The organism is Dyella japonica DSM 16301 (assembly GCF_001010355.1).
Lineage (GTDB): Bacteria > Pseudomonadota > Gammaproteobacteria > Xanthomonadales > Rhodanobacteraceae > Dyella > Dyella japonica.
The window spans coordinates 55,065-111,240 of sequence record NZ_JPLA01000006.1 but is presented as its reverse complement, the minus strand read 5'-3'; the positions used below and the strand labels follow the sequence as shown (position 1 = coordinate 111,240).

Genomic DNA, 56,176 nt, shown 5'->3' with positions numbered 1-56,176 from the left:
CCGCGCCAGCGCCGGTGGCCATCACCACGCCGTTGCGCCGGCTGGTTTCCTCCAGCAGCGCGCTTTCGCGCTGGCGAAAGCCGGCCTCGCCCTCGATCTCGAACACGGTGCTGACCGGCACGCCGCAAATCCGTTCGATTTCCTGGTCGATATCGATGAAGCTCAGCCCATAATGGTCCGCCAGCCGACGCCCGATGGACGTCTTGCCGGCGCCGGTAGGGCCGACGATGAACAGGTTGCACGATGGATTCATGGGTAAATGCTAGCAGGCGCGTAAGCGCATCGTGGTGCGGACCGGGCAGCATGCCATGAGTGCGCGCGTCCTGATTGCCGGCGCGGGCGATGTCGGGCTGCGCGCGGCGCGTCTGCTGCGGGCGCGTGGCGACGAGGTCTGGGCGCTGCGGCGTGGCGCGGGCAGCGGCGAGCATGGCATCCATTGGGTACAGGGCGATCTGACGAAGCCTGAAACGCTGCGTTCGCTGCCCGATGGCATCACCCACATCATCTACCTGCCGACACCGGACGCTCGCGACGAGGCGCTGTATCGCGCGGTGTTCGTGGATGGCCTGCAACTCCTGTTGGATGCGCTCGACACGCAAGCCTTGCAGCGCCTGCTGTTCGTGTCCTCCAGCGCGGTCTATGGCGAACATGGCGACGCCTGGGTCGACGAGGAAACACCGCCGGCACCGCCCGGCTTCAACGGGTGCGTGTTGCTGGAGGCCGAGCGCCATGTGGCGAAACACGCACCTGCCGTGGTCTTGCGCTTGGCGGGGCTGTACGGGCCGGGACGCATGCAGCTGATCGAACGCCTGCGCACCGGCGCCGTGCGTGTGCCGCGCGCGACGCCGCATTGGGCCAATCGCATCCATGTCGATGACGCCGCCGCAGCCATCGTGCACTTACTCCTTGTGCGCGACCCGCTGCCGCTCTACCTGGGCGTGGACAACACGCCGCTGCCGCTGGATGTGCTCTACGACGAGCTTGCGCGGCGCGTGCATGCTCCGCTGCCAGCCGAGGGTGAGGCGCCAGCAGGCGTCGGCAGCAAACGCTTGAGCAACGCACGCTTGCGCGCCAGCGGCTTCGTCCCGCAATGGCCCGATGCGCGCGACGGTTACGCCGCGTTGCTGGACGGCGACGCTTGAGTCACGATCCGCTCGCACTGTCGTCCAAGCAAGATCAGCCCTGATATTCCACTCAGCTCGGAGAGTTCCATGCCCAGCAACGTGTCGCTCCATATGATCACCACCGGCAACGAACTGCCGGGTTATCGCATCGTGCGCCCGATGGGCATCGTGCGCGGCATCACCGTGCGTTCGCGCAGCGTAGTGGGCAATCTCGGCGCCGCCTTGCAGACCCTGGTGGGCGGCAATATCACCATCTACACGGAACTGTGCGAGAAGGCGCGCGAAGAGGCCTTCGAGCTGATGATGCGTCACGCGGCCGAGCGCGGCGCCAATGCGGTGATCGGCATGCGCTATGACGCCAACGACGTGGCCGAAGGCGTGACCGAAGTGCTGGCCTACGGTACGGCAGTCGTGGTCGAGCCGGTCGCCTGATCAGCTGTGGTTGAGCGCGATGACGTGACGGTCATCGTCGTATTCCACCGAGGTATCGGCCTGTTCCTTCAAGGTGGCGAGCGCGTGGCGGCTCAATCGCTCGTAATGGGCGAGAAAGCGGACCATGGTGTCGGCGTCCATCGCCAGTGGCGCATGGCGGGCCAATAGTTCTTCTTCCTGTTGGCTGCGCCAGCGGCGCACGATTTCCCAGTTGGGCGCCTGCAGCACGATCAAGGCATCGAGTTTGCGCCACAGCGGCTGGTAGGCGCGCAGCTGCTTGTTGACCCAGTGGCGCCAGATGCCTTCGGGGTCTTCGTCGCGTTCCAGCGAGTTCACCGGTGGCTCCAGCGCCGCCTGCAGCTGCGGGCGCAGGCCCAGCGCCCAGCCTTCCAGGATCACCAGCTTGGGCGGCCGGGTGACCTTGGGCCACTTCGACGGGGCCACGCGCGTGTCGCGGCCCTTGTCAAAGCGCGGGTAGCTCACCGGCAACTTGTCAGAAGCCTGCGGCAATGCGGCCAGCACCGACAGCAACAGTTCGATTTCGTGGGTGCCCGGCACGCCGCGGGTGCGCAGCAGTGGGTGGATCTGGTGAGCAAGGACTTCACGTTCGCTTCGCGAATAATAGAAGTCGTCCAGCGCCAACACCTCGGTCGGCCAGCCACGGGTTTCGGCCTGGGCCTTCATCTCCCGCGCCAGCGTGCTCTTGCCGCTGCCTTGCAGGCCGGAGAGCCCCAGTACGTAAGGGCGCCGGGCGCGGGCAATGCGCCCGGCATACTGGTCGAGCAGGTGCCCGGCCAGCGTGGAATTCTGCGTGCTAGCATCTGGTGACATGCCAGCCATGATGGCGCGCGCGAGCCACGATTCAAGACCCCCATGCTGAAACCTGAAATCCTTGACACATTCGTGCAACTGCTGGACGAGGCCACGGCGACGGGAGAACCCGAGCCCACGGCCATGAGTCTGGCCACCGTCGATGCGGCCGGGCGGGTGAGCTCGCGCATCGTCCTGCTCAAGGGCGCGGACGAACGTGGGTTCCGCTTCTACACCAATTACGAAAGCGACAAGGGCAGCCAGCTCGAGGCGCATGCCCAGGTGGCGCTGTGCTTCCACTGGAAGCAGCTGCGCAACGCCGTGCAGGTGCGCGTCGAAGGCCTGGCGCGCAAGGTGCAGCCGGAAGAATCGGATGCGTACTTCGCCACGCGTGCACGCGAGAGCCAGCTTGGCGCCTGGGCGTCACTGCAGTCGCAGACGCTGCCCGACCGCGAAACCTTCGAGCAGCGCTACGCGCGCTACGAACACGAATTCGAAGGCCGCCCGGTGACGCGTCCGCCGCATTGGGGCGGTTACGTGGTGGAGCCGGACATGGTGGAATTCTGGTACGGCGCCGATTACCGCTTGCACGAACGCGTGCGCTGGAGTCGCCACGGCCAGACCTGGACGAGCCGCCTGCTGTATCCCTGAACCCGACCAAGGCCATACGCATGCGTGCAGCGCCCGCCGATCACGTCGCCCAGAATGGCTTTGTCGTGCACACCCGCGGACGCGGCTTCACCGACATCAGCGACAAGGTCGGTGACGTCGTATCCGCCAGCGGCGTGCACACGGGCATCGCCCATGTGTTCAGCCTGCACACCAGCTCCTCGCTGCTGATCAGCGAAAACGCCGATCCGGCGGTGCGCGAGGACCTGGAGCGCTGGTTCTCGCGCGCCGTGCCCGACGGCGACGCGATCTTCCAGCACGACGAGGAAGGCCCGGACGACATGCCGTCACACGTACGTGCCATTCTTACCGGCGTCAGCCTGGTGGTGCCGGTGCACGCGGGAAAACTCCAGCTGGGAACCTGGCAGGGCATTTATCTATGGGAACACCGCCGCGATCCGCACCAGCGCAAAATCACGGTGACCGTCTTGGGACATTGAAGGCGTGACTGATATTCGCAGCAACACCGACCACTATCCGCAGCGCATCGTCTGCCTCACCGAAGAACCCACCGAAGTGCTGTACGCCCTCGGCGAGGAACATCGCATCGTCGGCATTTCCGGCTTCACCGTGCGGCCGCCGCGGGCGCGCAAGGAAAAGCCCAAGGTGTCGGCCTTCACCAGCGCGAAGATCGAGGAGATCCTCAAGCTCAAGCCCGATTTCGTGGTGGGCTTCTCCGATATCCAGGCCGATATCGCCCGCGAGCTGATCAAGGCCGGCGTGGAAGTGTGGATCAGCAACCACCGCAGCGTGGACGGCATCCTTGCCTATATCCGGCGCCTGGGCGCGATGGTGGGTGCGTTCGACAAAGCGGAGGCATACGCGCGCAAGGCCGAGCAACAGATCGAGCGCATCCAGGCCGCAGCTGCCCAGTTCTCGCAGCGGCCCAAGGTGTATTTCGAGGAATGGGACGATCCGCTGATTACCGGCATCGAGTGGGTGGCGGAACTGGTCCGCATCGCTGGCGGTGAGGATGTGTTTCCGCAGATGTCGGGCGAGTCGCTGGCCAAGCATCGCATCCTGGCCGATCCGGGTGAGGTCGTGCGCGCGGCGCCGGACATCATCCTGGGCTCATGGTGCGGGAAGCGCTTTCGGCCGGAGAAGGTGGCCGCGCGCGATGGCTGGAATGCGATTCCAGCCGTCCAGCATGGCGATCTTTACGAGATCAAGTCGCCGATCATTTTGCAGCCGGGACCGGCGGCGTTGTTCGATGGGCTCGAGGCGATGCACGGGATTTTTGCGGAGTGGGACAGAAAACAACGCAACTGACCTGCTTCTAGAGGCCCCGCCGCAAACGGCAAAAACACTGTGGGAGCGCACCCTGTGCGCGACAAGCCAACGGAGCGATACACCGCAGCGTGACTGTCGCGCACAGGGTGCGCTCCCACAGAGAGATGCGATCCCTCTCCCGCGAGGAAGAGGGATCAAGAGGCACTTACCAGATCTTCACCCGCTGATTCTCCGGCCGCCACATCGGCTGCCCCTGCTTCACATCGAACGCCTCATAGAAATCCGGCACATTCGACAGCGGCCCATTCACTCGCCACTTGGCCGGTGCATGCACATCGGAGAGCAGGCCGGTGCGCAGCTGTTCCTGGCGTTCCTGCGACAGCCAGCCCAGGGCGTAACCGAGGAAGAAGCGCTGCATCGGGGTGTAGCCGGCGATCTTCTCGCCCTTCTTGTATTGCTCGGTTTTCTTGAATGCATCGATGCCGATCATGATGCCGCCGAAGTCGGCGATGTTTTCGCCGAGGCTGGCTTCGCCGTTGATGTGCAGGCCGGGCAGCGGTTCGTAGGCATTGAACTGCTTGACCATCACGTCGGCGCGCTGCTTGAAGCGGGTGGCGTCTTCCTTGGTCCACCAGTCGACCAGGTTGCCCTTGGCGTCGTACTGGCGGCCTTCGTCGTCGAAACCGTGGGTGATTTCGTGGCCGATGGTGGAGGCGGCGACATAGCCGTACACCACCGCATCATCGATCTGGTTGTCGGCGAAGCCCGGGATCATGAACTGCGCGGCGGGCAGCACGATCTCGTTGTTGGAGGGGTTGTAGTAGGCGTTGTACGTCTGCGGGGTCATCTCCCACTCGTTGCGGTCCACCGGCTTGCCGAACTTGCTGATCATGTCTTCGGCCTGCCAGCGCGTGGCATTCATCATGTTCTGCGCGTACGAGGTGCGGCCGATGGTGAGCTTGGAGTAATCCTTCCACTTGTCCGGATAGCCGACCTTCTTGGTGATCGCCGCCAGCTTTTCGTGCGCCTTGGCCTTGGTGGCGGGGCTCATCCAGTCGAGCTGGTCGATGCGTTCGCCGTAGGCGGTGCGGATGGCTTCCACCATCGTGTTATAGCGCTGCTTGGAGGCCTCGGAGAAATAGTCCTTCACATAGATGCGGCCGAGGATCATGCCGAGCGCATTGTTCTCGGCGCGCAGGGCGCGCTTCCAGCGCGGCTTCTGCTGGGCCTGGCCCTTGAGCGTGCGGCCGTAGAAGTCGAAGTGCTCGTTGTCGAAATCCGCGCTGAGATAACTGGCGTATGCGTCCACCAGGCGGGCGCGCATGTAGTCGCGCAGGACCGGCGTGGGCGTCTTGGCCAGCAAGGCCTGCATGCCGCTGAAGAATTCCGGCTGGCCGACGATCACCGTGCTGGCCGACAGCTTCCAGCCGGCCAGGCGTGTGTTCCATGCGATGGCGGGCGTGTACTTGGCCGTGACATCGGCCGGCGCCATCTTGTTGTAGTTCTTCTCCGGATCGCGCAGATCGGCGAGCGGACGCGATACCTTGGCCAGCGCGGTTTCCAACGCCATCACCTGCTTGGCGCTGCTGGCCGCTTCGGCGTCGCTCTTGCCCAGCATGCGGAAAGTGCGGTGCAGGTGTTCCACGTACGCGGTGCGTACCTTGGCGACGCCTTGCTCCTTGTTGAAGTAATAGTCGCGCTCCGGCAGGCCCAGACCGCCCTGCCACAGATGCACCGCCATCACGTCGCTCTGCTTTTCATCCTGCTGCACGGAGAAGTCGAAGAACGGCCCGACGCCCAGCAGCTGTAGCGCGAACGCCTCGTCGAGCGCGGAGTTCACATCGTGCACGGCATCGATGCGCGCCAGTTCGTCCTTCAGCGGGGTGATGCCGAGCTGGTCGGCCAGCGCCTGGTCCATCGCGATGGTCCAGAAATCGCCGATCTTCTGTTCGTCGCTGCCGGGAGCGGCGCTCTTGTTGGCGGCGGCGTCCTCGCTGATCTTGCGCAGCTTGGCGTACAGCTCGTCCTGCACCACCTGGCCGATGCCCCACTGCGATTCCTCGGGCGGGATCGGATGCGCCTTGAGCCAGGCGCCATTGGCGAATTCAAAGAAGTCGTCGCCAGGCTTCACCGAGGTGTCGATGTGATCGGCGACCACGTCGGGCTTGGTCGTTGTCGGCGCCGCGGTGGTGCTGGCGGCATACGCGCTGCCGACCGAGGCGGCGGCAAGGGCCAGCACGATCAGGCGGCGGCGCAGGGTAGGCAGAGTCGCTTTCATCCGGTGAATGCTCCAGGAGAGAGGTTGGACATGACGATGAAGCGTCCAGGGCGCGCCGGCCGGCGATGCGTGCCGGCAACCCGTGCGTCATGGACGTGGAAGAGGTTCAGAGGCCCAGCGCCAGGCGCGCGCCGAGGTCGGTCAGCGGCGACACCAGCAGCAGGCGCGCGAGGATCAGCACGATCATCACCACCCACGGCGCGAAATCCAGGCCGCCGGCGGTGAGCTTGCCGCGCAGCGGACGCATCAGCGGCGCCACCAGGCTGCCGGCCAGGCGATAGACCGGATGGTAGGACTCCACCTGGAACAGGCTCATCAGCGACCAGATGAAGATCAGCACCACATAGAACATGGCGATGAAGTCCAGCGTGTCGGCAATCGACAGCACCAGCAGCCCCAGCACATGGGGAAACAGGCCGAGCAGGGCGAACAGCACGATGCGCTTGATCAGCATCAACAACCACACCACCAACAGGGCGGCGATGTTGATGCGCCGCCAGTTCGGCAGCAGGCGACGGATCGGCGCCAGCACCGGGTTGGTGGTGCGGTAGACGAACTGGCTCAGCGGATTGTGGAAATCCACGCGGCTGGCCTCGGCCAGCAGGCGCAGCACAAACAGCGCGGCGGCGGCGCCAAAGGCCAGCTCGACCAGGAAGGAGAGGGCGTTGACCAGGTAACTCACGATACGTTGTCCAGGGCGGCGGCCAGCTCAGCGCCACGGCGCGTGGCGGCAGCCACGGCGTGGGCGACGGCCTGGGCGAAATGATCGGTGGCGAGGCTTTCCAGCGCGGCCTGGGTGGTGCCGTTGGGCGAGGTCACCCGCTGGCGCAGCACGCCGGGGTCTTCACCGCTCTCCACCAGCATGCGGCCGGCGCCCAGACAGGTCTGAGCGGCCAGCGCCCGCGCGGTTTCCCGCGACATGCCCTGGGCGAACGCGGCGTGTTCGAGCGCTTCGACCATGGCGAAGAAATAGGCCGGGCCGGAGCCGGACACCGCCGTGACGGTGTCCATCAGCGATTCGTCCTCGACCCAGCGGGTCAGGCCCACGGCATCCATGATGTGCTGCGCCTTGGCGCGCTGCTCCGGGCTGGTGCGCCGGTTGGCGAACAGGCCGGTGGCGCCGGCACCGATCAGCGAGGGCGTGTTGGGCATGCAGCGCACGATCGGCAGGGCATGGCCGAACCAGCGCTCGAGCTGGTCGATGCGCACCCCGGCGGCAATCGAGATCAGCATGGGGCGCTGGCGCGCCAGGGTGTCGAGCAGTTCGGCATGGATGGCCGGCATGATCTGCGGCTTCACCGCCAGCACCAGCACGTCGGCCTCCGCGGCGGCCAGGCGGTTCTCGGCATAGCTGGCGATGCCGAACTCGCGGCCCAGCTCCTGGCGCGCGTCGGCGCGGGGCTCGGCCACGGTGATGGCCGAGGCGGCCACGCCGGTCTTGAGCAGGCCGCCGATCAGGCTGCGCGCCATATTGCCGCCGCCGATGAAAGCGATACGTGTCATGCAGGGTCCTCGCTGATGGGTCCGTACCTTACCGGAGGCCGGGGCCGCCCGTCCTGTGGCGGAAGTGCAGAGCCCGTGGCCGCTTTGGGCTGCAACTTCGAACCTGGTCCGCAGTTTGCGGCTTACGGCCAAACGAAAGACTGGTGGCGCGGCCCGCGCGGCGAGTAGTATCGGCCAGCAGCTTGGGAACGGGGAACGGACCTGTCGCACGGCTCGGCGCCTATGCGCCGCGTTGCCGCGTCTGGGGAAAACCGCCTCCCGCCCGGGCGTTTGCCATCCAGATGATTGGGTTCAAGGGGAAACCAGATGGATATCGCCGAACTGCTTGCCTTCTCGGTGAAGAACAAGGCCTCGGACTTGCACTTGTCCGCCGGCCTGCCGCCGATGATCCGCGTGGACGGCGACGTTCGCCGCATCAATATCCCCGCGCTCGAGCACAAGCAGGTCCACTCGCTGATCTACGACATCATGTCGGACAAGCAGCGACGCGACTACGAAGAATTCCTCGAGGTCGACTTCTCCTTCGAGATCCCCGGCCTCGCGCGCTTCCGCGTCAACTCGTTCAACCAGAACCGCGGCGCCGGTGCGGTGTTCCGTACCATTCCGTCCGAAGTGCTCACGCTGGAAGACCTGGCCGCGCCGGCCGTGTTCCGCGAGCTGATCGAGCAGCCGCAGGGCCTGATCCTGGTGACCGGACCCACCGGTTCGGGCAAGTCCACCACGCTGGCAGCGATGGTCGACCACATCAACAAGAACGAATACGGCCACATCCTCACCATCGAGGATCCGATCGAATTCGTGCACACCTCGCAGAAGTGCCTGATCAACCAGCGCGAAGTGCATCGCGACACGCACGGCTTCAACGAGGCGCTGCGTTCGGCACTGCGCGAAGATCCCGACTATGTGCTGGTCGGCGAGTTGCGCGACCTGGAAACCATCCGACTGGCGCTGACCGCGGCGGAAACCGGCCACTTGGTGTTCGGCACGCTGCATACCAGCTCGGCCGCCAAGACCATCGACCGCATCATCGACGTGTTCCCCGCCGGCGAAAAGCCGATGGTGCGCTCGATGCTGTCCGAGTCGCTGCGCGCGGTGATTTCGCAGTCGCTGCTGAAGAAGGTGGGCGGCGGACGTATCGCCGCGCACGAGATCATGGTGGGCATCCCCGCGATCCGTAACCTGATCCGCGAGGACAAGGTGGCGCAGATGTACTCGTCCATCCAGACCGGTCAGCAGCACGGCATGCAGACGCTCGACCAGAACCTGCAGGACCTGGTGAAGCGCGGCCTGGTGACGCGCCAGCAGGCGCTGGGCTATGCGCGCAACAAGGACATCTTCAAGGGGTAACTAGGGAAGAGGCGTTGGGGAACCATCCAAGCACAACGGGTTACTCCAGCCTGCATCGTTCCTGCTCTTCCCATTGGCTGTTTGCTATTCACGATTTGCGGGGGTTCCCATGAGCGACTTCGATTTCACCTCCTTCCTCAAGTTGATGGTGCACAAGAAGGCCTCCGACTTGTTCATCACGGCCGGCGTGCCGCCGTCGATGAAGGTGCAGGGACGCGTCGTGCCGATCACCCAGAGCCCGCTGTCCGCGCAGCAGTCGCGCGACATGGTGCTGAACGTGATGACGCCCTCGCAGCGCGAAGAGTTCGAAAAGACCCACGAGTGCCAGTTCGCCATTTCGGCGCAGGGCGTGGGCCGCTTCCGCGTGTCGTGCTTCTACCAGCGCAACTGCGTGGGCATGGTGTTGCGCCGGATCGAGTCGAAGATCCCGACCATCGAGGAGCTGAGCCTGCCGCCGGTGATCAAACAGCTGGCGATGACCAAGCGCGGCATCATCATCTTCGTGGGCGGTACCGGTACCGGTAAGTCCACCTCGCTGGCCTCGATGATCGGCTACCGCAACGCCAACTCGACCGGCCACATCATCACCATCGAAGACCCGATCGAATACGTGCACAAGCACGAGGGCTGCATCATCACGCAGCGCGAGCTGGGCATCGATACCGACAGCTGGGACAACGCGCTGAAGAACACCCTGCGCCAGGCGCCCGACGTGATCATGATCGGCGAAGTGCGTACGCGTGAAACGATGGAGCACGCGATCAACTTCTCCGAAACCGGTCACCTGTGCCTGTGCACGCTGCATGCAAACAACGCCAACCAGGCGATGGACCGCATCCTGCACTTCTTCCCGGAAGATCGCCGCTCCCAGCTGTTCATGGACTTGTCGCTCAACCTCAAGGGCGTGGTGGCGCAGCAGCTGATTCCCACGCCCGACGGCAAGGCGCGTCGCGTGGCGGTGGAAGTGCTGCTGGGTACGCCGCTGGTGCAGGATTACATCCGCCAGGGCGAGATCCACAAGCTCAAGGAAGTGATGAAGGAATCGACCAACTTAGGCATGAAGACCTTCGACCAGAGCCTGGTCGAGCTCTATCACGCCGGCGAGATCTCCTACGAGGATGCCCTGCGCCACGCGGACAGCTCCAACGAAGTGCGTCTGCGCATCAAGCTTGCCCAGGGCGGCGATGCACACACCTTGTCGCAAGGCCTGGACGGCGTGGAGCTGGAAGAGACCAAGGACTCGCAGAACTTCGGCGGTGGCCTGTTGCACCGCTGAGGTCGGCGTAACGATGCAAGAAAAGAAGGAGCCCACGCGGGCTCCTTCTTCGTTTCGGCGGCCACCATTAGGCCGGCGGGGCTTACTTCGCGGTATCGGCGACGGTCAGGCCGCTGGCATCGACGCTCTTCACGCCCTTCACCTTCTTGGCCACGCCCTCGACCTTGGCCTTTTCGGCCGAGCTGCTGGCGGTGCCGGTCAGCGTCACCACGCCGTCCATCGTGGTCACCGAAATATCGGTGCTCTTGACGTTCTTGGTCGTCGCCAGCTCCGACTTCACCTTGGTGGTGATCCAGGTATCGGCCGTCTTGTCCGGCACGGTCTGGTTGTCCGACGACTTCTGCATGGCGTCCTGGGCGGCAACCTGTGCGACAGGCATGGCCGAGAAGGCAGCCACCAGACCAGCGGCGATCAGCGTCTTGCGGAACAGGTTGTTCATGCGCATGGGGAATCTCCTGTGGTGGGGAATCGCTGTCCATAAGACAGACGGTTGCCGCTCGCCGCGGCATCCGTGACTTCATCCAAACAGCTTGGGCATGAATCAATCATGGCTGGCAGGAGATCTCGTTCAGCACGCGATTACGCATGCCAAGGCGATGTCATGGATGTGTTGGAACGGTGTTGGCGCGACTAAGATCGTGGCAGCTGTGATGCCCATCACAATGGGCTCGTGAGGAAGCGTGAAGTAGCTTTCCGCGCGCTGACGTTGATGAAGGGTCCTGTGGAACGATTGAGCAAAACCGTCTGTGAGCCATGCCGCCAAATCGAATATTCACCTTGTAGAATAGACGGCTATACGGCAGATTTGCGAGGCGTAGCACAAATCTGTGCTGGCTTGATTTCGGGGGGAATCATGGCCGAGATGGAAGTTCGGGTCGTTTCCGAGCGTAAGGATGGGCTGCTGGTCGAGCTTGGCCGTGTGGTGGCGCAGTACGGCCACGTGCTGCTGCGCCAACGCCTGGTGCAGGAAGCACGAGGCGCCTGCCTCACGCTGCTGCTGAGCGGGCCGGATGACCGGCAGCTGGCGCTGGAAGAGGCCCTGGGCAGCCATCCGCGTGTGCTCAGCTTCGAATCGCTGCGACCTGTACTGGTGCCGCTCCGTGAGAGTGCCGCCAGTGCGACCGAGCCTGCGCCGACTCCCATCCGGGTGATGGCCGCCAGTGCGGACGTCGCCCGCGTGGAGCGGATGCTGCCGAATATGGCGAAGGACTATCCGCGCATCTTTCCCTGGTTGATCAACCTGGAATACGCAGTGGCGGAAGAGGCGCGCGATGCGTCGCTCTATCTCGCGGGCAGGCGTACCGGCAGCTGGGTGTTCAAGCGGGATTTTGCCCTGAGCGCCAGGTTGAGTCTGTCCGATGCGATACGCCGCATCGCCTTGCCGGCGCTACGCGTGCTGGTGAACGTCGATCATGAAGGTCACCAGTTGCATGTGAAGGCCTGTCCGCTATGCCAGCCGGGCGGCGCGTCCGGCGGCCGTTTTTTCTGCGGTTTCATCGAAGGCTTGCTGGCCGAGTCGGTGGGGGCACGCGCGGTATTCGCACGCGAAACCAGCTGCCATAGCCAAGGCGCGGCCCTGTGCGTCTTCGACATCTCCCAGTGATCGCCGCTCATGGCGCAAAAAAAACGGGGCGCCCAGGCGCCCCGTTTGGTCTCCGTCGCGATGGCGGAGTTACTTCAGTTCGGTCTGGCTGGTGATCACCAGTCCGGCACTTTCCACATGCACTTCGCCGTTGAGCGACTTGATGCGTGCGGCCTGCGCCTGCATGGATTCGAACTGCGCCTTGGAGCGCTCGGCCGCCGCCTTGGCGCTGGCCTGAGCTTCCGGGTCGTCCGACTGCGAAGCTGCGGTGATCTCGGCGATATGCGCGGCCTTCTGCGCCATCGCCTTCACCCAGGCCTGATACATGTCGCCACTCAGGCTGAGTCGGCCCATGCGGCCGGCGTCGCCGCTGGCAGCGTTGAGCAGCTCACCCAGCTTCACGTCTTCGCCCTGGCCCACGGCCACGGCGAGCGCCTTGGGACCCATCGCGACCCACGCCGGTGCGCCCAGCGGCGCGGTCAGTTCGGCCGGCAGCGCCACCGGCTTGCCGTCGGTGCTCAGCTTCACCTGCTGCAGACCCGAAGCGGCCATCTGCGCCATGGCGAGCAGGCCGGCCGGATTGGAGGTGCCGATCAGGATGCGGCCGCTGAACTTCGGCATGGCATCGCTGCTGCCGGGTTCGAAACTGTCCAGCGCCACGCGCAGGCCGAGCAGGTCGCCGATCGGCGGCACGGCCGCCTGCTGCGTCATCAGGCCGATCTTGGCGAAGCCTTCGTTGAGTTCGACCAGCGAGGGGCAGGTGAACGGCTTGGCCGCCACCGCTTCGGCCTGTGCGCCCCAGAAGCTGCGCAGCTGCACGATGGGCACGGCCAGGCTGATGTCGAACGGCGCGGTGCCAGCGGCGCCGAGGCCCGGCAGCTCCACCTTCAGGCCACTGAACGCCTTGGTGACGTCGTCGGCCAAGGCAACATCCCAGCGGATGTTCTGGTGCTTCTCATCGAGCTTGGTGTAGCCGAAGCTCACCGACGGCACGCGCGAGGCGATGCGCACGGCTTCGCTTTCGCAGGCCGGCGAGACCTTCAGCTGGTTGGACACCGGTTCGCCCGTCTTGGCCGATTCGGCCTCGGCGTGCGCCTTGATCAGGGTATTGAACAGCGGATCCTTGCCGCTGGCCGCGAGCGGCAGCAGGCGGGCCAGATCGACCTGGCCGATCGCCCAGGGCTGGTAATCCTTCGCCTTGGCGAGCTTCTCCAGGCGACCGTCGTCCTGCAGATTCTTCTCCGGACGATCCAGGCCGAAGGCCAGGCGCAGCGTGGCTTCGGGTGCATCGGCGGGCAGGATGGCGGCAACCGCCTGCTTGCCGACCTCGGCCATCACCACCTGCAGGCCGCTATCGGCGGTGACATGCTTGCGATAGCTCAGGCCACCGACCGTGGCGGTGTCGAACGGCTTGCCGTAGGCCGCTTCCAGGCGAGCCACGAAGGCATCGAACGCCTTGGGATCGACCAGTTCGAAGCGGGCGACCGGCGAGAGACCCAGGCCGTACACGGCCGAGCGTCCCTTGATGTTGAGGCCCGCATTCTGCGCGAACGCCTCGATGCTCTTGCCGTCCAGCTCGGCGATCAGCGCTTTGAGCAGACGCGACAGGTCGGGGTCCTTTTCCGCCATTTCGTCGGCGGCGGAGCGCAGCTGGACCAGTTCCGACGGCAGCTGGGCATCGGCCTGGGCGAGCAGCGCCTTGCGCGTGTCGTCGTCGAGCACGTCGAGGTTGGCCACCACGTACGGCGTATCGGCCGGTACGAAGGCCAGCGGAGCGTCCTTGTCCTTGTGATGGCATGCAGCCAGCAAGACGCCGGCGAGGCCCAGCGCGGCAATGCGCGTCGTCGATCGCATGTCTAATCCCTTGAGTGAAGTGGTGTTGCGCCGCGCATTATGCCTGCATTCGCGGCATCTCGCGGTGACCTGAAGCCCTTCCGGGCCGCGGCCTGACGCCCCAGGGCGGGCCTAGCGGCCCAGCACCTCAGCCAGTACCGCCATGCGCACGAACACGCCGTTGCCGACCTGCTCGAGGATGCGCGACTGCGGGCCGTCGGCCACTTCCGGGGCGATCTCGATGCCGCGGTTGAGCGGGCCCGGATGCATCACCAGGGCGGCCTTGGCGGCGCGGGCGAGGCGGCGGTTGTCCAGGCCGTAGCGGCTGAAGTAGGCCGCCTCGTCGGGCAGGTCGGTCACCGCCATGCGCTCCTTCTGCAGGCGCAGCATGATGACCACGTCGGCGCCCTCGATGGCGGCGTCGAAATCATCGGTGATCACGCAGCCGGGAAATTCAGACTCTTCCGGCATCAGCGCGCTGGGCGAGCACAGGCGGATCTCTTTCACGCCCATCGCCTTGAGCGCATGGACGTCCGAACGCGCCACGCGCGAGTGCTTCACGTCGCCGCAGATCACCACCGTGAGTTGCCTGAAATCCGGCCGGTGCTGGCGGATGGTCAGCACGTCGAGCAGGCCCTGGGTGGGATGCGCGCGATTGCCGTCGCCCGCATTGATCACCGACACGCCGCTCATCGCATGACGCACCATTTCTTCAGGCGTGCCGCTGACTTTATGGCGCACCACGATCGCATCCAGGTGCATCGCCTCCAGCGTGTGCAGCGTATCGAACAGCGCCTCGCCCTTGCTGGTGGAGGAGAAGCCGATGTCGAAATTGATCACGTCGGCACTGAGGCGTCGCGCGGCCAGTTCGAACGAGGTGCGCGTGCGCGTGGACGGTTCGAAGAACAGGTTGAGGATGGTGCGGCCCGACAGCAGCTCCAGCTTGCGCGTGCCGTGGGCGCAGCCTTCGCGCATCGACTCGGCGCGATCGAGCAGGCGCTCGATGGTCTCGCGGGGCAGGTGTTCCAGGGTGGTGAGGTGGCGCAGGCGAGAGCTCATGGCGGGCGGAAGTCCGTGCTTAGGGTCCGGTGGAGTCGGGAGTAGCCAGCCAGCGCTCGAGGATCACGGCGGCGGCTTCGGCGTCGATCGTGGCAGCATCGCGCTTTTTCTTCAGGCCTGCCGCGCGCGCACTGGCGAAGCGCTGCGCGGCTTCCTGCGAACTGTAGCGCTCATCGGTGAGCTGCACCGGCAGTTGGTAGCGTTGGTTGAGTTTGTCGGCGAAGCGACGGGCGCCCTTGCTGGCGGGCTGCTCCTCGCCATCGAGGGTGAGCGGCAGGCCGACCACCAGGGTGTCGGGCATCCATTCCTTGCGCAGTGTGTCGAGCGTCGACCAGTCGGGCTCGCCCTCGCGCACCGCAATGGCGGCCAGTCCGCGCGCGCTTCCGGTGAATCGATTGCCGACGGCCACGCCGATCAGGCGACTGCCGTAGTCGAAACCAAACACACAGCTCATGCGTGTCCCGCGTAGCCCGGCAGCTGCAGCGGGTCGACCCCGACCAGGCCGGCGGCGGCGCTCCAGCGCTCTTCGAGCGGTGTGTGGAAGATCACGCGCTCGCTCGCTTCGACGGTCAGCCAGGTGTTGTCCTTCAGTTCCTGCTCCAGCTGGCCCGCGCTCCAGCCGGCATAGCCCAGCGCCATCATGGCCAGGCGCGGACCTTCGCCATGGGCCATGGCGACCAGGATGTCGCGCGAGGTGGTCACCGACCACTCGTCGTTGATGCGGTAACTCGATTCCCAGTGACCGGGCTCGCGATGCAGCACGAAGCCGCGCTCCTGCTGCACCGGGCCGCCGATCAGTACCGGCGCATCGGCGAGCTCGAGGTCGCTGCATTCGAGTTTCATCTGGGTCAGCACGTCGCCCAGGCGGTATTCGGAAAGCTGGTTCACCAGCAGTCCGACCGCACCGTCTTCATCGTGCTGGCAGATGAAAGCGACGCCGCGCGAAAACGGCGGCTCGGCCAGGCTGGGCATGGCGATCAGGAACTGACCGGCGAGAGACTGCGGGCTGGATAGTGGGGAAGCCATGGCCGCATTGTATGCCCTGAAGGCGCCGCGTAGAGCCAGGGGTGAGTGAAGAGGAGTGAGAAGTGAGAAAGGGCGGCTTTACGCTTCCTCTTACTTCTCACTCCTCTTCACTCACTCCTCGCTCTTTCTCCACCCGCTCCTCACTCAGCGGCTGTGCAGCGTGTCGTTGGGCATGAACTGCCAGGTGCGCGTGATGTTGAGCTCGTCGATGCGCTCCTTGTCGGCCGGCAGCGAGGGGAACGGCGCGGCCAGGCGCACGATGCGTTGCGCGGCGGCGTCGAGCAGGGGCTGGCCCGAGCTTTGCACGATCTCGATGCCCTTCACCGAACCATCGCGGTTGAGCGTCACCGTCAGCAGCACGTCGCCGTGCAGGCCGCGTCGACGCGCCTCGTTGGGATAGTTGATATTGCCCACGCGCTCCACCCGGTCCACCCAGCCGCGCATATACGCCGCATAGGCGTATTCCTTGGTGTTGGACGAGATGAATTTCTTCTTGGGCCGTTTGGCGTATTGCTCGCTGCGGTCGCGCACTTCGGCCGCCAGCTGCGCCATTTCCTGACGGCGCTTGATGTCGGCCTGCGACTCGGGGAGGTCCTGCGGGGTCTGCTCGAGCTTGGCGCTGTTGGTGCTGACGCTGTAGTGGCTGTTGCCCGTGGTGGTGAGCAGCTTGTCGTCGGTCGCTTCCTGCGGGCGCGGCGCGCTCGCCTCGATCGGCTGCGGCGCCACGCCTTGCGAAGGACGGGGCAGGGCGCCCGAGACCAGCTGCGACGGGCGCGCTGCCTTGTCGCTCTCGCCACCGCCGCTGTTGTTGGCCTGCGCCAGGAAGTCGGCCTTGTCCGGCGCTTCGCGGTTGGCCACGTCGACCAGGGTCACGTCCAGCGTCGGCAGGCTGGGCTTGGCCTTCACATAGGTGAAGGTGATGCCCAGAATCACCACGCCGTGCAGCAATAGCGAGAAAAGCATGGTGGCGCCGAACATGTCGGCGCCGGTGCGGACAGCAGGTTGGCTCACGCGGCGCGGGTCTCGAGTCGGTTTCGCTCAATCACATCGAAGAGCTGGCCGGCAATATTAAGCCCGAATTGTGCGTCCAGTTCGCGCACACACGTCGGTGATGTGACGTTGATCTCGGTGAGGTAGTCGCCGATCACGTCCAGGCCCACGAACAGCAGGCCGCGGCGGCGCAGTTCCGGCGCCACCTGGGAGACGATCCAGCGATCGCGGTCGGACAGCGGCACGCCCACGCCGCGCCCACCGGCGGCCAGGTTGCCGCGGAAGTCGCTGCCCTGCGGGATGCGCGCCAAGGCGTAAGGCACCGGCTCGCCGTCCACCACCAGGATGCGCTTGTCGCCCGAGGTGATCTCGGGGATGAACTTCTGCGCCATGGTGAACTGCTTGTGCTCGCCCTTCGGCCCGGCTGCGATCAGCGTTTCCAGCATGGAGTTCAGGTTGCTGTCGCCGGCCTTCACGCGGAAGATCCCGCGTCCGCCCATGCCGTCCAGCGGCTTGAGCACGATTTCGCCGTGCTCGGCCACGAAGGCGCGCAGCTCGGCGGCGTCGCGGGTCACCAGGGTCGGGGCCATGCACTGCGGGAAATGCATCGCAAAAAGTTTCTCGTTGCAGTCGCGCAGCGCCTGCGGGCGGTTGACCACGGTCACCCCGGCGCGCTCGGCCAGCTCGGCCACCATGGTGTCGTAGATGAACTGCGGATCCACCGGCGGATCCTTGCGCATCAGCAGCACGTCGATCTGGCGGAGGTCGCTCCACTGCGGTTCGCCGAGCATGAACCAGCCGCTCGCGTCGTCGCGCACGGACAGGGGCGCCAGCCGGGCCCAGGGCTCGCCGCTGCGGGCGGCCAGGTCGCCCTGTTCCAGGTAGAACAGGCTGTGGCCGCGCCGCTGGGCCTCCAGCAGCATGGCGAAGGTGGTGTCCTTGGCGATCTTGATCGAGCCGATCGGGTCCATCAGTACGGCGACCTTGAGGGTCATCGTCATTCTCCGGTAGTAGTGCTTGGTCACCATCCGCGACCGGCGTGCCGGCCGGACGGAAGCATGGCAGTGTATGTCGTCCGAAGCGGAGAGATTGCGTTGATCTATGCAACGATCAAGTGGTCTGCCCAAGGCACTGGAACGTCCGGATTGTCCCCGAAGGGAAACATTGCCGATCGGCCCCTCGATCGGTTCCCGAGGCAGGCAAACCGTTCGATTCAATGACGTAGCACGCTTAACTTAAGATTTCAGCTTGACGTTAGGTCAGGCAGGCGGTAAACAGCTACGCACGAGTGCCTGCCGGCTGAATGGTTGCCGTACGTCTTCACGGATGTGCGGGTTTGTATCTCAAACATGGGACCGCTAGCCCACCGGTTGGCGGTCGCAGGATTTACCTGAGCCAGGGGCGGGTCGCAGGGGGGTGTTGTGAACTTGAACATAAGTGGAAATGGCTTGGCCGGCCTCAAGGTCATGGTTATCGACGACTCGAAAACCATCCGTCGAACCGCCGAAACCTTGCTCAAGAAAGAAGGTTGCGACGTGCTTACGGCGGTGGACGGCTTCGAGGCGCTTGCCAAGATCTCCGACCAGAAGCCCGCGATCATCTTCGTCGACATCATGATGCCGCGACTTGACGGCTATCAGACGTGCGCGCTGATCAAAAACAACCCGCAGTTCCGCGGTACGCCCGTGATCATGCTCAGCTCGAAGGACGGCCTGTTCGACAAGGCACGCGGGCGCATCGTGGGCGCGGAACAATATCTGACCAAGCCGTTCACGCGCGATGAACTGCTGGGTGCAATCCATCGACATGTCGTTACGGTTTAAGTCGGACGACTACAGGGTCTGAGGGGGGCCTGTGGCCAATATTCTCATCATCGACGATTCTCCGACCGACGTGCGCGTGTTCACCACGCTGCTCGAGCGCGCCGGCTATCAGGTTGATTCCATCGGCAATGCCGAAGACGGCATCGAGCGCGTGCGCGAGCAGAAACCGGATCTGGTCATCATGGACGTCATCATGCCCGGCATGAACGGCTTCCAGGCCACCCGTACGCTTACGCGCGATCCGATGACCTCCAATATCCCGATCGTGATGATCACCACCAAGTCCATGGAGACCGACCGGGTCTGGGGGCTGCGCCAGGGTGCGCGTGCCTTCATCACCAAGCCGGTCAACGAGAAGGACCTGCTGGCCTGCATCAACGATCTGCTGCCGAACGCCGCATGAGGCACGCATGAGCCAGACCGCCTCGCTCTCGCCGTTCGAAATCCTTGCCCGGTATGAGCGCCTGTCGCTGGCGCATGCCTCCGGCACGCCGGAAAGCCTCGAAGCGCCTGGTCTGTGGCGCGGCATCGGCTATCGCGCAGGCAGCCGCCTGTTCGTCAGCGGCATCGACGAGATCAGCGAACTGCTGGCGGTGCCGTCGCTCACTCCTGTGCCGGGCACGCAGCCCTGGCTGATGGGCGTGGCGAACGTGCGCGGCAACCTGGTGCCGGTGATCGATCTGGCCCGTTTTCTGTTTGGCGAACGCACCCAGCACACCGAACGCACGCGACTCCTCGTCGTGCGCCAGGGCGCGGGCAGCGTGGCGCTGATGGTGGATGAAGTCTTCGGACAGCGTACGGTCGACGCCGAACAGCGTCGCCAGGCTGAGCAGGAAGACGATCCGCGTCTGGCACGTTTCGTGGATGATCGCGTAGGCGATTCGCGGCTGGCTGTGTTCAGTATGGGCAAGCTGGTTCGCGCGCCGGACTTCCGTCAGGCTGCGGCCTGACGCGCAAGCGTTGAATCACAAGTAGGACCGGCGCTGCTCAAGGCCGGAATCAGGGCGATGATCCGACGCCTTCGCCGGCATGGGCGGCGAGGCGTAGAAGGGCGAGGTGAACGAAATGAGCACTACAGGGGGCGTGGGCAAAGAGCGGGGCTATACAGGCCTCATCGTTGCGCTGGTCATTGCGTTCGGTTTCACGGGTGTCGACTTCGCCATGCTTACCTTGCGTGGCCGCGAAGATACACAGGCGACGGGTCTCACCACCCAGATCCAGGTGTTGTCGCAACAGACGGCAAAGCTTGCCCTGGAAGCCGCGGACGGTAACGTCGATTCCTTCAAGGAATTGGAAACAAACCGCAACACCATCGATGCCGCTGTGCAGCGCCTCAACAAAGGCGATGAAAAGAGCGGCATGAAGCCTTATGCCGACAACAACGCGACGCCGGCCGGCCGCGCCGTCGGCGCCCTGACCAACGCCTGGGGACAGCTCGACGCCGACATCGGCAAGATCCTGTCCAACAAGGCGCTGGTGGTGGACTCCTCGCAGCGTGCCGCCACCCTGGGCCGCGAACTGCCCGTGCTGAACTCCAGCATGGAGCAGGTGGTGAACATCCTGCAGCAGCGCGGCGGTAGCGCAGAGCAGACGTACACCTCCGCCCGCCAGATGTTGCTGGCTGACCGTATGATCCGCCGAGTGCAGGAAGTGCTGCAGGGTGGCGACGCCTCGCAGCCCGCCGCCGACGGCCTGGCCCGCGACGGCCAGCTGTACGGCTCGGTGCTCAAGGGCCTGCTCGAAGGCAACACCGAAGTGGGCGTGCGCTCGATGGGCGACGCCAACGCACGCAAGATCCTCACCGACATGCAGGGCCAGTGGGACAACCTGCAGGACCCGGTCGGCAAGCTGGTCGGCGCGGCAGGCAACCTCAGCGACGTGAAGCGCGCCGGCAACCAGGCCTCGCTCGATTCGCAGAACGTGCTGCTGCGCGCGAACGAACTGGCCGACCAGATCGGCAAGCTGCCGACCCGCCGCCTGTTCCCGAACCTGTGGTGGGGCGTGCTCGGCGCCATCGGTGCGGCCGCCTTCCTGGCCGTGCTTATCGTGCAGTTGATTTCCGACCAGCGTCGCCGCTTCCAGGAGTCGACCGAACTCAACCAGCGTAACCAGGAGGCCATCATGCGCCTGCTGGACGAAATGGGTTCGCTCGCCGAAGGTGACCTGACCGTCAAGACCACCGTGACCGAAGACATCACGGGCGCCATCGCCGACTCGGTGAACTACGCCATCGACGAGCTGCGCACCCTGGTGACGACGATCAACGAGACGTCCGAGCAGGTGTCCTCCTCGGCCCAGGAAACGCAGACCACCGCGCGCCACCTGGCCGAATCGGCGCAGAACCAGGCGCAGCGCATCAGCACGGCGACCACCGCGATCAACCAGATCGCCAGCCTGATGGATACGGTGTCCAAGGATTCGGCCGAGTCGGCCGACGTGGCCGAGCGCTCGGTGAAAATCGCCTCGCGCGGCGCCGAAGTGGTGCGCGAGACGATCTCGGGCATGGACTCGATCCGCGACCAGATCCAGGAGACCTCCAAGCGCATCAAGCGCCTGGGTGAGTCCTCGCAGGAAATCGGCTCGATCGTGGAACTGATCAACGACATTGCCGAGCAGACCAACATCCTCGCCTTGAACGCCGCCATCCAGGCAGCGTCCGCCGGTGAAGCGGGTCGCGGTTTCGCGGTGGTGGCGGACGAAGTGCAGCGCCTCGCCGAACGTTCGGCGAGCGCGACGAAGCGAATCGAAACGCTGGTGCAGACGATTCAGTCCGATACCAACGAAGCGGTGAACTCGATGGAGCAGACCACCGCCGAAGTGGTGGCCGGTGCCCGACTCGCGGAAGACGCGGGCAGCGCACTGGGCGATATCGAGCGCGTGTCGCATGACTTGTCGGCGCTGATTCAGAACATCTCCACCCAGGCGCGCCAACAGTCCACCGCGGCATCGGACATCTCGGTTTCCATGAACGCGATTCAGGAAATCACTTCGCAGACCTCGCAGGGCGCAAGCCAGACGGCCGACTCGATCGGTTACCTGGCCCAGCTGGCGAGTGACCTGCGGCGCTCGGTGGCGCACTTTAAGCTGCCGGGTTGACACAAAACGTTTTTCACGGGGGGCAACCTCGCGGTTGCGTGACAAACCGTTACGTGATCGGTGAGAGGGGCGCATGAGACTTCAAGACCATATCGATTTCACCACCCTGCAGTGGGTCAAGCCCGAGCTCGATGAGACGCTCGCCGTGGCCCGCGAGGCGTTGGAGTCCTACGTCGACAACCCGGGCAACCGGGATGCGATGCGCTCCTGTGCGGACAGCCTGCACCAGGTGCACGGCACGCTGCGCATGGTCGAGCTATACGGCGCCGCCATGGTCACCGAGGAGATGGAAACACTCGCCATCTCGCTGCTCGAAGACCATGTGGCGAACCGTGAGGAAGCCTACGCCGCGCTGATGCGTGGCCTGATGCAGCTGCCCGATTACCTTGAACGCCTGTCCGGCGGTCATCGCGACGTGCCGGTGGTGCTGCTGCCGCTGCTCAACGATCTGCGTTCCAGCCGCGGCCAGCAGGCGCTGCACGAATCGGCGCTGTTCACGCCCAATCTCGAATTCCCGCTGCCGGCGCAGGCGCCGACGCCGCCGACCGAATTGCTGGTCGAGCGTCAGCGCAGCGAAGTCACCACGCTGCGCCTGCGTTTCCAGCAGCAGTTGCTGTCGTGGTTCCGCGGGCAGGGCAACGATCAGCAGCTGGGCGGCATGATCCAGACGCTGGACGCCATCACCGCGCGTTGCCACACCATCCCGGGCCGTCGCCTGTGGTGGATCGCGGCCGGCGTGCTGGAAGGCGTGCAGCAGGGTGCGCTCAAGAGCCAGACGGGCGAAGTGCGTCAGCTGATCGGCAAGGTCGATCGCAGCATCCGCCAGCTGGTGGAACACGGTGAGGCGAACCTGCGCGGCGGCGACGCCGACGAGCTCGCCCGCAAGCTGCTGTACGTGGTCGGGCAGGTCCGTCAGGGCAGCCCGCGCATGGAGCTGCTGCGCCAGACTTATTCGCTCGACGCGCTGTTGCCCGAAGCGAGCGAAATCGAACACGCCCGCGGCTCGATGGCCGGCCACAACCGCGCCTTGCTGGACTCCGTCGCCAAGGCGCTCAAGGACGACCTGCTGCGGGTGAAGGAAGCGCTCGACCTGTTCCTGCGCCAGACCGACGCCGATCCGGCGCAGCTGTCCAGCCAGACCGAAGTGCTCGAACGCGTCGGCGACACCCTGGGCATGCTTGCCCTGGGGGTGCCGCGTCGCGTGGTGAATGAACAGCGTCGCGTGCTGGAAGAAATCGCCAGCCGCGTGCGCGCACCGGACGAAGAGCTGCTGCTCGACGTCGCCGGCGCGTTGCTCTACGTCGAAGCCTCGCTCGACGACCATATCGAAAGCCTTGGCGCCGACGGCGAAACCACCGCCGAAATGCCGACCGCGATGCTGCCGCGCAGTGAAGCGCGCCACATCCTCGCCACCCTGATGCACGAGGCGACCGCCAACACCGGCAAGGTGAAGGACGCCATCGTTGCCTACGTGGAATCGGGCTGGCAGTCGACCCAGCTCGCCGATGTCGGCGCGCTGATGGACGAGGTCGCTGGTGCAATGCGCATGCTGTCTGCGCCGCGTCCGGCCGAACTGGCCGAAGGCATTGGCCGCTTCGTCGGCAACGAGCTGCTGGCCGATCGCCGCGTGCCCAGCACCGCGCAGATGGATCACCTCGCCGATGCACTCGCCGCCCTCGAGTACTACCTCGAAGCCGCGCGCGAACATCGCGGTGGTCTGGAACACATTCTCGATGTGGCCGAGCACAGCCTCAGCAGCCTCGGTTACTGGCCGCCGCCGGCCGTCCGTGCGCCGTCGGAAGACGAGCTGGACGAGCCGCCGGTCGAGGTCGCACGCGCGGCCGACGCCGCACTTGCCGCCGCGCTCGCCAACCAGCCGGAGCTTTCCGAAAGCGTCAGCCTGGGCCACGGCGAAGACCTGTCGGGTCTGATCGTGGGTCACAGCGACACGCCCGAACCGGCGCCGCAGGAGATCACCGGCCTGCGCCTGGCTGATACCGTCCACGTCACGCCGCAGGAACCGGTACAGGCTGCGGAAGACGACTGGATCGAAATCGAGGAAGAAATCCTCGAGGAAGTGCCGGTGTCCGGCTCCGGTTATGCCGCCATCGAAGCAGGCTTCCAGTCCAGCACCGCCGGCATTGACGACGACATCCGCGACATCTTCCTGGAAGAAATGCAGGAAGAAATCGACAACCTGCATGCCGCGCGCAAGACCTGGCTGGCCGATCCGCAGCAGATCGATTCGCTCACCTCGATCCGCCGCTCCTTCCATACGCTCAAGGGTTCGGGCCGCCTGGTCGGCGCCACCATGCTCGGCGAGTTCGCGTGGAAGGTGGAGAACATGCTCAACCGCGTGCTGGATCAGTCGATCCCGCCGAGCGAGGGCGTGCAGGAAGTGGTCAGCGCCGCCATCGATGCCTTGCCGCAGCTGCGCACCGCGCTGACGGGCGACGGCCTGGTCACGGCGCCGCTCACCGCCATCATGGAGATCTCCGAGCGTCTGTCGGCCGGTCAGGCCGACGCGCGTCTGGCCGACATCGCCCCGGCCGGTGGCACCGAAACGGTGCGCCGCGTGGTGCGTCGTCGCGTGCCGCGTGTGGACACCTCCGCCGAAGCCATTCCGGCCTCCAGCCTGGCCCAGATCGAGAGCTCGCCGGTTGAGCCGGTCGCGCCCGTGCACGAGTTCATTGCCACGCCGGTGATGCCGCCGATCGATCCGGTGCTGCTGGAAATCCTGCGCAGCGAAGTGGCGCAGTACCTGGCCACCATCCGCACCGCGATCAACCGCACCGACGGCGAACTGCGCGTGGAGGACAGCCTGTTGCGCGCCGTCCACACGCTGCATGGCGCCATCGCGATGGTCGACATCCCGGTGCTGACCCAGCTGCTGTCGCCGCTGGAAAGCCTGCTCAAGCGCCTGCGCGCCGCCGGCCTGCCGCTGTCGCCCGAAGGCGTGATGCTGCTGAGCCAGAGTGCCGATGCCGTCGATCACGTCATGGGTCAGTTCGACGTGCCGTCGCCGCAGTTGCCGGATCTGGACAACCTGATCCACCGCCTGACCGAACTGCGCGACAGCCAGCCCGAGCCGCAAGTCGCGCACGTGCTGTTCGAAACGCCGGCCGATGTGTCCGACGAGGCACCGCTGCAGGCCGCCGAACCCACCCACGAGGCCAGTTTGGGTGCCTCGCTGGACGAGGCGCTGTCCGACGCCTCGCAGCCGGTCGAGCACATCGAGCTGGCCGCGCCGCCGGTGGTGTCCGAGACCGACAAGTACACCGACGAACTGCTCGCTGCCTTGGGCGAGTTCGATCTCGATGCCCATCTGCCGACGGCCGAGCAGAGCGCGCATCACGCGCCGACGCAGGTGCCGGTGACGGACGAAGACGATTTCAGCAAGGCCTATGCCGACCTGCTCGACGACGCCGAGACGCTGGAAATCGGCCCGGTGGTCGACGAGGCCGAAGCCTCGGTCGAACACGTCGCCACGCCTGCGGCTGAACTCGACGAGACGGCGCCGTCCATCGAGATCGAGTCGGCCGAGCCGGAACTCGAGCAGCTTGCCGAGCCGGTGATCGAGCACCTCGAGCCGGTTGAAGAAATCACGCTCGAAGAAATCACGCTCGAAGAAACGCCGATCGAAGAAACGCCGATCGAAGAGATCGTGCTGGAAGCACCGGTGCTCGATGCGCCGGAGCTGCCGAGTGAAGAGGCTCTGGTCGAAGCCGCGGCGGCTCCCGAAGCGGAAGTCGAGGCGACGCCGACGCAGGAAGCCGCGCCGGAAGAGGTCATCGACGAGAACGCGCTGCTGCCCAGCCAGATCGATCCGGACCTGCTGGAAATCTTCATCGAGGAAGCACGCGAGATTCTCGACCACTCCGACGGCGTGCTCGCTTTGTGGCGTGCCGAGCCGAGTGCGATCGAGCATCTGGGCGAGATCCTGCGCGACCTGCACACGCTCAAGGGCGGTGCGCGCATCGCCGGCATGGTGCCGGTGGGCGACCTCACGCACGCCATCGAAACGGCACTGGAACGGCCGATCCACGCCGAATCGGCGCATATCGGCGAACTGATCGCCGCGTTGGAAGTGGGCTTCGACAAGCTGCACGGTCTGGTGCAGCTGGTGTCGCAAGGCCGCCCGGTGGCTTACCCGCAGGCCGTCATCGACCGCTTCCTCGCGATGGCTGGCGAAGGCGAGACGGCAGCACATGCCGAGGCGCCGGAAGCGCCCAACGTGGTGCCGTTCCCGGCCCGCCCGGTGGTGTTGTCCGAGCCGCTGCCCGACCTCTTGCCGGAGCTGTTGCCGGAAGAGCGCGAAGACGCACCGAGCACGCCGCAGGAACAGATCCGCGTCCGCGCCGAACTGCTCGACACGCTGGTGAACCATGCCGGCGAGGTGGCGATCTACCGCTCGCGCCTCGAACAGCAGGTGGCCGGTTACCGCTTCAACCTGGTCGAACTGGACCAGACCGTGCAGCGTCTGCGCAGTCAGCTGCGCATGATGGAAATCGAAACCGAAGCGCAGATCATCGCGCGCTTCCAGCGCGAGCATCGCGAAGCCGGTATCTCGGTGTTCGATCCGCTCGAGCTCGACCGCTTCTCGCAGCTGCAGCAGTACTCGCGTGCGCTGGCCGAGTCGGTATCCGACCTTGTGTCCATCCAGGGCATGCTGGACGAACTGACCCGCCAGGCCGAAACGCTGCTGATCCAGCAGTCGCGCGTGAGCTCGGAGCTGCAGGAAGGTCTGCTGCGCACGCGCATGCTGCCGTTCGACACGATGGTGCCGAACCTGCGCCGCACGCTGCGCCAGGCCGCCCAGGAAGAAGGCAAGGGCGCCCAGCTGTACGTGGAAGGCGCCCACGGCGAAATGGATCGCAACCTGCTCGACCGCATCAAGGCGCCGTTCGAGCACATGCTGCGCAACGCCGTCGCACACGGTATCGAATCGCCCAAGGATCGCCGCAAGGCCGGCAAGCCGGAAGAAGGCGCCGTGCGCATCCGCGTGGCACGCGAAGCCACCGAGGTGGTGGTGCGCGTGACCGACGATGGCCGCGGCCTGGACCGCGACGCCATCCGCAAGCGCGGCATCGAGCGTGGCCTGATCCGCAACGACACCCGTCTGAGTGACGATCAGGTGCTCGCCCTCATCACCCAGCCTGGCTTCTCCACCGCCAGCAGCGTCACCCAGCTGGCCGGTCGCGGCGTGGGCATGGACGTGGTGGCGAACGAAATCAAGCAGCTCGGCGGTGCGCTGTCGATCGAGTCGAAGGAAGGCCAGGGCACCACCTTCGTGCTGCGGCTGCCGTTCACGCTCGCCGTCACGCAGGCCATCCTGGTTCGCATCGGCGAATCCAACTTCGCCATCCCGATGACCTCGGTGCAGGGCGTGGCGCGCATCAGCCCGGCCGAACTGGCCGAGCGCATGGCCGAGCCGGAGCCGACCTTCGTCTACGGCGGCGAGAGTTTCGACATCCACCATCTGTCCGAATTGCTGGGTGCGGTGACCACGCACGTCGGCGACGATGAGCAGATTCCGCTGCTGCTGACCCGCGCGGGCGACCTGCGCGCTGCGATCCGCATCGATGCCGTGATCGGCTCGCGCGAAATCGTGGTGAAGTCGGTCGGTCCGCAGATCAGCTCGGTGCCGGGCATCCTCGGCGCGACCATCATGGGTGACGGCTCGGTGCTGATCATTCTTGATCTCGCCCCGCTGGTCCGCCACGGCATCGCCCGCCGCCTGCAGCGCCTGGACGAAGGCCTCACCGCGGTGGCGACACCGGTGGTGGAAGAGCAGCGCGTGCGCCCGCTGGTGATGGTGGTCGACGATTCGATCACCATGCGCAAGGTCACCGGCCGCGTGCTGGAGCGCCACGAGTACGAAGTGGCCACGGCGAAGGACGGCGTGGACGCCCTCGAGAAGCTGCATGAGCGCGTGCCCGACCTGATGCTGCTGGATATCGAAATGCCGCGCATGGACGGCTACGAGCTGGCTACACAGATGAAGTCCGATCCGCGTCTGCGCGATGTGCCGATCATCATGATCACCTCGCGTACCGGCGATAAGCATCGCCAGCGCGCGTTCGACATCGGCGTCGACCGCTACCTCGGCAAGCCCTATCAGGAAGCCGAGCTGCTGGCGCAGATTGGCGAAGTGCTCGAGCAGCGCATCACGGAGTCGCTCAATGGCTGAAACGGCGACCGCGGTGGCGTTGTTGTTCGATGACGTGGAACTCGGCGGGCAGCTGCGTGAAGCGTTGCGGGAGCGCGGGGCCAGGATCGTGCACGAAGGTGCGCTGTCCACGCTCGACAAGCAGATGATCGTCAATACCGGTGCGGAAGTGCTGGTGGTGAACCTGGACGAGGACGCCGACGACGATCTCGATCGCCTTTACGACGTGATCGACGGCGACCGTCCGCGGGTGGTGTTCAACGATGCCGCCGCCAGCCGCTCGCTCAATGGTTGGGATCGCGCCCGTTGGGCGCGCCATCTCGCGGTCAAGGTGATGGCGCAGGGCGACCTGGATCCGCCGCGTCCGCAGGATGCGCCGGCCGTGCCTGAAGTGGCCGAGCCGGTCGCCGTGGAAAGCGTAGAAGTTCCGGCGGTCGTCGTGCCCGACGAACCGCTGCCCAGTTTCGCCGCTGCGTTGGAACCGGTCGCGCTGGCCGAGATCACACCGGCCGAAATCACACCGCAGGCGGTCGAAGCCACCGAAGTGCAGTCCGAGTCGCTGGCTGCCGAGCTGGAGGCCTTCATCAGCGCCGACGAGCCGGCGCTGGCGGAAGCCGAAGCAGGTTCGGAGCTGTCCTTCCATGCGTCCGAAGAGCCGCTGCATCTGGACGATTTCGCCGCGCTCAAGGATGTGCCGTTCGAAGCGGAAGACGAATTCGGGTCCGGTCTGAAATTCTCGGCCGACGAGCCGCTGCCGGAACTGCATGACGGCAACTTCGGTGCGCCCGAAGGCCACGCTGCCGTCGACCACGACTTTGGTTCGGGTCTGAAATTCAGCGCCGACGCCGAGCTGCCGCCGTTGCATGACGGCAGTTTCGGGCTGGATACGCTGACGACCCAGGGCCACGCACCCATCGATGCGCCGGCACCCGATGCCGCCGCGCGACACATGCCTTCGTTCCAGCTTGACCATCTTGCCCTCGCGCCGCTGGACGAATCGTTCATGCCGTCGACCGCCGTGGCAGAGAGCCAGGACAAATCACCTTCCGCCTTGCTGGGTGCGGCTTCGGCCTGGGCACTGCTCGACGAAGGCGAGGCGCCTGCGCCGTCTACGCCGGCGCCGGCCAAGGCCACGAATTTCGGCGTCGAGAAGCTCAGCGCCGCGGATTTCCTGGCGCCGGAAGGTGGCGAGGAAACCGCTTCCATCATCGAGCCGGGTATGACGCTGGAACTGGTTTCGATGGAAGAGGCGCTGGCGCCGAAGGAATTCGACGCCACCGTCACCGAGATGATGCTGGACGATCTGGACAGCGCCATCAGCCGCCTGCTCGTGCTGGGCGCCGCGGCGGACAGTCTCGAGGCGGTGTGTTCCTTCCTCTCGATGCTGCCTGCCGACCTGCGCGCGGCCGTGCTGCATGTCCAGCATCTGGGCGGCAAGTCGGTCGAAGCGTTGTCCGATACCTTGACGCGCTACAGCGAGCTGCCGGTGCGCATCGCCGCGCAAGGCATGCGTGCCCGCATCGGCGAAGTACTGGTGGTGCCCGACGGCCACCAGGCGCGCGTGCATCGCGACGGTCGCGTGGAACTGCAGTCGCTGGACAACAGCGACGTGCGCAGCTCGCCGATCGATGCCAGCTTTACGCTGGCGGCCAATGTGTTTGGCCGTAACGCGCAAGCCATCGTGTTCGCGGGCCAGGCCAACGATGCACTCGGCGGCTGCCAGGCGATCCACGATCGCGGCGGCCAGGTGTGGATTGAATCGTCTGACGGCCAGTTTGCCGATATGGTGCACGGCATCGAAGCCGAGCGCCTGCACAGTTATTCGGGCACGCCTGCGGAACTCGCGGCGCGCCTGGTGGAAGAGATGTCGATGGAGGGCCGGCGATGAGCGATTTGCCACTACCGCGTGAAATTCGTTGCGTCCTGGTGCCGGTCGGCAACCTGCGCTTGCTGTTGCCCAATGCCACCGTGGCCGAAGTGATCACGATGCCGACGCCCGAAGCGGTGGAAGGGGCGCCCGCGTGGTTGCTCGGCCGCATCGCCTGGCGCGGCTGGCGCGTGCCGCTGGTCTCGTTCAACACGCTGGCGGGCGCCGGCGAGGGCGACAGCGAACAGTCCTACCGCGTCGCCGTGCTGAAGGCGCTCGGCGGTCATCCGGATCTGCCCTTCATTGCCGTGGTGACGCAGGGCTTCCCGCGCCTGACCACGCTCAACGCGGAGCTGATCATCCCGACCCACGACGGCGCACCGCTGCCGCCGGGCGTGAAGGCACAGGTGCTGGTGCGCGACGACATCGCCGTGATCCCGGATCTGGAAGGCATGGAAGCGGAGCTGCTCGAATTGCTCGAGCCGGCCAGCTGAACTGACCTGATTGACCTTGTGACACCCGAAAACACGCCCTGAGTGGGCGTGTTTTCGTTTCTGCGCTTAGACGTCGCCGTGCAGGGCCTGCAGTGCCGCCAGCGCGGCCAGGCCGGCCGTCTCCGTGCGCAGGATGCGTGGCCCCAGGCGCAAGCCTTCGAAGCCCGCCTCGGTCAATGCCGCCGTGTCGCGATTGCCAAGGCCACCCTCCGGGCCGACCACCAGCAGGCCGCCTGCCGGGGTGAAGCGCAGCTCCCCCGCGCGCCGGGTGCCTTCGGGCAGCAGGGCGAGGCGCAGCGCGCCGTCCTGCGGCAGCTCGCGCAGCCAGTGCTCCAGCGGGACGGCCGGCAGCACCGTCGGCAGCCGGGCGCGGCCGCTCTGCTCGCAGGCGCTGGCGACCACGGCCTGCCAATGGGCCAGGCGTTTCTCCGCCCGGGCGGGATCGAGCTTCACTTCCGAGCGTTCGGTCAGCAGCGGCACGATGCGCGCCACCCCCAGCTCGGTCGCCTTCTGCACGATCAGATCCATCTTTTCGCCCCGGGCCACGCCCTGGGCCAGGGTCAGCGGCAGCGGCGACTCGTTGCCGACCGGCTGGGCGGCTTCCACCCGGACGGTGACATCGCGCTTACCTACCGCCTGGATTACTGCCGGGTAGTCCACGCCATCGCCGTTGAAGAGGGTGATCGGCGAGCCGGCGGTCAGGCGCAGCACACGCGCGACGTGCTCGCCCGCCTGGGCCGGCAGACCCAGTTCCAGGCCCACGGCCAGCGGCAGTTCGACATGTATGCGGATGGTGCGCATGGGACGTTATGGCAGGGAGGAAACGAAAAGCATAGCGGACCGGCGAGGCACCGTCCGATGCGGCCTGCGCCCGACTAGCTGAATGGGCGAGAGATGTTGTTCTGGCGGCATTTGCTTGCCGGCCGGAGCCGGCGCAGCATGTAAGCCATCCCTCATTCCCCGGAGGTGGATCATGGTCAGCAAATCCCTACTCGTACTAGCCCTGGCGCTGGGTACGACCCCGCTTGCGATGGCACAGACCTCGGCGGTCGCGGGTGCCACGGTGCAGAGCAGCCAGCAGGACATGGCCAACCAGTCGGTGTCCAAGAAGCCGCCGCAACCGGGCGACCGCAACTGCATCCAGAGCACGGGCAGCCTGATTCCCGCCAAGCCGGGTACCTGCCTGCCGGTACCCGGACGCAGCTACAGCTACCAGGACATCCGCAACACAGGCCAGCCTACGCTGGGTCCGGCCTTGCAGCAGCTGGATCCGAGCATCACCGTGACCGGCGGTCACTAAGCCACGGCGCGCTCGATGCCTGCCACGGCGGTATCGACGAGATGATCGATCTCGTCGGTACTGACCACGTAAGGCGGCATGAAATAGATGATGTCGCCGAGCGGACGCAGCAACGCCTCGTGCTCGAGTCCATGCAGGTAGACCCGCAGTCCACGCCGTTCCGTCGAGGCGAACGGCGTGCGCCTGGCCTTATCCGCCACCAGTTCGACTGCGGCAATCATGCCGGTCTGGCGCACGTCGGCGACGTTCGGATGATCGCGTAGCGGCGCCAGGCGCTTGCCCAGATGCGCCGCCAGCACGCGGTTGCGTTCCAGCACCGGCTCGTCGTCGAAGATCCTCAGCGTTTCCAGCGCCACGCGGCAGGCGAGCGGATTGCCGGTATAGCTGTGCGAATGCAAGAACGCCTTGCCGGCGCTGTACTCGGCGTAGAACGCTTCATACACCTTCGTGGTCGTGAGCACCGCGGACAGCGGCAGGAATCCGCCGGTGAGTCCCTTGGAAAGACACATGAAGTCCGGCGAGACGCTGGCCTGCTCGCAGGCAAACAAGCTGCCCGTGCGACCGAAACCCACGGCGATTTCATCGGCGATGAAATGCACGTTGTATTCGTCGCAAAGCCGGCGCAATCCCGTGAGGTAATCCGGGTGGTACATGCGCATGCCGCCGGCGCATTGCACCAGCGGCTCCACGATCACCGCACATACTTCGTGCGCGTGTTGCTCCAGCAGTTGGCGCAATTCATCGAGACGACGTTTCGCCACATCGCTCGGCGTCTCGCCAGGCAACGCTTCGTACGTATCGGCCGACGGCGCGAGGATCGGCGTAAGCAGCAGCGGCGCATACGTCTTGCGATAGAGCGCCACGTCGCTGACCGACAACGCACCCAGCGTCTCGCCGTGATAGCTGCCGGTCAGCGCGATGAAGCGCGTCTTCTCGCCGTGTCCTTGGTTAAGCCAGTAGTGGAAGCTCATCTTCAGCGCCACTTCGATCGCGGCCGAACCATTGTCGGCATAGAACACGCGATCCAGGCCCGGCGGCGTCACGCGCACCAGGGCTTCGGCCAGCGCGACGGCGGGTTCGTGGGTGAAACCGGCGAAAATCACGTGCTCCAGTGTCCTGGCCTGATCGGCCAGGGCCGCCGCCAGGCGCGTGTTGGCGTGGCCGAACAAATTGGTCCACCACGAGCTGATGCCGTCCAGGTAACGCCGGCCGCTGGTATCGATCAGCCAGGCGCCTTCGCCGCGGGCGATCGGCACCATCGGCACCGTCTGGTGATCGTGCATCTGGGTACAGGGATGCCACAGCAGGCTCAGGTCACGACGCACCAGCGCGTCGGCAGCGGGGAGAGTGTTCATCCGGCTATGATCGGCGTTTCGAGCGTGCCTGCTCAAGTCTTGCGTCCACCAGGGAGCCGATTTGAAGGTTTGGCGTACTGCACTCACCGGCCTGCTGGCCTTGTTGGTCCTCGCTTTTGCGCTGCTGTGGTTCCTGCCGGCACGCTGGGCCATGCCCTGGCTCAATGCCCGCCTGAATGGCGTGCGCCTGCAGGAGGTCAGTGGCCTGCTATGGGACGGCAAGGCCGGCCAGGTGCTGTCGGCGCGGGGCGACAACCTGGGCACGCTGCAATGGCAGCTGTCGCGCCGGGCCCTGCTGGGCGACAACCGCCTGCATGTGGAACTGCAAGGTCCCCGCGTTGATGTCGTGGGCACCATGACCGGCAGTCGCGCGACGGACGCCACCTGGACGGACGTCCAAATGCGCATCGACCTGACCGTACTTGGCGGCAGTCCTTTGGTCCTGGGTGGCGTGCCCCGAGGCACGCTGCGGGCGACGGCGCGCAGCATCGAATTGCGCGGCGGCTGGCCGTGGTCGATGGATGCGCGAGTGGCATGGCAGGATGCCGCGTTGAGCATGCCGCGCCAGGGTGATCTTCGTCTGGGCGGCGTGCATGCCGAACTGCAAGCAACCAATGGCGTCATCGAGGGACCGGTGCAGGACGTCGGCCACGGTCCGCTGCGCGTCGACGGTCGCCTGCAGCTGAGCCCGCTGGCGCGCCGCTTTGACGCCGTGGCAGCACCGCGTGGGAGCAATCCCGCGCTACAACGATGGCTGGCCGGTTTTGGCGCGGTCGATGCCGAGGGCGTTACCCACATCCATTACAGTGGCGGTCTGGCCGCCGCCCTGCAGGGGGAACAACGATGAGCGAACTGGATCTGCCCAAGGCGCTGGCCGCCGCGCGCGAGGCCGCCGAGGCCGCCGCGCTGGTGCTGCGGCACTACTGGCGCAAGGGCGTGGCAGTGGAGCTCAAGAGCGACGACACGCCGGTCACCGTCGCCGACCGCGAAGCCGAACTGGCCATCCGCGAGATCCTGCACAATGCGCTGCCGCAGGCCTCCATCTACGGTGAGGAATTCGGCCGCGACGACAGCAACGCCGCGCTGATGTGGCTGGTCGATCCGCTGGATGGCACCAAGAGCTTCGTGCGCCGCACGCCGTTTTTCTCCACCCAGATCGCACTGATGCATCGCGGCGAACTGGTGCTTGGCGTGTCGAGCGCGCCCGTCTATGGCGAGGTCATGTGGGCCAGCGCAGGTGGCGGCACGTGGTTTGATGGCGAGCGCGTGCAGGTGGCCCAGACCCATGAGATGGCGAAGGCTTCGCTGTCCACAGGCAACATCAAGACGTTGACCAGGGATGCACGCTGGCAGGCGCTGGGCGCGATGATTGCCGACAGCAACCGCATCCGCGGCTATGGCGATTTCTGCCATTACCACCTGTTGGCGCGCGGTGGCTTGGATCTGGTGATCGAGTCGGACGTGAACATACTCGACGTGGCCGCACTCGCCGTCATCGTGCGCGAAGCGGGCGGTGTGTTTACCGATATCCATGGCCACGCGCTCTCGCTCGACACCACGAGCGTGCTGGCCGGCACGCCGGCGATCCACGCCCAGGCACTTACCCGTCTTGCACTCCCGCACTGAGGAACGCTCATGGAAGGTATCGCTCCCATCTATGCCTGGATTTTCGGCAACAGCCCGATGTTTATCGCGGCGGTCGTGGGCATGGGGCTGTCCGCCGTGCTGTGGCCAACTGCGCGCACGGCGGCGCTGCTGATCCTGCTGGCCTGTGCGCTGCAGCTGCTGATCACGCTGGCCAATGCCGCCGTATACGGCTGGTATCTGCCGCACGCGACGACGCAGGGCACGATGGCCGGCGTGCGCGGTGTCTTGATGATCTGGTCGGTAGCCGCCAGCCTGCTCCACGCCATCGCGTTCGGCTTGCTGATCTGGGCCGCTTTTGTCGGCCGCAGGCAGGCTCCGGCGGCCAGTCGCTGAGCCGCGCTACAATCGCCCGATGCACAAGCCACCGATCATCCATGCCACCCGGGACGTGCACGACAGCAGCTTTCTACGCGTCGAGCAGCTCGATCTCGAATTTTCCAACGGTGAACGCCGCACCTACGAACGCCTGAAGGGCAGCGGGTTGGGCGCCGTCATCATCGTGCCGATGATCGACGAGGAGACCGTGCTGCTGATCCGCGAGTACGGCGCGGGCGTGGGCCGCTACGAACTGGGCCTGCCCAAAGGGCGCCTGGATCGCGACGAAACGGTGGAGCAGGGCGCCGACCGCGAGCTCAAGGAAGAGATCGGCTATGGCGCGCACAAGCTCAAGATCCTGCACAACCTGTCGTTGTCGCCGTCGTACATGACGCATATGGCGCACGTGGTGCTGGCACAGGATCTCTACCCGGAGCGCCTGGAAGGCGACGAGCCCGAAGAACTCGAAGTAGTGCCGTGGAAGCTGGCCGACCTGCACACCCTGGTCGGGCGCGACGACGTGACCGAGGGCCGCTCCATCGCCGCACTTTTCATGGCCCGCGAATACCTCGCCGGCCGCTTTCAGCCGACATGAGCCAGCCCCCTTTCTCCCCATTGCTGCAACAGATTGCCGCGATCGCCCGCGACGCCGGCGAAGCCATCCTGGTGGTCTACGCGCAGGATTTCGAAGTCGAGCGCAAGCAGGACCACTCGCCGGTGACCGCGGCCGATCTGGCCGCGCAGCGCGTCATCACCGCCGGCCTGGCCGAACTTGAGCATGTGCTGCCGGTGATTTCCGAAGAGGCGCGTGCCGCGCCGTGGTCGCAACGGCGCGAATGGCCGCGCTACTGGCTGGTCGATCCGCTCGATGGCACGCGCGAATTCGTCAAGCGCAATGGCGAGTTCACGGTGAACATCGCGCTGATCGACAATCACGAGCCGGTGTTGGGTGTGGTGCTGGCGCCAGTGACGGGCGAGCTTTACGCCGCCGCCCGCGGCGAGGGTGCGTGGTTGCAGCGCCAGGTCGGCGCAGCCTGGCAGCGCATCGGTACGCGCGATTTGCCTGAAATGGCCACCGTGGCCGGCAGCCGCTCGCATGGCGGCTCGGCCGTGGCCTTGCTGCAGCAGCTGATCGGCGACGACTACACGTCCGTGCCGCTGGGTTCGTCGCTCAAGTTCTGCCTGGTGGCGCGTGGCGATGCGGACGTCTACCTGCGTCGCGGCGCCACCAGCGAGTGGGATACCGCCGCCGCGCAGAGCGTGCTGGAAGAAGCCGGCGGCGCCGTGCTCGACCTCAACGGCGAGCCGCTGCGTTACAACCGCGGCGATTCGCTGATCAACCCCGAATTCATCGCTGTCGGCGATGCCGCCATCGATTGGAAGGCACGCTTGCAGTCGGCGGATCTGGAAGCCCTATGAGCGAATCCAAACAGCACAGCATGGACGACCTGCTCGCCATCATGGCGCGCCTGCGCGATCCGCAGAACGGCTGTCCCTGGGACGTGCAGCAGGATTTCGCCACGATCGCGCCGTACACCATCGAAGAGGCCTACGAGGTCGCCGACGCCATCGACCGCAAGGATTGGCACGATCTGCGCGACGAACTGGGCGACTTGCTGCTGCAGGTGGTCTTTCACGCGCAGATGGCCCGGGAAAAAGGCCTGTTCGAATTTGCCGACGTGGCGCATGCGATCAGCGACAAGATGGTCCGCCGTCATCCGCACGTGTTCGGCGATGAGAGCTACGACGATCTCGACGCGCAGAAGCAGGGCTGGGAAGACATCAAGGCTGCCGAGCGCGCCGCCAAGGGCGAGCAGCATGACGACAGCGCGCTGGCCGGCGTGTCGCGCGGCCTGCCCGAGTGGAAGCGTGCACTGAAATTGCAGGAACGCGCCGCCAAGGTCGGCTTCGACTGGCCGGACGAGCAGCCCGTGCTGGACAAGCTGCTGGAAGAAGTGGACGAGGTACGCGCCGAATTTGCCAACGGCCGCGACCGTCAGCGCCTGCAGGATGAAATCGGCGACGTCCTGTTCGTGGTGGTGAACCTGGCGCGCCACGCTGACGTGGATTTCTCGCAGGCGTTGCGCCATGCCAATGCCAAGTTTGAACGTCGCTTCCGCGCGATGGAGCAGCTGGCGCACGAAGACGGCAAATCCCTGGCCGAGCACGACCTGGCCGCTCAGGAAGCGCTGTGGCAACGCGCCAAGCGGCTGCACGACACGCCCGCCTGAGGCCCCATAACGTTGCAAAAAAAAGAGGCACGGGCTCTGGGGTTCCCGTGCCTCAGGGCATGACGCTGCCTACCGGCAGTGCCGCTTTTCTTCTTATGGTTTACGACTTCGGCTGATTGCTGCGCTGTTCCCACTGGCTGCGCAGCTTGTCCATGTCGGCGCGCATCTTCGCGGCGTTGGCGAGATTCTCATCGAGACTCTTGCGCAGCGTGGCGATCGCCTGATCGGGATTGGCCGGCGCTGCCTGCAGGCGGGCCAGCTGGTGATACACGTAGGTGCGCACGCGCGGGTCCTGCGACTTGGACAGCACGTCGTTGTAGAGCGCCGGCAGCTCCTTGCTGCGGCCGCTCTCGCGGTAGAGGCGTTCCAGCGCGGCGAGATCGCCGATCACCGGCGACTCCGGACCGGCCATGTCCGGGCGGCCGAAGCCGGGATGGCCAAAGCCGCCATCGGGGCCGCCCATGGGGCCCGGCATGGCGTCATGCGCCATCGGCGCGGCCTTGGCGGAACCCTTGGCGGGCGGAGGCGTCGGAGCGTCCTGGGCCACGACCAGCGAGGCCGCGCCGGCGACCATCAGGGCGAGTGCGGAGGCGAGCAGTGTCTTGCGTTGCATGGCAGTGGGTCCCCACGTTGGTTCGTGAAGTCTCAAAAACGCTGATCGCCGGCGCGGGTTGACGGCCAGGGCTATAAACCTTTTGCCGCGGGGCGCCATCCAAGCCTTGTCCCGTCAACAAGGAGCACCTCATGCGCCGCACCATCCTCGCCGTCCTGCTGCTGGCACCGCTGGCTGCCTATGCCGACCAGTGCCAGTACTCGGCCCCGCGTAATCTCACACTCGACCTGGCCGGCGTGCGCGAAGTGCAAGTGGAACTGCGCAGTCACGACCTGCATCTGAGCGGTAGCGATGGCGCCAAGGGCGGTACGGTCACCGGCCGTGCCTGCGCTTCCGATCCGAAGCTGCTGGACGATCTCACCGTCACCCAGCACCGCGAAGGCGATCGCCTGATCGTGGAAGTGGGCGGCCATGAACACAGCCACATCTCGTTCGGCTACACCTATACCGATCTGAAACTGGACATGCAGGTGCCGTCGCAGATCCCGGTGGTGCTCAACGTGGGTTCGGGCGATGCATGGGTGAGCGGTCTGCAGCGCCTGAGCACCCAGGTCGGCTCCGGCGATGTGCACGTCAGCAAGATTTCCGGCCCGTTCTCGTTGAGCGTCGGTTCCGGCGACATCGACGTGAACGACGTGGGCAGCCTGGATGTGGGGACGGTCGGTTCTGGCGATCTGAAGATCAGCGGCGTGCGCGGCGATGCGCGCGTGGGCAGCATCGGTTCGGGCGACATCGGCATCCGCAGCGTGGGCGGCAACGTGCGCGTGGATACGCTCGGTTCGGGCGACCTGGTGGTGCACGACGTGCAGGGCGACTTCACGCTCGGCGCCAAGGGCAGCGGCGACGTGAGCCACTCCGGCATCAAGGGCAAGGTGAGCGTGCCGCGCGATCGCGGCGACGACTGATCCTGCCGACCGCGAACGACGCAGGCGCTGGCCGGGTCAACCCAGCCAGCGCCACACCAGATAGACCAGCGGCGCACACACCAGCAGGAACGGTATCGACACCATGTGCAGCAGCCGCATCCCGTGCGGCTGCTTCGCCAGGCGCAACGCGATCAGGTTCGCCAGCGAACCGATCGCCACGCCAAAGCCGCCGACATTGACCGCCACCGCCAGCGCCATCGGATCGAGTGCGTGTCGCAGCAGCAGCACCGTGGCCGGGACGTTGCTGATCACCTGCGAGGCCAGAATGCCGCTGACATAGAGCGTGAGCGGATTTTCCAGATTGATCTTTGCCAGCGCCTGCTGCACCGGCGCCAGTTCGGCGAAATGCCCCAGGCCCAGGAAGATCGCGGCAAACGTCACCAGCAGCAGCCAGTCGATGCGGCGCAGTGTGCCGAACTCCAGCAAGGCAAAAGGCACGATGAGCAGCAGCGCGCCGAGCACGGCATGGTCGTGTTCCATCATCGCGACCATGCTGATCAAGGCCAGCACCGACAGGATCGCCTGAGAGCTCGACACCGGATGACCGTCGATATCCTCCGCGTGCAGAATCACGCGCCCGCGTGGCATCCACACCAGCGTCAGCAACAGCACGAGCACGAACATCACGCCGAACGCCGGCAGCATCGCGCGCATGAACTCAAGCAAGGGCAGATGCGTGTACTGCCACAGCAAGAGATTTTGCGGATTGCCGATAGGACTGAGCGTGGAGCCCGCATTGACCGCAAGCGCTTCCAGCACCACCGTACGCATCACCGGCAGGTTCGAGATGCTGCCGATGGCCAGCGTCAACGGCACCAGCAGGAACAGGCTCACGTCGTTGGTGAGCACCATCGACAGCAAGGCCGTGGCGCTCACCAGCAACACGCCAAGTCCGCGCAGCGAATGCACGCGTTCGATCAAGGCCGCCGCCGCGTGTTGCACCAGTCCGCTGTCGCGGATGCCCTGGATGCAGATCATCAGGCCCAGCAGGCCTGCCAGCGTGGGCAGCTGCAGCCAGCGCTGATGCATGGCCCACGGACGTGGATCGACGATGGCGAGCACGATCGCCAGCAGCGCGAAGGCGATCAGCAGGCGTTCGTGCCCGAGACGTTTGATCCAGCTTGGCACTCAGCTTTCCCTTAGCAGACGCATCGGCGAGGTGCGGCTGACGCGCGCCGTTCCCGCCAGGCCCAGCAGCATCACCACGATCGCCGCCACCAGCGCCGCCAGCAGCAGCGAGCCCAAGGGTGGCACGAAGTGTTCGATGTGGAAGATCGTGTGCCCCAGCCATAGCCCGGTACCCGCCGCGCCGAACGCTGCGGTGAGCCCGGCCACCAGACCGAGCAGGGCGAACTCGCAGGCGGCCGCCATGCGCAGCTGCGTGCGTCGCGCGCCCAGCGTGCGCAGCAAGGCCGCTTCATGGCGACGCTCCTGCGCGCTCGATGCCAGCGCCGCGGCGAGTACCAGCGCACCGGCGAGCAGGCTGAAGCCCAGCACCCAGCGCACCGCACCGCTCACCTGGTTCACGATCTCGCGCACGCGATCGAGCATGGCGTCCACGTCGATCAGGCTGAGGTTGCTGTAATCGCGCGAGAGCTGGGCCAGCGATTCGGCATGGCCACGCGGCAGGTAGAAGCTGGCGATCCACGTGTGCGGCAAAGAGGCCGCATGCGCGGGATCGAACACCAGGAAGAAGTTCACCCGGAAGGACGTCCAGTCCACCTTGCGGATGCTGCCCACGCGCGCATCGATGCTGCCTTCGCCCACATTGAAACGCATCATGTCGCCCACTTTCAGGCCGTACATGTCGCGCCACATGGTGTCGATGGAGACTTCGGCCTGGGCGGGATGATCTCCATGCCACTGGCCGGCAATCACTTCGTTGCTTGGCGGCAGGTCGGCGGCCCAGGACAAGCGCAGCTGGCGGTCGGACCAGTCCTTGGCGCGTTCGTCCTTGAAGTGCAGCTGGTCGATCGGCTGGCCATTGATCGCAGTGAGCTTGCCCACCGCGAGCGGCAGCATGTTGAGCCGCTCGCCGCCGATGCGCGTGAGCGCCTGCTCGAAGCCCTCGCGCTGATCGTCCTGCAGGTTGAGCAGAAACCAGTTCGGCGTATCGGCCGGCAATTCGCGACGCCAGCCTTCGAGCAGGGCCGGCGCCACGATGGCCAGCAACAACAGCGCGACGAGTCCGAGGCTGAGCGCCGTTGCCTGCAACAGGCTCATGCCGCGACGGCGGGCCAGCGCGGCCAGCCCCAGGCGCAGCGCAGGATGCGCGCCGGGCGCCACGCGACGGGCGACCCACAACAGCAGGGCCGAGAGCAGGGCGGCGACCACCGCCACGCCCAGCAGGCTTACCGCGAGTATCCCGGCCAGCTTGGCCGAGCCGCTCTGGCTCCAGATCAGCAACAGCGCCACCAGCGCCGGCACCAGATACAACGCATCAAATCGCCGCACACGGCGCGCCGCGCTTTCGCGGAACACCGCGACCGGGGGCACCTCGGCGAGCCGCGCCAGCGGCGGCAGGGCAAAGCCCGCCAGTACCGCCAGGCCCATCACCGCCGCAGCCACCGAAGGCCCCAGCGGCAGCGTCGTCGGGATGGCGGCGAACAGCTGGCTGGCGAAACTCCAGGTGATCTGCGCCAGACCGAGCGCGAGCAGGCCGCCTACGATCACCGAGGGCACGGCGAGCAGACCGAGCGTGCCGATCAGCAGGCCCAGTACTTGTCGCCGTGGCGTGCCGAGCGCGCGCAGCAGGGCAACTTCGTTGGTCTTGCGGCGCGCATAGCGCTGGGCGGCGAGCGCGATGGCCACGCCAGCCAATAACGCGGACAGCAAGGCCGTGAGGCGCAGGAAGGCGCTGGCGCGGTCGAACGCGCTACGCATGCGCTCCTGCGTCTGCTCCGGCGTGATCAGCTCCGCGCCCTGCGGCAGCGTCTGTGACTGTACCCACGAACGCCAGTCCTGCACCGGCGAGGGCTGCCCCGCGACGAGCAGGCGATGGCGCGCGCGACTACCCGTCGCCAGCAGGCCCGCTTGTTCGGCATCACCGATGTTCATCAGGGCCCGCGGCGCCATTGCGACGAGCTCACCGCCATCGGGCAGGCGCACGAGTTCAGCGGCGATGCGCAGATCGCGGCCGCCCAACTGCACGTTGTTGCCCACCTTTAGACCGAGCGCAACCAGAGCGCGATGATCGAGATAGACCGTGCCCGCTGCTGGCCCATGACCGACCACAGTGCCGCCGGCACCTTGCGACAGTTCCATCGTGCCGCGCAGCGGATAGGCGTTGTCGGTGGCGAGCACGTCGAGCAACTGGCTTTGCTCATGCGCGAACGCGACGCTGGGAAAGCTGGCGCCGCGCGTGGCCTGCAGGCCGCGCTCGCGCGCCTGCTCGGCATAGTTGGCGGGCAGCGCCTGCGGCGCGCTGATGCCGACGTCGCCGCCGATCAGTTCCGCCGCACTGGCAAGCACGCCACGCTCCATGCGCGCGGCCAACGTGGCGACTACACCCAAGGCGACCACGGCCAGCACCAGCGACGCGCCCAGCGTGCGCAGCTCGGGCAGATGCCATTCGCGCCGCAGGCTGCGCAGGGAGAGCGTGAGCAGCCTCATGCGTGCCGCCCCGTCATGGCGCCACCGCCGCTGGGGCACGGGGCGCCACCAGCACGCGGCCGCTGTCCAGCGTCACCTGGCGCGAGCAGCGTGCGGCGAGCTTGGGATCGTGTGTCACCAGCACCAGGGTGGTCTGGTGATCGTGGTTGAGCGAGAACAGCAGATCGCAGACATGCTGCCCGGTGCGCTGGTCGAGGTTGCCGGTAGGTTCGTCGGCAAACAGCAGGCGCGGGCTATGCACGAAGGCGCGGGCGATGGCTACGCGCTGCTGTTCGCCGCCGGAGAGCTGCGCCGGATAGTGGCGCCGGCGTGCGCTCAGCTCGACCGCTTCCAGCGCTTCGCGGGCACGGGCGCGCGCGTCGTCGCGCCCTTCCAGCTCCAGTGGCAGCATCACGTTTTCTTCGGCGGTGAGCGCGGGCAACAGATGGAACGACTGGAACACGAAACCGACCAACCGGCGGCGGATATCCGCGCGCGCTTCTTCATCCATGCGCTCAAGTGCATGGCCATCGAGCGCGATATGACCACTTGATGCGGTATCCAGGCCAGCCAGCAGGCCGAGCAGGGTGGTCTTGCCCGAGCCCGAGGCGCCGACGATGGCGAAGCTCTCGCCTTCGCGTACCTGCAGCGAAACACCGGTGAGGATGTCGAGGCGGCCCTCGGGCCCTTGCACCGACTTGCTAACATCGATCGCGTCCAGCAGGACACCCTTGGAGTCCGTTGATGGACTCTTGGACAAAGCGGAGGCATTACCACTCATGCGTCGTTTCCTATGTAGCCTGGTCGTGCTGTGGGGTGCCGTCGTCGGCACCGCCCAGGCGGCCCCGCCGAAAACCGTACTCGTGCTGGGCGACTCGCTGTCCGCTGCACACAACATTCCGGTCGAGGCCGGCTGGGTCCATTTGCTCGGCGACCGTCTCACCAAGATGGAGCCGGGTTGGACAGTGGTCAATGCCAGCATCAGCGGCGAAACGTCATTGAGTGGTCGAAATCGTCTTGCCGCTTTGCTGGAGAAGGCCCGGCCCGCGGTGCTGGTGATCGAGCTGGGCGCCAATGACGGCCTGCGCGGCCTGCCGCTGGCCCAGCTCAAGGACAACCTCGCGGCCATGATCGATGCCGGCCAGCAGGCGCATGCGCGCGTGCTGCTGCTGGGCATCGAGCTGCCGGTCAACTACGGGCCGCAGTACCGCGACGGCTTGCGCGCCATCTACGCCGACCTGGCCAGGACCAAGAACACCGCCCTGGTGCCGTTCCTGCTCGACGGCGTGGCCCTCAGGCCCGAGCTGATGCAGGAAGACGGCCTGCATCCCGTGGCGGCCGGCGAGCCCATGGTGCTCGACAATGTGTGGAAGGGACTGGCGCCACTGTTGCGTTAGCGTGAGGATAATCACAACCGCGTGTGAACCGGGCCCCTGTTCTTTCACGTGACCCTCACGACGCCGGTCGTTAGCTGTTCACCTTTGTGAAATCAGCTTCAGGAGGTACGGATGAGCTCGCGCGACGAACAGGCAGGACTAATCCTTCTGGTTGAAGACAACCGCCAGATCGCTGAAATGGTCGGCGAATTTCTCGAACGGCGCGGCTATTCGGTGGACTATGCCGCCGATGGCGTCAGCGGTCTTCATCTGGCCGTCTCCAACAGCTATGACGTGGTCGTGCTCGACCTGATGTTGCCGGGCATGGATGGCCTGGACGTCTGCCGCAAGCTGCGCCGCGATGCGAAGAAATCGACGCCGGTGCTGATGCTGACCGCCCGCGACACACTGGAAGACAAGCTGGTGGGTCTTGAGGCGGGCGCCGATGATTACCTGGTGAAGCCCTTCGAGGTGCGCGAACTGGAAGCACGCCTGCGTGCGCTCATTCGCCGCGACCGTCGACAGGTCTCCACCGAAATCCTCACCGTGGGCGACATGACGCTCGATACCGCCACGCTGCGACTGGTGCGCGGCGGGCAGGAGCTCACCGTCTCGCCGATCGGCCTGAAGCTGCTGGCGATCCTGATGCGCGAATCGCCGCGCGTGGTCAGCCGGCGCGACATCGAACGCGAGATCTGGGGCGATACGCTGCCCGATTCGGACACTTTGCGTTCCCATCTCTACAACCTGCGACGCGTGATCGACAAACCCTTCGACCGCCCCCTGCTGCACACCATCCACTCCGCTGGATATCGCCTTGCCGATCTCGAGTCGGAGGTGGCATCTGCCTCGCAGCCGGCATGATCGCGCAAGCATGAGTTGATTATGGCCAGCAGGGGTAGTGCGCAGCCCGCGCGGGCGTTCCGGCGCGGGCTGTTTCATCGACGCATGGCGATCATATTTGGCTTGCAATTGCTGGCCATCGTGATCGTGTGCCTGATGGGCTTCTACAACGTCGCTCCAGTGGGCGCGGTGTTGGTGCTCATCGTGATCATCAGTGCGCTCTCCTGGTTTGCGGCGCGGCGCCAGTGGGCGCCGGTGAGTCGGCTTGCCCAGGCGGTCAGCGACTGGGACGAACAATCCACTGGCCTCGACGGCTGGCGCCCGGACCAGCTGCCGCGACGCACCGATGCCGACGTGGCCACGCTGGCCAGCAGCCTCTACGGATTCGCCAATCGCATTGCCGGCTACAACCAGCGCGAGCGCAATTTCACCCGCGATGCGAGCCATGAACTGCGCAGCCCGCTCACCGTGATCAAGATGTCCGCCGATATGCTTGCCGACGATGCGTCGCTGGGCGAATTCGGCCAACGCTCGGTCCAGCGCATCAAGCGTTCCACGCGCGAAATGGAAGCCCTGGTGGAAGCGCTGCTGATCCTTGCCCGCGAATCGGACAACGGACTGACCGAGGAAGACTTCGTCGTCAACGACGTGATCCGCCACGAGCTGCCCGATGTGATGGAGATGCTCGAAGGGCGCCCCATCAGCATCGAACTGGAAGAGCCGGCGCGCTTCGTATTGCACGGTTCGCCGCGCGTGTTTGCGGTGTTGTGCTGGCAACTCATCCGCAACGCCTGCCAGCAGGCGGAAGGCGGCACGGTGGTGATCGCCGTGCTGCCGGGCGTGGTGACGGTGTCGCATCGCGGCGAACCGTTGCCCACGCACGGCGCGAACCGGCACGGTTTCGAACTGGCCATCGCGCAGCGCATCAGCGAGCGCTTCCATTGGCCGCTGGAACTGCAAACGCGCGAAGGACGTCGTCACATCGCGCGCATCCGGTTCCCCGAATCGCAACCCTCCATAGGCGGCTAAGCCGCTATGGCGCGCTTATCAGGTTGGAGACTACGTTCCAGCCCGTGGGGTAGGCCCAATAGAAGCCGCCGTTCGAAGCCGGGTAGCTTCCCATCCGGCTGATATCGAAGTTGCCGCCGCCGTTGTTCATCCACAGATAGAGATTATTGGATGAATCGGTCCACACGATGCTGGCGAGCCCCGAAGTGAACTTGTCGATATCCACGATCCGGTAGCCTGGGCTGATGGACTGGATGCTGTAGCCAGTGCGGGTCGCGCCGCTCATCGTCCAGTAGGCGAACTGATGTGTACTGTCATTGGTCCAGATCAGGTCGGCCAGTCCATCGCCGTTGATGTCAGCGGCGCCCACGAGCTTCCAGCCTGCCGGATAGTCCATGCCGCGGACACTGGTAAAGGAGCCCGAGCCGTTATTCAACCAGAAGTACAAATCGCCTGCGCTGCTGGTCCAGACCAGGTCGGTACTGCCATCTCCGTTGAAGTCACCGGTAGCCGCCACGTAGTAGCCCGGTGTCACGTTCATCGTTCTCAGACCTACCTGCTGGGTGCCGTTCATTAGCCAGTAGCCGAACTGATGGGTGGCATTGTTGACCCACAGGAGGTCAGCCATGCCATCGCCATTGATGTCCGCGGTGCCAATGAGTGTCCAGCCAGCGGGATAATTGGGTCCCCTGACGGAGGTGAACTGGTTCGACCCGTTGTTCATCCAGAAATAAAGGTCGTTGGCGGCACTGGTCCAGACCAGATCGGTGGCGCCATTCCCGTCCAGGTCACCCACGGCAGCAATGTGATAGCCGGCGGCTACGGAGATGACCTTTCCGCCTTCAGGCCAGCCATCCTGCACCAACATCGACGCGTATTGTCCGGTGGTGGGACTTTGCAGGAGGAGGTCGGCGGAGTTGTCGCCGTCGAGGTCGATCTCGGGGCCGCCGGGTCCATTGAATGCGGCAACAATGGGCATCGTTTGGTTGAGCGCCAGTGTTTGATTCGCCTGCGTTGCATTGCCGCAGGAGTTGCCATTGCAAATATTGATGGACGGATTGGCGAAATAAGGCACCGACTGCTGATTGTCCGTGCCGTAGGCCATGATCGTGAAGAAGCTTCCGCTGGCCAACGTCTGGCGCCAGCCGTAGGCATAGGGGAAGGCCCCGGCCCCCGTGCTGTCATCGATGTCATGAGCCAGGCCCATGTTGTGGCCCATTTCATGCGCCAGGGTAACGTCCAGGCAGTAGTAGTTCCCGTCGTTACCATCACCTATGGTCGAGTAAGCGTAAGGGGCATCGGCAGTACTGAATACCTGGCCACCCGAGCCATTGAGATAGCCTAGACCGCAGCCTCCGCCCTGGCCTGTGGACGAGAACGGGCGTACAAGGCTGACCAGATCGGCACCCAGAGTGCGCCGCCGAGCGCGCAGACTGGCCAGCGGGCCGCTGGCCGATCCGTTCACCAGGTCGGCAAGGACGGTCTGGTCGTCTCCGTTGTCGGGATAGGTCACCTGCATGGTCCCCACCAGTCTGACGCGACCACTGACCTGGCTGTCGCTGTAGGCCTGGTTGGCAACGGCGACAAGGTAATTGAGGCGCGTGACCACGGCCGATTCGGAGCCCAGCTGGGTGACCATGCCCGGCGTATAGCCCAGCAGCACATCGATGGTTGGCCCCGTGCCAGCCCCCGCGCTGGCCATCGCGACCGACGCTTGCATGGCGGCTTGGGTTCTTGCGTTATCTGCCGCCGTCGGCTGCACCTTGGGCGGCAGAACGTAGTCGATCGCGGGCGCCGTGCCCGGCGACTGCAGCGCTCGGGCGGCAACAACGGACTCGTCCTTGCGGCTCAGGTAGGTTTTGCCGCCTTGCGTAATCAGCCGCAGCGGCTTGCCGTCGGGAGTAAGGAGTGAGCCGAACACCGCGTCAGGGCCAAAGGTGATGACCACGCTGCGCTCGCCGCCCGTGGTCGACACCTTGCCGATCCACGTTTGGTTGCCGGCGCGCTTCGGATCCAGTCGCACCGTCCTGGCGAACATTCGTTCACCGTCAGGCGTGGTGATCCACATGCCACCCTCGGCCAGCGCGGTCGGCCCGATGTCCGTCCGGATGTCCGTCGGGAAAAGCCGCTCCGTTCCCTGCAGAAAACTCTTGTCCTTCGTGATCTGCCTGACTAGTTCGGGTGTCGCGGACATACAAGTGCCGCTGCCGGCCAGAGCCAGCAGTGCAAAGAACAACTTGCGCATGAACAATCCCCCTTGGACGCGTCATAGTCGATTGGCCCGCAGAACGCGGGCCCTATGACCGGGGAGATGGTGGCGAGAAACCTGTCAGCCGTCCAGTGCAGGTGCCACGGCAAAGGCACAGCCCGTACGGGACTTCACTTCGTCCAGCGTCACGCCGTCGTGCAGCTCGATCAGGGTGATGCCCTTGCCCTTCTCCACCGAGAACACGCACAGGTCGGTGATGATCAGGTCCACGCATTCCTTGCCGGTGATGGGCAGGTCGCACTGGTTCTTGATCTTGGGCGTGCCGTCTTTCGCCGTGTGTTCCATCAGCACCACCACGCGCTTCACGCCGCTGACCAGGTCCATCGCGCCGCCCGGGCCCTTGACCATCTTGCCGGGCACCATCCAGTTGGCGATGTCGCCAGTGCACGACACTTCGAGGCCGCCGAGGATCGACAGGTCCACATGGCCGCCGCGGATCATCGCGAACGACTCGGCGCTGGAGAAGAAGCTCGAGCCGGGCAGGGCGGTGATGGTCTGCTTGCCGGCGTTGATCAGATCCGGATCGACGTGCGCATCGTCCGGGAACGGGCCGATGCCGAGCAGGCCGTTTTCCGACTGCAGGGTGACGTCCATGCCCGGCGGAATGTAATTGGCCACCAGGGTCGGGATGCCGATGCCCAGGTTCACGTAGAAGCCGTCCTGCAATTCCTTCGCGGCGCGCTGCGCCATGGCGGTGCGGATCGGGCTTTCCTTGCCGGTGTTGGCGCCGGCGATGGTGCGGAATTCGATGCGCTTCTCGTACGACGGACCCTGGATGATGCGGTCGACGTAGATGCCCGGCACGTGCACGTTGTTCGGATCGAGCGTACCCACCTCCACGAGCTCTTCCACCTCGGCCACGCAGAGCTTGCCGCAGGTGGCGATCATCGGATTGAAGTTGCGCGCGGTCTCGCGGAACACCAGGTTGCCCAGGCGATCGCCCTTCCACGCCTTCACGATCGACACGTCGGCGTGGATGGCTTCCTCCAGCACGTATTCCTTGCCGTCGAACACCTTGGTTTCCTTGCCCTCGGCCAGCTTGGTGCCGAACGCGGTGCGCGTGTAGAAGCCCGGAATGCCCGCGCCGCCGGCGCGCAGCTTCTCGGCCAGGGTGCCCTGCGGCACCAGGTGCAGTTCCAGTTCGCCGGCCAGCACCTGGCGCTCGAATTCCTTGTTCTCGCCCACGTAGGAGGCATACACGCGCTTGACCTGGCGGGTCTTGAGCAGCGGACCCATGCCGAAGTCATCCACGCCGGCATTGTTGCCCACGATGGTGAGCCCCTTGGTGCCGGCGGCCAGCAGCGCGCCGATCAGGTTCTCGGGAATGCCGCACAAGCCGAAGCCGCCGGCGGCGATCGTCATGTCGTCGAACAGCAGGCCGTCGAGGGCTTGCGCTGCGCTTGCATAAACCTTGTCCATTGCGATGCCTTCTTGCAGGGAGAGCCAGCTGCCAAGGATACGACGGATTGGTGACCGGGCATGCTGGACGAAGGTCGCTGATCGCTGCGAATGGCTCAACTGCGCCATCGACGGCGCTTTTTTCGGCACTCGCGATTTTGGCGTTTCCCCCAATCTTCAAGGCTTCAACCATCCGGATGAGCATGGTGAGGTGGCTGGCTATACTCCCCGCCAACGAGGTGGGGAGTGTCGTCCGTGAAGTTCAGCCGTCTTATCGTCGCCATTGCGGCGCTGGGCATCGTGTCCACCAGCCAGGCGGCCTCGCCGGTGCTGGTGATCCATGGCGGCGCCGGGGTGATCAAACGCGAGATGAGCCCGGCCAGGGAGAAGGCCATACGCGCGGCGCTGACGCAGGCGCTGCAAAGCGGCTACACCCAGTTGAAAGCGGGCAAGACGGCGGTGGATGCCGTGTCGGCGGCCATCACGGTGCTGGAGGACGACCCCAACTTCAACGCGGGCAAGGGTTCGGTCTTCACGCATGACGGCAAGAACGAAATGGATGCCGCCATCATGAACGGCTTCACGCTCGAGGCCGGTTCCATCGCAGGCGTGCATCGGGTGAAGAACCCCATCCTGCTGGCGCGCGCGGTGATGGAGAAATCCCAGCACGTGATGATGGTGGGCGATGGCGCCGAGGAATTCGCCAAGCAGGTCGGCATCACCTTGGTTGATCCGTCCTACTTCCGCACCGAGGAGCGCTGGCAGCAGCTACAGAAAGCGCTCAAGGAAGACGCCAACGACGAGAAGCACTCAGACGTAGAGACGGCCAAACACTTCGGCACGGTCGGTGCGGTGGCGCTGGACGCGCAAGGCCATCTGGCCGCCGGTACATCCACGGGCGGCATGACGGACAAGCGCTGGGGCCGCGTCGGCGACTCGCCGATCATCGGCGCCGGCACCTATGCCAACTCCGGCTGCGCGGTGTCCGGCACCGGCTGGGGCGAGTACTACATCCGCACCGTGGCCGCGCACGAGATCTGCATGCGGGTGACGCAGATGCGTGTGCCGCTGCGTCGCGCGGCGGCCGAGGTGATCAATCAGGAAATCCCGTCGATGGGCGGCAATGGCGGCGCCATTGCGCTGGATGCGAACGGCACGGTCAGCATGCCTTTCAATACCGATGGCATGTACCGCGGCTGGATCGGCGCCGACGGCGTGCCGCATGTGGCGATCTATGGCGATGAGGATGACGGCACGGCCGATCCGTTGCCAGCCGACAAGAAGGAGTGATGGAGCAGGAGTGAGAAATGAGAAGTGAGAAGTGAGAGAAAGCGACATGCCGCTTTCTCTCACTTCTCACTTCTCATTTCTCACTCCTGCTCTATTCACTCTTCGTTATCCGGCCGCTCACGCACCGGGTGCTTGCTCAGCTTGCGCTGCAGTGTGCGGCGGTGCATGCCCAGGCGGCGGGCCGTTTCGGAGATATTGCCGTCGCACTCGGTGAGCACGCGCTGGATGTGTTCCCACTCCAGGCGGCGCAGGGCCAGGGGTGCTTCCGGCGCGTCGATCACGTCGTCTTCGCTGGCGGTGGTATCGCCGTCGAGCAGGGCGCGCACCACGGCGTCGGCATCCACCGGCTTGGCCAGGTAGTCGTGCGCGCCGCGCTTGATCGCTTCCACCGCGGTGGCGATGGAGGCATAGCCGGTCAGCAGCAGTACGCGGATTTCCGGCACCAGGGCCTGCAGTTCGGGAATCAGGCGCAGGCCATTTTCTTCGCCCAGTTTCAGGTCCAGCACGCAGTAGCGGGGCTGGTGGCGGCGGGTGAGCGCGCGGGCCTCGTCGGCGTTGCTGGCGGTGATCACTTCAAAGCCGCGCGAACTGAGCGCGCGTGCCAGGACGCGGGCAAACGTGGCGTCGTCGTCGACAATCAGTAGTTGCTGGTCACTCATCTTGCTCTCCTCGGCGCAGTGCCGATGCGTGCATTTTCGCCGCTGCGACAAGGCATTCACATGTGGCCATCTGCCACTGTGGCTATCCGCCGCACTCGATTATGACGCGGCGATCACCGCCAGCGGCAGGCGCAGGCGCATCTGGGCGCCGTGCCCGGTATTGAGCGCGATCAGCTCACCGGCCAGGCGTTCGGCGGTAGCCTCGGCCAGGGCGAGGCCGATGCCCAGCCCGCTCTGTTTGTGCGAGCGGCCCAGTTCGGACAATTCGCCGGTGGGGTCGGCAAAGCCCGGGCCGTGGTCGGCCACGATCAGTTCCAGCCAGCCGTCATCGCGCCGCACGGTGAGCGCGACCGCCTGGGATTGGTTGATGGCCGATGCGTCCGCCGCGTTGTTCAGCAGGTTGAGCAGGGCGTGGCGCAGGCCCGGCGGCGTACGCAGCACGGTGCGTGCGGCCTCCTGGTCCAGCGCCAGGGCCAGGTCGGCCTCCGGGCGCAGCAGCTGGAAGCGTTCGAGGCAGCCGTGGATGAACTTGTCGACCGTAAGCTGCTCGGGCTCCTGCGACAGCTGCGCCTTGCCGAACGCCACCATCTCGCGAAGGATGGTGCGGCAGCGATCCACCTGGCCTTCCAGCAGTTCGAGATCTTCGGCCAGTGCAGTGTCGCCCGAGTGCTCGCGGCGAAGTTCCGGCAACAGGGTGCGCATGGTCGACAGCGGCGTATTGAGTTCGTGCGCGGCGCCGGCGGCCTGCGTGGCAATGGCGAGGATGCCTTCGTCGCGCAGCGCGCGTTCGCGCACCTTCTGCATCTCCAGTTGCTGCAGTCGTGCGGCGCGGGCCAGCCGATTGATGAAGAAGCCCAGCAGCACGGCCATGATCACGAAGTTCACGCCCATGCCCAGCACATGCAGTGAAAAACCGCTGGTGGAATGCATCGGCACAGGCAGCGGCACGTACCAGGACAGCAGCACCGCATACGCCGCGCCGACCAGCGCCGCCACCACCAGCACTGCGTTGACGGTCAGCGCCGCCGCGCTCAGCGCGATCGGGATCAGCAGCAGGGTGATGAACGGGTTGCTGGCACCGCCGGTGAAATGCAGCAGATAACCGAGCACCAGCGTGTCCACGCCCACGTGCAGGATGGTTTCCCATTGCCGGATGGGCCAGGGCTGGGTGAGGCGCCAGGCGGCGAACACGGCGAACACGGCGAGCAAGCCGATGCCTACCATCAGCGGCAGCAGCGGGATATCCATGTGCATCCACAGCGCGCACACGAGTACGGCGGTGCTCTGGCCGGCGATGGCGCAGATGCGCAGCCAGGCGAGGCTGCGGAACAGGGTGCGGGGGCCGATGCGTTGCTGGGTGGAGGCGCGTTTCATGCCGGCGATGTTAGCCGGTTTGGGCCATAGGCCTGGCGTAGACGCGGGCCGCTGCGTCACTTTGCGCCTGGCGGCCGCCCATAAAAACTCGCCCCGGCGAGCGGGGCGAGTGGCGTTGGATCAGACTTCTTCGCTGTGCACGGCCGGCAGCGGCGTATGCACTTCGGAGTGGCTGCGCGAAAGCTTGTTCATCAGCGGCAGCATGACCACGGCGATCACCGTACAGGCAATGCCGACGAAGCCCAGCTTGTTGAACAGGCTGACGTAGATGTTCAGCGACTCGACCGGGCTGCTGATGTTCTCGGGCATGGCGGCGATATTGGCCACCACGCTGCCCAGGTACTGCGAAATACCCACGGCCACGTAGTAGGCGCCCATCATGAAGCCGCCCATGCGCGCCGGCACGTAGCGGGCGATCATGGCCAGGCCCAGGCCGCTGACCAGCAGCTCGCCCAGCGAGTAGAAGCCGTAGCCCCAGACCATCGTCCACGACGACACCTGGCCGTCGACGGCGCTCATGGCGCCGAGGCCGTACATGAAGAAGCCGATCGCCACCGCGGCAAAGCCGAGCGCGAACTTGAACGCCACCGACGGATCCTTGCCCACGCGGCCGAGGCCGTTGTAGATCGCCACCAGCACCGGGCTGAGCAGCACGATCCAGATCGCGTTGAGGTTCTGGTACTGCTCGGGAATCCAGTTGAAGACGTGGACGCCGAACACGTCGAAGGAGAGGTTGACGTTCTTCTGAGCGAACAGGTTCAGCGAGGTCGCCATCTGCGCGTAGAAGATGAAGAAGAAAATCGTCTGCACGGTGAGCACCAGGGCGGCGATCAGGCCCGCGCGCTCACCCTTGCCGGCGTTGCGGATCAGGTGCACGAAGATCCCCAGGATCACGATGCCGGCGAGGTATACGCAGATTTTGGCGGCGAGCAGGCTCTGCAGGATGAAAGCCGCCACCACCACCAGCACCAGCGAGGCGGCGACCAGGGCCAGCACACGCTTCATCTGCACCGGCTGCTCATCCGGCGGCGAGCCGATGTGGGCCAGCGTGCGATGCATCAGCGAGTAATTGATCAGGCCAAGCACCAGGCCCACGGCGCAGGCGCCGAACGCGGTATGCCAGCCCATGGCGTCGCCGTAGTGCGCGCCCACGTAGTCGCGGATCCAGGGCGTGGCCGTCATCGAGACCATCGAGCCGACGTTGACCGCCATGTAGTAGATGGTGAACGCGCTGTCGATGCGCACATCGTCGCCCTCGTAGATCTTGCGCACGAGGTTGCCGGCATTGGGCTTGAAGAAGCCGTTGCCGACGATGATCACGCCCAGCGACACATAGGTGAGCGTCGGATCATTGGAGGGAATCCACAGCATCGCGTAGCCCAGTGCGAGCACGACCGCGCCGGTGACCATGGTGCGACGGGTGCCGATGAGCTTGTCGCCGACCCAGCCGCCGATGGCGGGCGTGGCGTAGATCAGGGCAGCGGCCGCACCCCATACGAGGTTGGCCTTGGTATCGATGAAGCCGAGCTTCTTCATCATGTAGGTGACCATCAACACCTGCATGCCGTAGAAGCCGAAGCGCTCCCACATCTCGATCAGGAACACGGTGCTGAACGAGCGGGTCTGCGAGACCGGTGGATTCTGGATTGCCATTCAATAGTCCGTACTGCGTTTCTAACAACGGCCGCGGGGCGGCCGGCTCGCGTAACCCCTGACTTGGGTCACAAAGTGGGCAAGGGTAACCCAACATTCATTCAGTTGACGTTGCACTGCCGCATGCAGAAACCTGCGGCCTGCCCGCCCGTCGGGCGATATGGCAAAATCGAGGTCTTATGCCCGTCGGGCACGGGCGCGGCCACGCCGCAATCTCACAGAGGACGACACCATGGCCGCTACTGGTTTCCGCGGGCCCCGGCAAATCTGGAACGCCTTCAAGTGGTCCATGAAAGGCCTGCAGGCGGGCTGGCGCCACGAGGCCTCGTTCCGCATGGAGGTAGGCATCGCCGTGATCCTGGTGCCGCTGGGCCTGTGGTTGGGCAACGGTCCGCTGGAAAAGATCGCGCTGATCCTGCCGCCGGTGCTGGTGCTGTCGGCCGAGCTGCTCAATTCGGCCGTGGAAGCGGTGGTGGACAAGGTCAGCCCCGAATTCCACGAGCTGGCCGGCCGCGCCAAGGACATGGGTTCGGCGGCGGTGTTCCTGCTGCTGACGATGACGGCGCTGAGCTGGGGCCTGATTTTGTGGCCGCGCTGGGTGGGTTGATCTTGCCCCGTCATTCCGGCCTGCGCCGGAATGACGGTGAAGGGAAATGAACGCTCGGCCAGACGCCAGGCGGGTCTAAGATTCCGTAAGATTGCGCCGTCACATGCGGAATGCTGCAATGGGCCCTCCACCGGATTGGAGCACCCCCATGAAACTTCTTCGTGTCCTCGCTTTGCTGTTGGTCGCCGCCGGCCTCTCGGGCTGCGGATATAACGCCATCCAGCGCCAGGACGAGTCGGTGAAGGCGGCCTGGTCCGAGGTGCTCAACCAGTACCAGCGTCGCGCCGACCTGGTGCCCAACTTGGTCAATACGGTGAAGGGCTATGCCCAGCACGAAGAACGCGTGCTTACCGAGGTCACCAATGCGCGCGCCAAGGTCGGCAGCACGCAGCTGACCACCGACGATCTGAACAACCCCGAGAAGCTCAAGCAGTTCCAGGCGGCGCAGGGCGAGCTGTCCAGCGCGCTGTCGCGCCTGATGGTGGTCAGCGAGAACTATCCGAACCTCAAGGCGGATGGTCTGTTCCAGAACCTGCAGGCACAGCTGGAAGGCACCGAGAACCGCATCACCGTGGCGCGCAACCGCTACGTGAAAGAAGTGCAGGATTACAACTCGATGATCCGCACCTTCCCCAACAACCTCACCGCGAAGATGTTCGGCTATCAGGTCAAGCCGAACTTCTCGGTGGAGAACGAGAAGGCCATTTCCACCGCGCCGACGGTCGACTTCGGCAGCACGGCGCCCGCCAGGAAGCACGCGAATATCTGCGCCAGGCGTTTGCCTGCCAGGCCGATTGCGTGCGTGCCTTCATGCTGACCGGACGTCTATACGCCGAAGAGGGTCAGCACGCCGAAGCGGCCAAGGCCTATGAGCATGCCGTCGAGGCCGACATCGCCTTCGTGCCCGAAATCCTGCCGCCGCTGCTCAACAGCTATGCACGCTCGCAGCAGATGGAGCACGCCGAGCACTTCATGCGCGACATCCTGGAGCGCTATCACGGCATCTCGCCGGTGCTGGCGCTGACGCGTCTGTATCAGCAGCGCGATGGCGAGCGCACCGCGGTTGAATTTCTCACGTCGCAGTTGCGCCAGCGCCCATCGGTGCGCGGATTG

The 56,176-nt window shown here is 65.5% G+C and carries 52 protein-coding genes and 1 pseudogene (2 of these 53 only partly in view); 30 read left to right on the top strand and 23 right to left on the bottom strand.

Annotated features, from left to right (window positions below; genetic code table 11):
• Positions 1-253: the start of a shikimate kinase gene (locus tag Y882_RS03070; protein ID WP_046970404.1), read on the bottom strand. Its footprint begins 281 nt before the window's first position; the window shows 253 of its 534 coding nt (coding positions 1-253); the start codon lies at positions 251-253; its stop codon lies beyond the left edge, outside the window.
• A 55-nt stretch (positions 254-308) separates the two neighbouring features.
• On the opposite strand from Y882_RS03070, the gene Y882_RS03065 reads away from it, so the two are divergent.
• A complete protein-coding gene (locus Y882_RS03065) occupies positions 309-1,142 on the top strand; it encodes an NAD-dependent epimerase/dehydratase family protein (RefSeq protein ID WP_046970403.1) in 834 nt (277 codons plus the stop codon).
• A 69-nt stretch (positions 1,143-1,211) separates the two neighbouring features.
• Entirely contained in the window at positions 1,212-1,556 is a 345-nt protein-coding gene (locus Y882_RS03060; protein ID WP_046970402.1) for a YbjQ family protein, read from the top strand.
• Here Y882_RS03060 and Y882_RS03055 read toward each other — a convergent pair whose 3' ends face one another.
• Complete coding sequence (locus tag Y882_RS03055) at positions 1,557-2,387, bottom strand: kinase (RefSeq protein WP_046970401.1); 831 nt, start codon at positions 2,385-2,387, stop codon at positions 1,557-1,559.
• A gap of 42 nt (positions 2,388-2,429) precedes the next feature.
• Between Y882_RS03055 and pdxH the strand changes: the two genes are divergently transcribed.
• Genes pdxH through Y882_RS03040 form a run of 3 tightly spaced genes read left to right on the top strand, consistent with a single transcriptional unit; the run spans position 2,430 to position 4,304 of the window.
• Positions 2,430-3,017 carry a pyridoxamine 5'-phosphate oxidase gene (gene pdxH / locus Y882_RS03050; RefSeq protein WP_046970400.1) on the top strand — a complete coding sequence of 196 codons (588 nt, stop codon included), beginning with the start codon at positions 2,430-2,432 and terminating at the stop codon, positions 3,015-3,017.
• Positions 3,018-3,037: 20 nt separating this feature from the next.
• Positions 3,038-3,475: a secondary thiamine-phosphate synthase enzyme YjbQ gene (locus tag Y882_RS03045; RefSeq protein WP_046970399.1), complete on the top strand. Its 438-nt coding sequence runs from the start codon at positions 3,038-3,040 to the stop codon at positions 3,473-3,475.
• Positions 3,476-3,479: 4 nt separating this feature from the next.
• Positions 3,480-4,304, top strand: a complete 825-nt coding sequence (locus Y882_RS03040; RefSeq protein WP_046970398.1) for a cobalamin-binding protein — start codon at positions 3,480-3,482, stop codon at positions 4,302-4,304.
• Positions 4,305-4,470: 166 nt separating this feature from the next.
• Here the strand turns inward: Y882_RS03040 and Y882_RS03035 are convergent, their stop codons facing one another.
• From Y882_RS03035 to proC, 3 genes are all read right to left on the bottom strand, one after another.
• Complete coding sequence (locus Y882_RS03035; protein ID WP_046970397.1) at positions 4,471-6,543, bottom strand: M13 family metallopeptidase; 2,073 nt, start codon at positions 6,541-6,543, stop codon at positions 4,471-4,473.
• A 106-nt stretch (positions 6,544-6,649) separates the two neighbouring features.
• The gene (locus tag Y882_RS03030; protein WP_046970396.1) at positions 6,650-7,225 is read right to left on the bottom strand and encodes a YggT family protein; all 576 of its coding nucleotides are present in this window, start codon (positions 7,223-7,225) and stop codon (positions 6,650-6,652) included.
• Entirely contained in the window at positions 7,222-8,046 is an 825-nt protein-coding gene (gene proC / locus Y882_RS03025; protein WP_046970395.1) for a pyrroline-5-carboxylate reductase, read from the bottom strand. Before proC ends, Y882_RS03030 begins: the two co-directional genes overlap by 4 nt.
• A gap of 306 nt (positions 8,047-8,352) precedes the next feature.
• On the opposite strand from proC, the gene Y882_RS03020 reads away from it, so the two are divergent.
• Both Y882_RS03020 and Y882_RS03015 read left to right on the top strand, forming a co-directional pair.
• A complete protein-coding gene (locus Y882_RS03020; protein WP_046970394.1) occupies positions 8,353-9,393 on the top strand; it encodes a type IV pilus twitching motility protein PilT in 1,041 nt (346 codons plus the stop codon).
• Between the two features lie 109 nt (positions 9,394-9,502).
• Entirely contained in the window at positions 9,503-10,669 is a 1,167-nt protein-coding gene (locus tag Y882_RS03015; RefSeq protein ID WP_046970393.1) for a PilT/PilU family type 4a pilus ATPase, read from the top strand.
• Positions 10,670-10,751: 82 nt separating this feature from the next.
• On the opposite strand, the gene Y882_RS03010 is transcribed toward Y882_RS03015, so the two are convergent.
• Entirely contained in the window at positions 10,752-11,114 is a 363-nt protein-coding gene (locus Y882_RS03010) for a BON domain-containing protein (RefSeq protein ID WP_046970392.1), read from the bottom strand.
• A 408-nt stretch (positions 11,115-11,522) separates the two neighbouring features.
• Between Y882_RS03010 and Y882_RS03005 the strand changes: the two genes are divergently transcribed.
• Entirely contained in the window at positions 11,523-12,272 is a 750-nt protein-coding gene (locus tag Y882_RS03005; protein WP_046970391.1) for a hypothetical protein, read from the top strand.
• Between the two features lie 69 nt (positions 12,273-12,341).
• Here Y882_RS03005 and Y882_RS03000 read toward each other — a convergent pair whose 3' ends face one another.
• The 6 genes from Y882_RS03000 to gshB all read right to left on the bottom strand — a co-directional run bounded on the left by Y882_RS03000 (position 12,342) and on the right by gshB (position 18,154).
• Complete coding sequence (locus Y882_RS03000; RefSeq protein WP_046970390.1) at positions 12,342-14,105, bottom strand: hypothetical protein; 1,764 nt, start codon at positions 14,103-14,105, stop codon at positions 12,342-12,344.
• 111 nt (positions 14,106-14,216) lie between these two features.
• The gene (locus tag Y882_RS02995) at positions 14,217-15,143 is read right to left on the bottom strand and encodes an aspartate carbamoyltransferase catalytic subunit (protein WP_046970389.1); all 927 of its coding nucleotides are present in this window, start codon (positions 15,141-15,143) and stop codon (positions 14,217-14,219) included.
• A 19-nt stretch (positions 15,144-15,162) separates the two neighbouring features.
• Positions 15,163-15,597: a Holliday junction resolvase RuvX gene (gene ruvX, locus Y882_RS02990; protein ID WP_046970388.1), complete on the bottom strand. Its 435-nt coding sequence runs from the start codon at positions 15,595-15,597 to the stop codon at positions 15,163-15,165.
• A complete protein-coding gene (locus tag Y882_RS02985; RefSeq protein ID WP_046970387.1) occupies positions 15,594-16,169 on the bottom strand; it encodes a YqgE/AlgH family protein in 576 nt (191 codons plus the stop codon). Before Y882_RS02985 ends, ruvX begins: the two co-directional genes overlap by 4 nt.
• A 144-nt stretch (positions 16,170-16,313) precedes the next feature.
• Positions 16,314-17,180, bottom strand: coding sequence for a cell envelope integrity TolA family protein (locus Y882_RS02980; protein ID WP_244466187.1), 867 nt, complete (start codon positions 17,178-17,180; stop codon positions 16,314-16,316).
• Positions 17,177-18,154, bottom strand: a complete 978-nt coding sequence (gshB, locus tag Y882_RS02975; RefSeq protein ID WP_046970386.1) for a glutathione synthase — start codon at positions 18,152-18,154, stop codon at positions 17,177-17,179. Before gshB ends, Y882_RS02980 begins: the two co-directional genes overlap by 4 nt.
• Before the next feature lie 471 nt (positions 18,155-18,625).
• Between gshB and Y882_RS02970 the strand changes: the two genes are divergently transcribed.
• The 7 genes from Y882_RS02970 to Y882_RS02940 all read left to right on the top strand — a co-directional run bounded on the left by Y882_RS02970 (position 18,626) and on the right by Y882_RS02940 (position 30,608).
• Positions 18,626-18,982, top strand: a complete 357-nt coding sequence (locus Y882_RS02970; RefSeq protein WP_019464684.1) for a response regulator — start codon at positions 18,626-18,628, stop codon at positions 18,980-18,982.
• A 31-nt stretch (positions 18,983-19,013) separates the two neighbouring features.
• Positions 19,014-19,385, top strand: a complete 372-nt coding sequence (locus Y882_RS02965) for a response regulator (RefSeq protein ID WP_046970385.1) — start codon at positions 19,014-19,016, stop codon at positions 19,383-19,385.
• A gap of 7 nt (positions 19,386-19,392) precedes the next feature.
• A complete protein-coding gene (locus Y882_RS02960; RefSeq protein WP_046970384.1) occupies positions 19,393-19,932 on the top strand; it encodes a chemotaxis protein CheW in 540 nt (179 codons plus the stop codon).
• A gap of 115 nt (positions 19,933-20,047) precedes the next feature.
• On the top strand, positions 20,048-22,078 hold the full coding sequence (locus Y882_RS02955; RefSeq protein WP_046970383.1) for a methyl-accepting chemotaxis protein: 2,031 nt from the start codon (positions 20,048-20,050) through the stop codon (positions 22,076-22,078).
• 73 nt (positions 22,079-22,151) lie between these two features.
• Complete coding sequence (locus Y882_RS02950; protein ID WP_046970382.1) at positions 22,152-28,268, top strand: Hpt domain-containing protein; 6,117 nt, start codon at positions 22,152-22,154, stop codon at positions 28,266-28,268.
• Positions 28,261-30,135, top strand: a complete 1,875-nt coding sequence (locus Y882_RS02945; protein WP_046970381.1) for a chemotaxis protein CheB — start codon at positions 28,261-28,263, stop codon at positions 30,133-30,135. The genes Y882_RS02950 and Y882_RS02945 overlap by 8 nt, the downstream gene beginning before the upstream one ends.
• Complete coding sequence (locus Y882_RS02940) at positions 30,132-30,608, top strand: chemotaxis protein CheW (protein ID WP_046970380.1); 477 nt, start codon at positions 30,132-30,134, stop codon at positions 30,606-30,608. The genes Y882_RS02945 and Y882_RS02940 overlap by 4 nt, the downstream gene beginning before the upstream one ends.
• Before the next feature lie 66 nt (positions 30,609-30,674).
• Here the strand turns inward: Y882_RS02940 and Y882_RS02935 are convergent, their stop codons facing one another.
• A complete protein-coding gene (locus Y882_RS02935) occupies positions 30,675-31,409 on the bottom strand; it encodes a 16S rRNA (uracil(1498)-N(3))-methyltransferase (RefSeq protein WP_046970379.1) in 735 nt (244 codons plus the stop codon).
• 172 nt (positions 31,410-31,581) lie between these two features.
• On the opposite strand from Y882_RS02935, the gene Y882_RS02930 reads away from it, so the two are divergent.
• On the top strand, positions 31,582-31,908 hold the full coding sequence (locus Y882_RS02930; protein ID WP_046970378.1) for a hypothetical protein: 327 nt from the start codon (positions 31,582-31,584) through the stop codon (positions 31,906-31,908).
• Here the strand turns inward: Y882_RS02930 and Y882_RS02925 are convergent.
• A complete protein-coding gene (locus Y882_RS02925) occupies positions 31,905-33,299 on the bottom strand; it encodes an adenosylmethionine--8-amino-7-oxononanoate transaminase (RefSeq protein ID WP_484488290.1) in 1,395 nt (464 codons plus the stop codon). The genes Y882_RS02930 and Y882_RS02925 overlap by 4 nt on opposite strands.
• A 25-nt stretch (positions 33,300-33,324) precedes the next feature.
• Here Y882_RS02925 and gspN point away from each other — a divergent pair, with 25 nt between their 5' ends.
• Genes gspN through mazG form a run of 6 tightly spaced genes read left to right on the top strand, consistent with a single transcriptional unit; the run spans position 33,325 to position 37,456 of the window.
• Positions 33,325-34,110: a type II secretion system protein N gene (gene gspN / locus Y882_RS02920; protein ID WP_046970376.1), complete on the top strand. Its 786-nt coding sequence runs from the start codon at positions 33,325-33,327 to the stop codon at positions 34,108-34,110.
• Positions 34,107-34,889, top strand: coding sequence for an inositol monophosphatase family protein (locus tag Y882_RS02915; RefSeq protein ID WP_046970375.1), 783 nt, complete (start codon positions 34,107-34,109; stop codon positions 34,887-34,889). Before gspN ends, Y882_RS02915 begins: the two co-directional genes overlap by 4 nt.
• Positions 34,890-34,898: 9 nt before the next feature.
• Positions 34,899-35,243, top strand: coding sequence for a hypothetical protein (locus Y882_RS02910; RefSeq protein WP_046970374.1), 345 nt, complete (start codon positions 34,899-34,901; stop codon positions 35,241-35,243).
• Positions 35,244-35,262: 19 nt separating this feature from the next.
• Entirely contained in the window at positions 35,263-35,820 is a 558-nt protein-coding gene (nudE, locus tag Y882_RS02905) for an ADP compounds hydrolase NudE (RefSeq protein ID WP_046970373.1), read from the top strand.
• Positions 35,817-36,644 carry a 3'(2'),5'-bisphosphate nucleotidase CysQ gene (gene cysQ, locus Y882_RS02900; RefSeq protein WP_046970372.1) on the top strand — a complete coding sequence of 276 codons (828 nt, stop codon included), beginning with the start codon at positions 35,817-35,819 and terminating at the stop codon, positions 36,642-36,644. Before nudE ends, cysQ begins: the two co-directional genes overlap by 4 nt.
• Positions 36,641-37,456 (top strand): nucleoside triphosphate pyrophosphohydrolase, encoded by an 816-nt coding sequence (gene mazG, locus Y882_RS02895; RefSeq protein ID WP_046970371.1) that lies wholly within the window; start codon positions 36,641-36,643, stop codon positions 37,454-37,456. The genes cysQ and mazG overlap by 4 nt, the downstream gene beginning before the upstream one ends.
• Before the next feature lie 100 nt (positions 37,457-37,556).
• On the opposite strand, the gene Y882_RS02890 is transcribed toward mazG, so the two are convergent.
• Positions 37,557-38,069 carry a hypothetical protein gene (locus Y882_RS02890; protein ID WP_046970370.1) on the bottom strand — a complete coding sequence of 171 codons (513 nt, stop codon included), beginning with the start codon at positions 38,067-38,069 and terminating at the stop codon, positions 37,557-37,559.
• A gap of 131 nt (positions 38,070-38,200) precedes the next feature.
• Between Y882_RS02890 and Y882_RS02885 the strand changes: the two genes are divergently transcribed.
• Complete coding sequence (locus Y882_RS02885; protein WP_046970369.1) at positions 38,201-38,974, top strand: DUF4097 family beta strand repeat-containing protein; 774 nt, start codon at positions 38,201-38,203, stop codon at positions 38,972-38,974.
• Between the two features lie 36 nt (positions 38,975-39,010).
• On the opposite strand, the gene Y882_RS02880 is transcribed toward Y882_RS02885, so the two are convergent.
• The 3 genes from Y882_RS02880 to Y882_RS02870 are packed head-to-tail and all read right to left on the bottom strand — an operon-like array spanning position 39,011 to position 43,367.
• Positions 39,011-40,123 carry an SLC13 family permease gene (locus Y882_RS02880; protein ID WP_046970368.1) on the bottom strand — a complete coding sequence of 371 codons (1,113 nt, stop codon included), beginning with the start codon at positions 40,121-40,123 and terminating at the stop codon, positions 39,011-39,013.
• A complete protein-coding gene (locus Y882_RS02875; protein ID WP_046970367.1) occupies positions 40,124-42,607 on the bottom strand; it encodes an ABC transporter permease in 2,484 nt (827 codons plus the stop codon). It abuts the gene before it with no gap.
• A gap of 13 nt (positions 42,608-42,620) precedes the next feature.
• The gene (locus Y882_RS02870; protein ID WP_244466184.1) at positions 42,621-43,367 is read right to left on the bottom strand and encodes an ABC transporter ATP-binding protein; all 747 of its coding nucleotides are present in this window, start codon (positions 43,365-43,367) and stop codon (positions 42,621-42,623) included.
• Between Y882_RS02870 and Y882_RS02865 the strand changes: the two genes are divergently transcribed.
• The 3 genes from Y882_RS02865 to Y882_RS02855 all read left to right on the top strand — a co-directional run bounded on the left by Y882_RS02865 (position 43,366) and on the right by Y882_RS02855 (position 45,834).
• The gene (locus Y882_RS02865) at positions 43,366-43,983 is read left to right on the top strand and encodes an arylesterase (protein ID WP_046970366.1); all 618 of its coding nucleotides are present in this window, start codon (positions 43,366-43,368) and stop codon (positions 43,981-43,983) included. The two genes, Y882_RS02870 and Y882_RS02865, sit on opposite strands and share 2 nt — an antisense overlap.
• A gap of 111 nt (positions 43,984-44,094) precedes the next feature.
• Positions 44,095-44,826: a response regulator transcription factor gene (locus Y882_RS02860; RefSeq protein ID WP_046970365.1), complete on the top strand. Its 732-nt coding sequence runs from the start codon at positions 44,095-44,097 to the stop codon at positions 44,824-44,826.
• Between the two features lie 84 nt (positions 44,827-44,910).
• Complete coding sequence (locus tag Y882_RS02855) at positions 44,911-45,834, top strand: sensor histidine kinase (RefSeq protein ID WP_244466182.1); 924 nt, start codon at positions 44,911-44,913, stop codon at positions 45,832-45,834.
• Between the two features lie 4 nt (positions 45,835-45,838).
• On the opposite strand, the gene Y882_RS20260 is transcribed toward Y882_RS02855, so the two are convergent.
• Together Y882_RS20260 and Y882_RS20850 are read right to left on the bottom strand one after the other, a co-directional pair.
• Positions 45,839-48,058 (bottom strand): reprolysin-like metallopeptidase, encoded by a 2,220-nt coding sequence (locus Y882_RS20260; protein ID WP_162207384.1) that lies wholly within the window; start codon positions 48,056-48,058, stop codon positions 45,839-45,841.
• A gap of 84 nt (positions 48,059-48,142) precedes the next feature.
• Entirely contained in the window at positions 48,143-49,501 is a 1,359-nt protein-coding gene (locus Y882_RS20850) for a 3-oxoacid CoA-transferase (protein ID WP_046970363.1), read from the bottom strand.
• A 234-nt stretch (positions 49,502-49,735) separates the two neighbouring features.
• On the opposite strand from Y882_RS20850, the gene Y882_RS02840 reads away from it, so the two are divergent.
• Complete coding sequence (locus Y882_RS02840; RefSeq protein ID WP_244466180.1) at positions 49,736-50,770, top strand: isoaspartyl peptidase/L-asparaginase family protein; 1,035 nt, start codon at positions 49,736-49,738, stop codon at positions 50,768-50,770.
• Between the two features lie 95 nt (positions 50,771-50,865).
• Here the strand turns inward: Y882_RS02840 and Y882_RS02835 are convergent, their stop codons facing one another.
• The 3 genes from Y882_RS02835 to Y882_RS02825 all read right to left on the bottom strand — a co-directional run bounded on the left by Y882_RS02835 (position 50,866) and on the right by Y882_RS02825 (position 54,456).
• The gene (locus Y882_RS02835) at positions 50,866-51,429 is read right to left on the bottom strand and encodes a response regulator transcription factor (RefSeq protein WP_046970362.1); all 564 of its coding nucleotides are present in this window, start codon (positions 51,427-51,429) and stop codon (positions 50,866-50,868) included.
• A gap of 99 nt (positions 51,430-51,528) precedes the next feature.
• Positions 51,529-52,803 carry an ATP-binding protein gene (locus Y882_RS02830; RefSeq protein WP_046970361.1) on the bottom strand — a complete coding sequence of 425 codons (1,275 nt, stop codon included), beginning with the start codon at positions 52,801-52,803 and terminating at the stop codon, positions 51,529-51,531.
• Between the two features lie 120 nt (positions 52,804-52,923).
• Positions 52,924-54,456, bottom strand: coding sequence for a peptide MFS transporter (locus Y882_RS02825; protein WP_046970360.1), 1,533 nt, complete (start codon positions 54,454-54,456; stop codon positions 52,924-52,926).
• 232 nt (positions 54,457-54,688) lie between these two features.
• Here Y882_RS02825 and Y882_RS02820 point away from each other — a divergent pair, with 232 nt between their 5' ends.
• From Y882_RS02820 to Y882_RS02810, 3 genes and pseudogenes are all read left to right on the top strand, one after another.
• The gene (locus Y882_RS02820) at positions 54,689-55,063 is read left to right on the top strand and encodes a diacylglycerol kinase (RefSeq protein WP_046970359.1); all 375 of its coding nucleotides are present in this window, start codon (positions 54,689-54,691) and stop codon (positions 55,061-55,063) included.
• Between the two features lie 148 nt (positions 55,064-55,211).
• The gene (locus Y882_RS02815) at positions 55,212-55,880 is read left to right on the top strand and encodes a LemA family protein (RefSeq protein ID WP_046970358.1); all 669 of its coding nucleotides are present in this window, start codon (positions 55,212-55,214) and stop codon (positions 55,878-55,880) included.
• Positions 55,787-56,176 (top strand): annotated as a pseudogene (locus tag Y882_RS02810) (lipopolysaccharide assembly protein LapB); its annotated part runs 213 nt beyond the window's last position; the annotation flags it as partial. The gene Y882_RS02815 and the pseudogene Y882_RS02810, both read left to right, overlap by 94 nt.

What these genes read in the sequence shown, in the direction of transcription:
- Y882_RS03065 (WP_046970403.1), top strand. Translation starts at nt 309, where the DNA reads ATGAGTGCGCGCGTCCTGATTGCCGGCGCGGGCGATGTCGGGCTGCGC.
- Y882_RS03060 (WP_046970402.1), top strand. Translation starts at nt 1,212, where the DNA reads ATGCCCAGCAACGTGTCGCTCCATATGATCACCACCGGCAACGAACTG.
- Y882_RS03055 (WP_046970401.1), bottom strand. Translation starts at nt 2,387, where the DNA reads ATGTCACCAGATGCTAGCACGCAGAATTCCACGCTGGCCGGGCACCTG.
- pdxH (WP_046970400.1), top strand. Translation starts at nt 2,430, where the DNA reads ATGCTGAAACCTGAAATCCTTGACACATTCGTGCAACTGCTGGACGAG.
- Y882_RS03045 (WP_046970399.1), top strand. Translation starts at nt 3,038, where the DNA reads ATGCGTGCAGCGCCCGCCGATCACGTCGCCCAGAATGGCTTTGTCGTG.
- Y882_RS03035 (WP_046970397.1), bottom strand. Translation starts at nt 6,543, where the DNA reads ATGAAAGCGACTCTGCCTACCCTGCGCCGCCGCCTGATCGTGCTGGCC.
- proC (WP_046970395.1), bottom strand. Translation starts at nt 8,046, where the DNA reads ATGACACGTATCGCTTTCATCGGCGGCGGCAATATGGCGCGCAGCCTG.
- Y882_RS03020 (WP_046970394.1), top strand. Translation starts at nt 8,353, where the DNA reads ATGGATATCGCCGAACTGCTTGCCTTCTCGGTGAAGAACAAGGCCTCG.
- Y882_RS03015 (WP_046970393.1), top strand. Translation starts at nt 9,503, where the DNA reads ATGAGCGACTTCGATTTCACCTCCTTCCTCAAGTTGATGGTGCACAAG.
- Y882_RS03010 (WP_046970392.1), bottom strand. Translation starts at nt 11,114, where the DNA reads ATGCGCATGAACAACCTGTTCCGCAAGACGCTGATCGCCGCTGGTCTG.
- Y882_RS03005 (WP_046970391.1), top strand. Translation starts at nt 11,523, where the DNA reads ATGGCCGAGATGGAAGTTCGGGTCGTTTCCGAGCGTAAGGATGGGCTG.
- Y882_RS03000 (WP_046970390.1), bottom strand. Translation starts at nt 14,105, where the DNA reads ATGCGATCGACGACGCGCATTGCCGCGCTGGGCCTCGCCGGCGTCTTG.
- Y882_RS02995 (WP_046970389.1), bottom strand. Translation starts at nt 15,143, where the DNA reads ATGAGCTCTCGCCTGCGCCACCTCACCACCCTGGAACACCTGCCCCGC.
- ruvX (WP_046970388.1), bottom strand. Translation starts at nt 15,597, where the DNA reads ATGAGCTGTGTGTTTGGTTTCGACTACGGCAGTCGCCTGATCGGCGTG.
- Y882_RS02985 (WP_046970387.1), bottom strand. Translation starts at nt 16,169, where the DNA reads ATGGCTTCCCCACTATCCAGCCCGCAGTCTCTCGCCGGTCAGTTCCTG.
- gshB (WP_046970386.1), bottom strand. Translation starts at nt 18,154, where the DNA reads ATGACCCTCAAGGTCGCCGTACTGATGGACCCGATCGGCTCGATCAAG.
- Y882_RS02970 (WP_019464684.1), top strand. Translation starts at nt 18,626, where the DNA reads ATGGTTATCGACGACTCGAAAACCATCCGTCGAACCGCCGAAACCTTG.
- Y882_RS02960 (WP_046970384.1), top strand. Translation starts at nt 19,393, where the DNA reads ATGAGCCAGACCGCCTCGCTCTCGCCGTTCGAAATCCTTGCCCGGTAT.
- Y882_RS02955 (WP_046970383.1), top strand. Translation starts at nt 20,048, where the DNA reads ATGAGCACTACAGGGGGCGTGGGCAAAGAGCGGGGCTATACAGGCCTC.
- Y882_RS02950 (WP_046970382.1), top strand. Translation starts at nt 22,152, where the DNA reads ATGAGACTTCAAGACCATATCGATTTCACCACCCTGCAGTGGGTCAAG.
- Y882_RS02945 (WP_046970381.1), top strand. Translation starts at nt 28,261, where the DNA reads ATGGCTGAAACGGCGACCGCGGTGGCGTTGTTGTTCGATGACGTGGAA.
- Y882_RS02940 (WP_046970380.1), top strand. Translation starts at nt 30,132, where the DNA reads ATGAGCGATTTGCCACTACCGCGTGAAATTCGTTGCGTCCTGGTGCCG.
- Y882_RS02935 (WP_046970379.1), bottom strand. Translation starts at nt 31,409, where the DNA reads ATGCGCACCATCCGCATACATGTCGAACTGCCGCTGGCCGTGGGCCTG.
- Y882_RS02930 (WP_046970378.1), top strand. Translation starts at nt 31,582, where the DNA reads ATGGTCAGCAAATCCCTACTCGTACTAGCCCTGGCGCTGGGTACGACC.
- Y882_RS02915 (WP_046970375.1), top strand. Translation starts at nt 34,107, where the DNA reads ATGAGCGAACTGGATCTGCCCAAGGCGCTGGCCGCCGCGCGCGAGGCC.
- Y882_RS02910 (WP_046970374.1), top strand. Translation starts at nt 34,899, where the DNA reads ATGGAAGGTATCGCTCCCATCTATGCCTGGATTTTCGGCAACAGCCCG.
- nudE (WP_046970373.1), top strand. Translation starts at nt 35,263, where the DNA reads ATGCACAAGCCACCGATCATCCATGCCACCCGGGACGTGCACGACAGC.
- cysQ (WP_046970372.1), top strand. Translation starts at nt 35,817, where the DNA reads ATGAGCCAGCCCCCTTTCTCCCCATTGCTGCAACAGATTGCCGCGATC.
- mazG (WP_046970371.1), top strand. Translation starts at nt 36,641, where the DNA reads ATGAGCGAATCCAAACAGCACAGCATGGACGACCTGCTCGCCATCATG.
- Y882_RS02890 (WP_046970370.1), bottom strand. Translation starts at nt 38,069, where the DNA reads ATGCAACGCAAGACACTGCTCGCCTCCGCACTCGCCCTGATGGTCGCC.
- Y882_RS02885 (WP_046970369.1), top strand. Translation starts at nt 38,201, where the DNA reads ATGCGCCGCACCATCCTCGCCGTCCTGCTGCTGGCACCGCTGGCTGCC.
- Y882_RS02875 (WP_046970367.1), bottom strand. Translation starts at nt 42,607, where the DNA reads ATGAGGCTGCTCACGCTCTCCCTGCGCAGCCTGCGGCGCGAATGGCAT.
- Y882_RS02865 (WP_046970366.1), top strand. Translation starts at nt 43,366, where the DNA reads ATGCGTCGTTTCCTATGTAGCCTGGTCGTGCTGTGGGGTGCCGTCGTC.
- Y882_RS02870 (WP_244466184.1), bottom strand. Translation starts at nt 43,367, where the DNA reads ATGAGTGGTAATGCCTCCGCTTTGTCCAAGAGTCCATCAACGGACTCC.
- Y882_RS02860 (WP_046970365.1), top strand. Translation starts at nt 44,095, where the DNA reads ATGAGCTCGCGCGACGAACAGGCAGGACTAATCCTTCTGGTTGAAGAC.
- Y882_RS02855 (WP_244466182.1), top strand. Translation starts at nt 44,911, where the DNA reads ATGGCGATCATATTTGGCTTGCAATTGCTGGCCATCGTGATCGTGTGC.
- Y882_RS20260 (WP_162207384.1), bottom strand. Translation starts at nt 48,058, where the DNA reads ATGCGCAAGTTGTTCTTTGCACTGCTGGCTCTGGCCGGCAGCGGCACT.
- Y882_RS20850 (WP_046970363.1), bottom strand. Translation starts at nt 49,501, where the DNA reads ATGGACAAGGTTTATGCAAGCGCAGCGCAAGCCCTCGACGGCCTGCTG.
- Y882_RS02835 (WP_046970362.1), bottom strand. Translation starts at nt 51,429, where the DNA reads ATGAGTGACCAGCAACTACTGATTGTCGACGACGACGCCACGTTTGCC.
- Y882_RS02830 (WP_046970361.1), bottom strand. Translation starts at nt 52,803, where the DNA reads ATGAAACGCGCCTCCACCCAGCAACGCATCGGCCCCCGCACCCTGTTC.
- Y882_RS02825 (WP_046970360.1), bottom strand. Translation starts at nt 54,456, where the DNA reads ATGGCAATCCAGAATCCACCGGTCTCGCAGACCCGCTCGTTCAGCACC.
- Y882_RS02820 (WP_046970359.1), top strand. Translation starts at nt 54,689, where the DNA reads ATGGCCGCTACTGGTTTCCGCGGGCCCCGGCAAATCTGGAACGCCTTC.
- Y882_RS02815 (WP_046970358.1), top strand. Translation starts at nt 55,212, where the DNA reads ATGAAACTTCTTCGTGTCCTCGCTTTGCTGTTGGTCGCCGCCGGCCTC.